Source organism: Paenibacillus sp. G2S3 (assembly GCF_030123105.1).
GTDB lineage: Bacteria > Bacillota > Bacilli > Paenibacillales > Paenibacillaceae > Paenibacillus_AQ.
In genome coordinates, this window is sequence record NZ_CP126095.1 from 6,514,764 (window position 1) to 6,572,434 (window position 57,671).

Genomic DNA, 57,671 nt, shown 5'->3' on the forward strand with positions numbered 1-57,671 from the left:
CATTGTCCCCACGGTTCCAAGTTGGATCCCTGTATGATCTCCCGCTGCATACATCGCACCATAAGGCTGCATCAATCGAATATTCTCACGAATTAGCTTGGCATCATGAATCACACTACTGCCATCCAAGCCATAGAAGTCAAAGATCGTCTTCATCCAAGTATCATAGCCGGTTACGGTGCCCAGCGGATCATTTCCTTCTGTAATAAACTTGTTATAAGCTTCTGTCGCAGTTCCTGTGAAAATAACATGCTCGCTGACCATTTCCACCACATCGATGAGCTTGCGATCTTGAACATTCGGATGCGCAGCTTTATCTTCATCTAATTTTTGCTTGTAGGTGGTTAGGAAGGCTTTAAATTGTTCAGGATCCATGGTCTTGGTCATCATAGGGATCTTTGTGAACCCTTCGAATCGGATCAGTGGTGCCTTCCCTTGTTCCTCAGCTGTATAGGGATTGACGATATACACTGTACCGCCCTTAGTCACTTCATGTGCATAATAACTATTCGTCGCAAATTCAGGAACGGTTATTGTGTTTTTACCTGGACGCAATTTCACGCTGCTAGCCCAAACGTTCCAAGCCGCCTCTTGTTGGGAAAATACTAAAGAAGGCAATTTATCGCTCGAAGCAGCATCTACATACACATTGATCGTATCTCCAGGCATTGCAACGAGCCCCGTAGGCTGGTTGTTCGTACCGAAACCAATTCTCAGGTTTTCTTGCGCATGCTTTTTCATATCACCACGTTGTTCGGCCTCAATAATGGTGCCTTCGGTTTGAACCTCTCCATTCACTAGCTTCTTAGCCAAATCCAAAGAATCTTTAAGGATGGGATAGAGCGGATGTACTTTTGCCGCTTCTTCTAATTGATTGATCGCTTCGACGCTATTATAAGCAGGAACAACCGCACTCATCGTTCCATCTGTAAACAAGCTTTTCATCTTAGCGGATACGGTATCCTCTTTATAAAAAGAAAATTCAGCCGCACTCGCCCAATCTTGGTTAGCTTTTTTGAAGACAAATTTAAGTCTCTTGAAGGCTGTGGGTGCAAACTGAATCTCTACAACGTCACCTGCTCCGCCTTTATATTCTCCAGAGGATACTAGCGTATAATCTCCTGCATCCGTAGTTGAGCCATAAATATCAAATTCCTGAGCAAACCCCTTCCCCTTTGCACTGGATTGTCTTGCAGCGTATACGATTCTATTTAATTCAGTGGACTCATTGAAAACAAAGACAACCTCATTCGTGAACGTTGAACTGTTCGGTTTGCCCGTTTCCCAATGCGTACTCATATCGCCATCAATAGCCTTAGCTATAGGTGAACCTGAGTAGTTGCCACCGTTATTTGTGATGGACTTAATATTCGCAGGATTCATTCTAAAAACATCATTATAAGCGCTTAGGATAGCCTTGCCGTACAGATCAAACGGAATAACTGACGCATTGCTTAATAGCTCAGCCTTGCTTTGTACTACAGTCTTCACTACACTTACCTTGCTTACATCACTTGCTAAAGCATAACCTGCCTCACTCGAAAAACTGGCTAACATGGCTGCCGATGTAGCGATCGCAATCATTTTTTTCATCTTTTCTACCCCCCAGATGTATTATGAATCTCTTCCAAGCCTAAAATGGGCACAAAAAAAACTACCCCAAAAGAGTAGCTTGATTGCGTATAAAGTCGCCTAAAAATTAAGACTTAATTTTTATTAAACCTTAACAAGCATAAACGCCTTCGGCGTCCTTATAAGGACGATAAGGGTTTAAGCGAGAAATATAAGAGATTAAGTATAGGTGCATAACTTAACCTTTCTTATATTTTAACAAAAAGCGTTACACACTCTTTGGCAGCTGGCTGACAATAGTTATGATAACCTTAGTCCCTATAGCTTTGCGTCCCTACATTTCCATAGGTTTGCCTATGAAGTTTCGAATACATTACAAAGAGTAACATAACGCCACATCTGATCGCATGATTAATTGGTATGAAATCCGAATAGGTAATTGCAATTAATTTTTCTATCGTGATAGATATTATTTATTAACTATCCCAGACTACGAGTGATACTTTTGGACTGGTTAGCCTTTTAATCTCCCGATCCAAACAAACGCCGGAACCAATTCCACACATCGCCCGTGATGGGAATTAACCCGAAGCCATGCTCGCCAACTGCGATTAGACCATATGCCCATTGGCCAATAGCTACTGCTCCCCCAGCAATCCGTCCTATGGCTACCGCCCCAAATGCCGTATCACCTATGGCGACAGCTCCCAACGCTTTTTCGGCTATTGCGATCGCTCCTACAGCCACTCCTGCAATCGCAATTGCTCCCACGGCGAAGCCAAGCCAGCTAAGTGCTATTGCCCCGATGGCTAACCACATCCCCAGTGATATTGCACCCACAGACAGAACACCGACGCTTACCGCACCTATGGATATCAGGCCAACAGCTATATCTCCAATGGCAATTAATCCAACGGCCGTCTTCACTTGTGGTTTGCTTCCGTGACCAAACCCCTGACCAGAGTATCGACCTAAATTGCTACGAATGCTTACGACTGGAAATGAAGGAGACGGCCACTGATAATCAATTTCTCGCCCATCTAACCCTCTCGAATCCGCCCAGCGTGTGATGTATTTATGCCAATTCATATCCATCCCGTCCCCCTTCTCAATTACCTAAATTGTACAGCCCTGGGGTTCACCTGTAATCAGACTCTGACCTGAAATCATCTCATCCTCTAGACGGAGATATACTCATTAGGATCACTGTTTGGGAATAGGGTCAGGCTTTCCAAATAAATATCCCTGAAACAACTGATAACCACTCTGCTTAAGCCATTCAAAATCCTCTCTAAACTCCACACCTTCTGCTAAGGGAACAGATTGGATCTCTAAAGCCTTTTCTAAAAATTGTTTAGCTATTTTCTGTTTGTTCGGATCGCTGGACACACCCTGAACATATTTCATATCCAGCTTCATGTAATGGGGTTTAAGCTCCAATAACATCTCGATCGTGCTGAAGCCTTCGCCAACATCATCTAAAGCGTATTCAAATCCCCGATCCTTGTAATATGTCAAAATCGATTTCAAATGAGCGAGATCATCGACTTTCTCCGTCTCAACAACTTCAAAGACAAAAAGAGAGGGATCGACGCCTAATTGATTGGCCAATTCAACCGTTGATCGTAAGCAAAACTCTGGAGCGTAAATCGACGTTGGGATAAAATTAATAAACGTTTTTTTATTTAAGGGTGCAGCATATTTTACAGCAGTCATTCTACATAACCGATCTAAAGCATATAAACGTCCACGATTTCGTGCCGCCGCAAAAATCTCATTAGGATAGATAAGGGACCCATCTTCTTTTTTAAATCTGGATAGGAGCTCGTATGCAAAAATCTCCTCCCGTACGTTCACAATCGGTTGGAAGTGACAAGTAACTAAGCCCTTAGTTATAACCTCATCAATCCACTCCATATCAAGCACAGTGGATAATTCGGATAGAGGTCTCCATGTTTGGTCATCTATACGGAATTCAATCTGCTCCGACTCCATATGGTCAATACAGAAATCTAGAAAATCCCGCGCTCCAGACTCCTTAATCGTAATCACATTTTCTTCTACCTTATGTATCGTATTACTTCTACTCAAATGATGAATAACCTCAGGTAAAATCCTTAGATTAAGCTCACCATGAGCCTTGATTTCAAAATTCAGCTCTCTTACTACACAATGATTACATGCCACATTCATAACCCCTTTAATAATCGATTCTATGAAAAAGATCCCGGAACTGCTCTTCTCAATCGAAATCCGTATACTCCAGTAAATACGTCGGGTCTAACACGGTGATCTGCTGATGTTGAATATCAATAATCTTTTGCGCTTGCAGATCTTTAAGCACAAGGGTAGCCGTCTCCCTTAACGTTCCGATCATATCCGCGAACTGCTGATGGGTCAATCGAAGATCAATCCTCTGTTTGCCTTGCTCCTCTACTCCAAATCTTTGGTATAGTCTTCTCAGCGTAAATATCGCACGCGCTCTCGCATCATGAAATTTCATTTCATGTAATAACCGATTCGATAAAAATAAACGGTCCATTTGCAGCAGCATCAATTGCTCCTTAATCAATGGGTAATCGGCAAGCATCTGCTCAAAAGGCTCACGTTTAATCTCAAATAATACAGTATCATTCATAGCCACCGCAGACAGCACTCTTATATTGGAGGGATGGATCACTTCCAGATCGCCAAAGAAATCGCCTTTTCCAAAAAGATCTACGGTATGCTCTTTCCCTTTCGTGGTAGCGTACACCCTTATGATCCCCGAATAGATAATGTAGGCATGATCCCCCGGATCTGATTCTGCAAACACCAGGGTCCCCTTGGAATATGCCTTATAAGTGAATAATCTTGAGACCGCCTTGATCTCCTCCGAGGGTAAACCCTGAAAAAAGCGAATGCCAGTCCAAAAAGAAGCTTCCATCTCGTTATTCCTTTCTAAAACACTCCACAGTTTTGTATGCCAACATACTGATAATAAATCATCATCCTGTTATATTCTATCGTAACGTTGTCACATAGGCTTGATGCCAATACGAATTACAAAGGAGATCCATTCATGAAATATAATTTTGACGGAAAAGGACTTATTGAAACGCCAGATGTCGTGTTTGAGAGCAATCCGCTACTAGAACTGAGCATGTACAACAACCATATTAAAGAGATTCCCGATCAGCTCTTCCTTCATGACGAATTAGAGGTACTTAATTATGCGGGCAATGAAATCGAACGGTTATCCGAGAACATCGGTCGCTTAGTTCACCTAAGAATGCTGGATTTAGGCCATAATCGGCTGAAGTTGTTGCCGGAGAGCATTGGCGGATTGCAGGGGTTAGATTCTTTTCTATACCTAAGCAATAATCAGTTCGAACAGCTGCCGGAGCAGCTCTGTAATCTCCAGAAGCTCAAGTATCTGAACGTAACAGATAATCATCTCAAGCAATTGCCTGCCCGTATAGGGGAAATGAGCAGTCTGATTGAATTGCGGCTATATTATAATCAGCTAGAACGTCTACCTGATTCGATTACACAAATAATAGGGTTAAGAGAGATTCATCTTTATGGTAATCAACTGGTCGTATTGCCAGAGCATTTGGGTGCTTTAGAAGAACTGCGGATACTCGACGTGAGTGATAATCGAATCACTGCGCTGCCTTCATCTATCGGTAATTTAAGCAAGTTAAGAAGACTGAACCTTAGAAAAAATAAACTGAATAAACTCCCTGAGGAAATAGGTCAATTAAGCAGCCTTGTTGAGCTTGATTTAAGAGATAATAACCTGCAAGAAATTCCGAATTCCCTTTTACAGCTTGAACGATTAGAGAAACTGGATCTAAGATGGAATCACAGCTTGAAGGGAACAGACATTTTAGAGCAATTAGAGCAAAGAGGATGTATCGTTTATAAATAGCAAAAAAAGCCCCCTGTTAAAGAAGCTTTTCATTCAAATCTATGCTATGCGTGACGCGGTTTCTTCCCTGTTCTTTAGAGGTATAGAGCGCTTGATCAGCTTTTTGCAGTAGGGTGGCTTCTGAATCGGCTGGAATAAATGTAGCTATACCAATGCTCACCGTAATCTGACCCATTTCCCAAGTTGAATACGCGATAGATTGCCGTAATTTCTCGGCTAGGTTCTTTGACTCCGAGATGTCTGTATTAGGTAAAAGAAGTATGAATTCTTCGCCGCCATATCTAGCCGCAATATCCTCTTGACGAGATTGCAGTTTCAAGATTCTCGCCATTTTCTCCAGCACATAGTCACCTGTCTGATGCCCATAGGTGTCGTTCACTTTTTTAAAATGATCAATATCTATGATACACAGCGAGAATGGTGCTTGATCCTGGCCATACCTTAAGATCTGCTCTTCCAGCTTTTCTTGAAGGAACCTTCTATTCTTCAGTCCAGTCAGCTTATCTGTATTAGATAATTCTACTAAAACGGCGTTCATCTCCAGCAGCTCGGCTTGCTTCTGTTCAATTTCCAAATGAATTCGCTTGAGCTCCGCAAGCGCCTGATCCTTTTCCCAGTAAGCTACTTCTATCTGCTTCTTGGCAGAACGAAGCTCCAGCTCATAATCGATGCGTTTTCCCATCTGTACCAGGATACAATCAATGATCTCTACTCCCTCACACTCGAACCGTCTGCCGTTCAATAAATATGGAATCGCATTCCCTTCGCTATCTTTCAAATTAATAAATAACTCTTCCACCTGTCCATTTAGATTAATAAAAGGATAGAAGTATGAATGAAAAATAAGCTTGTTTGCCGTAGACATGATAGATTCAAAATGCTTGTGCACCAAATCAACCTGTTTATACCCCATACGGTCCAAGAACGTCTGATTTACATCAATGATTAATCCTTCATGGGTGATAGAAACATAGCCACAAGGCGCATATCTTAATCGGTCATTCATGATCTAAATATCCTTTCAACACAGCATAATCTGGTCCAGCTTACGTAAGATATTCATTAATTAAAGTGATGGTCTCCTCAGGATGGCTAATATGTGGGTAGTGACCCTTAGCCTCCATTAACCGGAAGGTGCTATTATTCAAGTATTTATGTAAATATTCTCCGGCCGCTATAGGTACGATACTGTCATCCGAGCATTGCAGAATAAGTGTAGGGATTGTAGCCTTAGGGAGATCTTCTCTATGATCTGAAAAGAACGTAACTTCTGCAAATTCTCTTGCAATAACAGGATCTGCCGAGATAAAGCTGCGCTCCAGCTCTTTCGTTAACATCGGGTCAGGATTGTTCATGGCAAGAGGCGCCATAAAGCTAGCCCAGCCAGCAAAATTCATCTCCATCATCTCCAGAAGCTCAGTAATATCACTCTTCTCGAAGCCTCCGAAATAAGCACCGTCATTTAAATAACATGAAGAAGGACCAATCATAATCATTTTATCAAAATAATCCGGTCGCTCAATCGAAGCAAGCATTCCAATCATAGAGCTAATAGAGTGGCCTATAAAAATAATATCTTTGAGTTCCAACATCTCGATGACATCTAATACGTCCTGAACATAGCCGTGGAGTGTATGATATTTTTCTGTTGTATATGCACTTAAATCTGAGTTTCCTGAGCCTACATAATCAAATAGAACGATTCGATATTTTTTCTCAAAAGAAGGCGTAATAAACTGCCACATGCTTTGGTCACACCCAAATCCATGTGCAAAAACAATGGTTCGTTCTCCTTCTCCAATCACTTTCACGTGATTACGCGCCCTAACATCGTTCATTTCATATAACTCCCTTTATAGTTAGCATTCTCTCTATTTTGAAGGCTTAACCTGGAAATATCAAGAGCATAAAAAACTCCGCTAGAGTAATCTCTAGCGGAGTTTTTATGCTATCTAATTTTAGAATGCTGAAGTCCAACCCGCGTCGGCAGCGATGATAGCTCCGTTTACAAAACTGGAGTCATCCGAAGCCAAGAATAACGCAACTTGTGCGATTTCTTCAGGTGATCCTACCCGAGGAATTACAGCCTGTGTTAATTGAGTGCGGCTCATGCCGAATTCATTAATATTTTTCATAGAGGCACTGATGTTAGTGGCAGTTGCTCCTGGTGCGATAGCATTACAACGAATGCCTTTGTTGGCATACATAAAAGCTGTGTTTTTCGTCAAGCCAACTACAGCATGTTTAGATGCAGTATAAGTTGCTCCAGCATGAGCACCACTTACGCCACCTGTAGAAGCGGTATTCACAATAACACCTTTTCCTTTTTCGAGGAAGATAGGTAGTGCTTTACGTGTGGAACGCATTACACTTTTGGTATTGATATCAAAGATAAGATCCCATCGTTCATCTGTAATATCACCAACAGCCTCAAATCCATCCATAATACCCGCGTTGTTCACTAGTATATCTAGCGTGCCATATTCACTTACTGCGGTATCAATCATGTTATTGATATCATCGACTAGAGCAACATTTACTTTCAACGCCTTAGCTACTCCACCATTACTAACGATTCCTGCTGCGACTTGTTCTGCACCTTCGAGGTTAAGATCGGCTACAATCACCTTTGCACCTTCTTTAGCGTACAACTCTGCGATAGATTTCCCCATACCCGATGCTGCGCCTGTGACAATTGCAACTCTGTCTTGAAGTTTCATGTTGGAAGTCTCCTTTACGTTTATCTATAATGTAAGTATCAATACAAGCAAAAACGCCTTTGGCGTCCTTAAAGGACGGTAAGCGTATATGCGAGAAATATAAGGATAAAGTATAGCGTAAAACTTATACTTCCTTATATTTAATAAAATCTCTAAAACACTTAAAATTTATTCTACTTAAGTTTAATCCTCTGCAATTTAACTATCAATATACAAATGAGACACCAAATGTTCATAAATATATATAACGTAGGATTGTGTTCAAATAGGAATAGAAAATAGACAGTTAGGTGGTCTTCTGTTGCTTAAAAATAATCGGAGAACTAGCAAATCGAGGAAAGAGTTAAAGAACGCATTGATATTTCTCATGGAAAAAAAGAATTTCCGTACCATAACGATAACCGATATCGTCACCCTGGCCGATTTAAACCGTGGAACCTTCTATAAGCATTATCAAACGAAAGAAGAGCTTCTGAATGAGCTGATCGATGATGTGCTGGCGGATTTAATAAAAGCCTATAAAGAGCCCTATCTTCATACCGATAAATTTATCGTTAGTGAGCTTACTACCTCCAGCATCAAAATTTTTGAACATGTAGCCTCCTACTCTAATTTCTATACCATCATTGTAGATTCCAATGTGCTGCCGGGGTTTCAAAATAAGATTTGCGACGTCCTAAAAGAGCTCACCAAACAAGATTTAGTCGCAGTTAATAACACGAATAACAATATCAATAAAGAATTATTTTCCAGTTATACGGCCTATGCTCTATTTGGATTAATCATGGAATGGGTAAGGGGAGGGTTTAAATATACTGCTAACTATATGGCCGAGCAGCTGATTGAAATTTTGTCTTTTAATTCACACAATGTGATCATAAACACCTCTAATCAACCGATTAAACAGAATTTCATCCCTGTTAGTAGCGACTAATTAACCTCTAATCCAAAAGCCACTCCAATGTGCTGGAGTGGCCTTTAATATGCAATTTATAGCTTATGGTCTTCCCTTTCCACCGCCACCACCAGGGCCTTGATTGGTGTTCGCGGTGGTTACTCCGGATTCATTCAGCCAAGTTACATTACTTGTGATTTCGAACGCTACTACTTTCGTTCCTCCTGTATATTCCCCATCCGTATACAATCCATTGGTTTCACTACCGCTCGAGGTGCCCCCTGAGTAAAGGGTATACGACCCGCTGTCCTTCAGCTCCGGTGAACTAATCACCACTGATTGATAATCCTTCGAAGGAGCAAAGGTTAAGATCGTATTGCCTTCGCTATCCTCCAGATGAACCAATGTTCCGGCCTTCTGGGTCTGAGGGAAAGTCATGCTGATTGCATGTTGGCTGGAGGTGTCAGAAGGTGCTTGAGCCATGCCCGAGCTCCCCGCTGCCATTAGCGTTCCACCACTCTGTTCAAAGCTTCCATCGTAGTCGAGTGAACCATTACCGCCATTGGTAGGTCCATTCACAATTACTGTACCACCAGACATCACGATGGATCCGTTCGAATCCAATCCGTCTCCTGTGGCATCCACGGTTAACGTTCCGCCACTAATCGTGAGTACATTGGCAGCAGCCTCGCTAAACTGATCCTGCTCCTGAGGGCCGCCACCTACAGTCGCTTCGTCATTACCTCCTGCTACGTTCACTCCATCATCAGAAGAGACTACATTAGTTTCGCCTCCGGATATCGCGATATTCGCTCCTTCAATGCCTTCATAACTCTTCGTGATATCAATCATCCCACCGGATATCGCCACCAAGCTATCCGCATGGACCCCATCATCACCAGATTGGATATGGAGTTCTCCATCTGCTAAAGCAACATTGCTATCGCTGTGTACTGCATCATCGGCAGAGTCGATCGTAAATGTTCCGTTGTTGATACTGATATCTCCTCCAGCCTTCAGCCCTTTAGTACTTGCTGTTTCCGATTCTGTCGTTGTCGTTGTCGTTGTCGTTGTCGTTGTCGTTGTTGATGTTTCTTGCGTTGGCGTTTCTGGCATTGTACCTGCCGGTGGTGTTTCTGATGTTCCTGGTGCTTGGACACCTGTTCCCTGACCTCGGTCTCCTCTCATGCCCATGCCTGCCCCTTGCTCACCTGTTTTTACCTCACCATTTACACTTCCACCTCCGGTAACTACGGTGTATGTTCCACCATCTATTACAAGTGAAGTCTCCGCTTGAATTCCGTCATTTCCAGCCTTAATATCGAACGTTCCAGCTGCTATAGCAATGAAGCCTTTGTCCGTTTCAGTATCATTGGTCGATTTGATTCCGTCACCTTCAGCCTTAATGCTGATACTTCCATCCTGTATAGCGACTAGATCTTTACCCACAATCCCATCATCGGCAGCTTTAACTTCAATGGTGCCACCCATAATTTTCAGATCGTCCTTACTTGTAATTCCATCATTATAATTAGCCGAAACAGACAGCTTCCCGGTGCCATTGATTGTTAAGTCTGCTTTACTAAAGATAGCTGCACTAGGCTCATCTGTAGTGTCATCGGCATAGACATAAGTTTCTCCATCAGATACGGAGTTCTCTGTCCCGTCCTCCAAGGTAATGATCACTTTACCTGCTTCTTTAATGTAGATTGCAGCGCTGTCGCTGTCCGTGATGTTCACACCGTTTAACACCAGCCGTACGGTTCCTTCATCCTGATTATTAACGATAACCTGCCCATCATTGAGCTTACCCGAAAGCACATAGGTTCCTGCTGCTGTAATCGTCACTGACCCATCCTTGGATTCAGCTCCCGCACCAGCGACAACAGCACTCGTTCCAGCCAAAGAAATATCCGTTGATTGGTCGGCAGTCCAAGCTGTAGTGGAGTCCTCTTCATCGAACGTTACCAAGTCCGATAGCTTAGCACTTGCCAGTTGCACTCCACTAGCAGCTCCACTCTGGCTCGACGTTAACTCACTCGACGTAGTTTCAGACTGTGCTGTCGTATTATTATTGCTGCAAGCCGACATGAGTCCCGCACACAGTAACAAGATCCCTATTTTACTGACTGTTATATAATTCTTCATATCTCATCCATCCTTTCGATCATTTTAATAGTCATTTGCAGTGGGAGTCATAGTTAACGAGAGATCTAGATTCCCGTTACGAGTGCGAATTGCATCTAGAAATTCCTTCTGGTTCACAGTCTCACCCAGCGTAACGGCGTAGACGAGTTCATATAAACTACCAAGCTCAGTCGTTCTAATCTTCTTAAGCTCATACCCCACATTAAATTTATTGAAAACTTCAGCGAAGGCTTCCTCATACCCCAGACTCTCTGGAATAGTTACCTTTAGCGTCTTTTGCAACGTTGTTCTTACCCCGAAATTAGTCCGATTAAGAATAAACATAAGTGCGCACAGGATAAGAGTGAATAGAACCGCGTATCCGAACGAACCGACCCCACAGGCAAGTCCCGATGCCATAGTGAACAATACAAATGTGATATCCTTCGGATCGCCAGGTGCACTTCTGAATCGAATGATGGAGAACGCTCCAGCAAGACTGAAGGCTCTAGCGACATTGCTACCAATTAGCAGAATGATGATAGCCACAATTACGGGAAGCAGTACCATCGTGAGCGTGAAGCTCTGCGAGTAACCACCTGGGTTGGTCTTCATGTAGGTGTAGCTAATGATTCCGCCAAGTGCAATAGCTATAAAAATAGTTAGAATAGCGTTGGTAAACGTTAATTCCGTACTCGTTGCAACGGTAAATAATGAATCAAGCATAAAGAGCACTCCCTCGTTCTGTTTTACTGTTCTTCAGCATTTTTTTATATTCGTTACCGTACTTGGAGAAGCTTGTACGGTACATTTGATGCTCAGAGAGCATTTTCGCCAGCCAGACCGGAATCGTATTCTCAGCCTTCACTTCCATCAGCCATTGGCCCGGCTCCAGCAAAGGCTCGCCATAGACGCCATGCTCCATCTTCAGATCGTATCGCCGGCTTCGGATGTTCGTATCGAACGTAATTCTTAAATCGCGATTATTTTTACAGAACAACGCTTTGCGGTCATAAGACAGATACACCTTAGGCTGCAATTCGTACCGTGTTAAAAAGTATTTAATCTCTTCAATTACCTGTTTGTTCATGTAATCCTTGAATTCTGGCTCCCTACCAGTGCCAACAAAATCATAAGCCTCGTTCAATTTGAGCGACGTTCTTCTTTTATTAACCAGCCCGAACACCTTCTTCTTGATTTCCAGATACACCTTCGTATCTTGATTTGGAACACCGTAAGCTCTTAAACGCAGCTTCTCTTTGTACTTCGGTTTCGCAAGACTATTACGAATCAGCGTATTGTGCGCAGTATCATAATATAAGTTGGTTATGGAATAAAACTCATGCTGCTTGTTGAAATCGTCTAGCTCCATGTATTCGAGCAATTGGTTATAAAATTTATAGTAGGCTTCGTTGTCGAGTAAATATTTGTTCTCATAACGGTTGAATACCTCAATCGCCATTTGGGATCATTCCTTTCTGTTTTTCGTTGTCTCGTGTGCTCATGAATGTATCTTAGATCCCAAACCTTTAATGAATCTTAAATGGTTTTACAAACTACTCCAATACAGGTGTAAATCGTAACTCCGGTGAATGTTGGACTTCCGGCCGCTGTTGTCTGCAGATTTCTTGATTTAAACTGCTGTTCGCAGTGGAAATCCGCAGACAAAGGCGGACGCTATCGCTCCTACAGTTCCAAAATTCCCCTCCGTTACTTGCCACCTATTCAATTTTTACATTACAGTTCTGTACCAATCTTCATTAAGGTTCAGTAAAGGTAATACTGATATAATGACCTCAATAACAAATACTCGCTTATATGTAGGGGATGGCAGACCATGAGAATATTAATCGTAGAAGACGAGCTTCATCTCGCTGAAGCCTTAACTCAAATATTAAAAAAACATAATTATTCGGTGGACGCAGTCCATGACGGTAGATCGGGTCTGGATTACGCAATGAGCGGGATTTATGATTTGCTGCTGCTCGACATTATGTTGCCTGAGATGGATGGGGTTAGTGTCCTCAAGGCGCTGCGCAAGAAAGGGGTGTCCACTCCCGTTATCCTGCTTACCGCAAAGGGTGAGATAACAGATATGGTCACTGGCCTGGACTATGGCGCTGATGATTATATCGCCAAACCTTTTTCCTCGGAGATCCTGCTAGCAAGAATAAGAGCTGTACTAAGACGTAAAAACGAGGTTATTCCAGATGACGCTTTAAAGTTCGGGGATATTGAACTGAATACTTCGACCTTGAAGCTTACCGTGGGTGGCAAAGAGATCAAGCTGAACCTAAAGGAAAGTGAATTATTGGAGCTTCTGATCTTGAGGAAACAAGCGGTAACCTCCAAAGAACAAATTATTGAGAAGTTATGGGGGTTTGATTCCGATGCTGAACACAACAATGTGGAGGTGTACATTTCTTTTTTACGAAAAAAACTTACTTTCCTGAATTCGGCTGTACGTATTAGTACGATCAGAAACGTAGGGTATGTATTAGAGGTGACGACCTAATGTTTACGAAGCTCAGGAATCGATTCCTTATTGTTAACCTAGTAACCATCTCGGTGATGATGCTGGTAGCCTTCATCTCGATTTATGTGATTATGTACCAAAATGTCCAAAACGATATCAATATGGATCTTCACAGAATCATGGAGAATCACAAGTCACCTAGCGGTGACACCGGTCGACTTGATGCTATCAAAGGAAGCCCCTCGTTGGATTCCGAAAATAATAAACGTATGGATAACGGAACACCCCCTCCAGAACGGACAGTTTCATTTATGCTGAAGATAGATAAAGCATCGAACCTGATCGGGAAAGATTCCAAATTCACTATGGATGATGAATTCTATAATACAGCTCTGCAAGAAGCTCTAAGTTCCGATAAAGATACCGGAAGGTTCACCTTGGATAGCAGCAAGTGGATCTTCAATATTCAGCATAATAACGAAGGGGCTATGCTTGTATTTCTAGACATCACCGCTCAACAAAATATTCTGACCAATTTAATCTATACGTTCTCCGTGGTTGGATCGGTGATGCTGATTATCTTATACTTCACAAGCCGGTTCTTCGCTAATCGTTCCATCACACCGGTGAAGGAGGCTTTTGATAAACAGAAACAGTTTATTGCGGATGCTTCCCATGAACTGAAGACTCCACTGACCATTATTAACACCAACGCAGATGTTCTTCTATCCAACAGTGATGACACTATTCATAATCAGTCGAAGTGGCTGCACTATATCAAATCAGAAACAGAGAGAATGACCAGTCTGACTAATGATCTATTGTATCTCACCGAAATGGACGACTCCAGATCGACTATGATGTATTCGAAGTTCAATCTCAGCGAAGCGGTTGAGAATATTATTTTAACGATGGAAGCCGTTATCTTTGAGAAAAATGTGTCGCTGGAGTATGACATTCAACCTGATTTAACAGTGCAAGGTAACAGTGAACAGATTAAGCAAGTCATCATGATTCTCTTGGACAATGCCGTGAAATATACGAATCCTAAAGGCTCAGTCACCCTGATCTTGAAGAAGCAACATAACGATGTTGTGCTATCAGTCACTAATACAGGTGAGGGCATTGCGCCAGAACACTTAACAAGAATCTTTGATCGATTCTATCGTACAGATGCTTCCAGGGCGCGTAAACAAGGGGGTTATGGCCTAGGTCTGGCGATTGCCAAATCCATCGTTGAACAGCATAAAGGAAAAATTTACGCCAAAAGCACGGTCGGTGAATCCACCACCTTTTACGTTCATCTTTCATAACTAAAAGCAAAAAAAAGACTCAAGCCCTGTTATCACTAGGATTTGAGTCTTTTTAATATATGCTGCTCATTTGTTATACCTCGCCCCAATAGACCTCAGTCTCATATTCAAAAACTACTTTATCATCCTGCTTATTTCGTTCAAATAGGTTCCGCAGCTCCGTCATCATGTTCTCGTAACGTGGATCTCCGGGGGCCGGAATATAGGAAGACGATCTCGCTCGCCCACTTAATCCCTCGAAATCAAACACCTGCTGATTGCTAAAGTGCGCTACTTGCATCTGCCCTGTCTTAAAAAAGGAGCTAAGGATTTCAGGGGTAATGTTCTTATGATTAACTTGAGTGTAGTCGGTGCCGAAGGCTTGCACGAGCTGCTCATATTCCTCCAGAAATGGGGTACCGTAAGTACGCCGAGAATTCCATATCAGAATCGCCTTTGCACCCGGTTTAAGAATCCGCTTGAATTCCAATTGCGCTGCGGCCCTATCAAACCAGTGAAATGCTTGGGCACACACGATAAAGTCTATGGAATGGTCCGACAATTCTGTCTTTTCGGCAGAACCTGGCAATACGCGGAAATGGTTATCCTTTGCGAACTTCTCTTCCGCAGCTCTACGCATTTCCGGATTCGGTTCAACGGCAGTCACACGACTCCCGCGCTCTAGAAGCAGTGCTGAGAATATTCCCGTTCCTGCGCCAATATCGGCAATATCACAATTCGATTTTAGCCCAATCGTATTGTATAAATAATCAATGGCTTCTTTAGGATAACTCGGGCGATATTTCACATACGAATCTACCCGATTTGAGAACCGTTCTTTGTTATTCATCTAAACACTCTCCCTTAGCTTTCAGGTTCGTACTCCCTTAATTTTCCTTGATAAATCAGCTTCAGCCGATCGCTTTGCCGAAAATCATCCGGCGTAACGAGCGCAGGTAGCTTATTCCATAGCTTAATGCCTGATCGTTCCAGAATCTCAGCTACAAATTGCGAGCAGAAATAAGAGTTACTGAATTCTACAGGTTCTTTTAGAGCGATACCAATCACGCCTAGAATATTATAGAGATACTTTTGACGGCTTCGGATAAAAACTTGCAAGACTCGCTCCATCTTCTCGACTTCGCGGGCCGTTACTTGAAGTTCGTAAAGAACACAAGTCGTATTTGGATACTTACTGAACGTGCCTATCTTAATATCCTCCTTCACGAATCCACCATTCAGAGGATTACTCGGATGCTTCCTACCAAAGCTATATAACTCAGAAAGCTCCCGATTAAAGGAGATCGAGGCATGATTATACGGTGCTCTCGTGTAGCCTTGAATAAGCTTCGTAAAGAGCGTTCCGGTATTCGTAAGCAAGATAAAGACCGATGGATCATCTGCCATTTACAATTTTCCCCTTATCAAGATTGAACGTTTCCTTCATAATAACATATGAACCCATTAATGGAATCTACTCTACGACAAGTTGGTGATTAGCTATCGACCGCTCTCTATTAACGGTAATCCTGATTTTTGCGGCCTTATCGGCCATTCACTTGATGTATGTAGTTATAGGCAAATTACAGCCCAGTAAAGACTATACAGGTATCGGCTTCCGCATCAAAACCTGGTGGGGAATGCTTTTTATCTTTTGTTTAGCTACTCTCTTTAATCCGGTCGTCTCACTACTGGCACTAATGGTGCTGACCTTCTTCGCACTCAAAGAATATTTCTCCATGATAAAGTCACGAAAATCAGACCGCAGACTATTTCTGTGGGCGTACTTATCCATTCCTCTACAGTTCTACTGGATTTATATCGAGTGGTATGGGATGTTTATTGTTTTTATTCCAGTCTATGTATTCCTGCTCCTACCGCTTCCTAGGTTGATCAATAAAGGAACCGTCGGATTTCTACGCAGCGTTAGTTCAACGCAATGGGGACTTATGCTAATGGTTTTTGGACTTAGTCACTTGGCATACTTTCAATTTGCTACACCGGAGTATGGAGCGGGGCTTGTATTATTCCTAGTAGTGCTGACACAGCTGAATGATGTAATCCACTATCTCGCATCCCTCTATCTAGGTAAGCGCAAAGTGGTCCCAACCGCCAACCCATATTTGACCTGGGAAGGTTTTGCCTGTGCATTTGTTGTAACAACCGGAGTCTCCTATTTGATCTATCCCTACCTGACGCCGCTCAACCCGATCTTCGGTTTCCTGTCAGGCATGTTGATCAGTTTGAGCGGCTTCTTGGGTAGCTTAACGGTTTCTGTGCTGAAGCGAGATTTGCTCATCGGTGATGGCGATAAATTCGTAGCTTTAAAAGAAAGCTATTTAAGCCGTGTCGATAGCTTGACCTACACCTCGCCGGTCTTTTTCCATGTCATCCGTTATTTCTTCGATTTCATGTAGATTAGTTTTCTACGACGATTTTGGTCGCTTGACCGATCGGTTCTCCACTGCCTTGTTCCTTAGAATTAATCGAATCTTAACGTGAGGTTCAGGAACAATGTTGCAATTGAAAGCCGTTTAGGCGTTCCATAAATGATACTGTAGCGTCTTTATCATGTCCTCTTGATGGATGGCAAACTGCTTAAATCTATGTCCGTTAGCTCCAGAAGGATGAGGAAATCCCCATAAACAGCGCCGCTGATCGAGTTTTCCCTCGGACACCAAAAGCTGGAGCATTCCCTCCACCGTTTTGCCTAGAGGAATAATTAAAGCTTGGCTCAGGATGCCCAACTCTTGCCCTAAGGACAATAGAGCACATTGTCTAAGGAACGGATCTGAAAGCAGCTTAGGATGTACTCCACTATAATTTTTCTGCTCTACGAACACGGGAAACCGTAATAAAGAGGTGGTATGCAGGTTCGTTTGCTGCTCCTGAAACAATTCGTCACAAGAGGTAAGGTTCAAATACTGATGAAGCCCAAGCGTATCTAGCATGTGAATTAACGTACTCCTCATGGAGCCTGCGAACCTCGCCGCTTCTTTTGCTTTTCTGCATACCTCTTCATCTGAAAGTCCGGACTCCAACCCTATGACCGCTTCTTGTATGGCTATTCTCATCTGTGTAAAGCCGGGTGTCAGCCCGATAATAATCACCTTTGCAGTGGGATTCAGGTACTCATTGTGCGGTGCATAGTACATTTCAAGCTTACCGCTACGCTTCATTAGAAGCTTATCTACCTGCAGATCCTCTTTCGTTAGCGCGGTAGCCTTCGGAAGTGAGAGCATCGCTGCTTTATACTGTTGTAGATGGTTAGAGATGAGCATGTCATCTACCTCTCATGTCCCTATAATGATCCACTCACGAGACGCCCTTCGTACCATACGGCTTGTCGCTCGGCTCTTCGTGCTACAGCTTCAGCCGAACAGCTCGCATGCAGCAGCACAAAGCTTGCAGTGTCTCCTACCTTTGGCCACACCTGTTCACCTTTTAGGTTAAGCGGTGTTATCCCTCCCGTTATGAATCCTAAAGATTGCGATAATGACCGTTCATCACTACACCCATATAACTCTGCGTACCGTCCCGCCTTCTCCAATTGATCTCCATTTCCAAAAGGAGACCAGTGATCCGTAAGGCTGTCTGTTGCCAGTTTCACTTGTACACCTTGGCTGTGCAGCATCGGTAGTGGCATCATCATTCTGCCAATAGGTACTGTGGATGCAATCCCCATCCCAAGTGATGCCATCCGTGTAGCCATTTCTTCTGCTTCCTGCTGCGATGCACCTGCGAACCAGAATGCGTGGCTAACGGTCACTTTGCCCTGCAAACCAGCTTCTTCTGTGAGATCAGCCAAACGCGACAACGTCTGCTTTCCTGCTTCTTTTCCATCATGTAAGTGAAGATCAATACCGGCATTGTTCATAACGGCTAGCTCGACCATGGTCTGAAGTGACTTCTCGATATCACCATCCACGGAGTAGGGATCGACACCTCCTACATAGGTTGCCCCTTCTGCCAAGGATTGCTTTACTAATTCGACAGAATTAGAGCGAAGCAGACCATGCTGCGGAAAGGCTACAATTTCTGATGAAATTTTGCCGGAGAAGGTCTCCAAGGCTTGCAGCGTTGCTTCTAAACGCTTCAGACCGCTGACAGGCTCGATATTACAATGACTACGCACATGTGTGGCACCGAAACGCTGTATAAGCGTCAAAATGCTCTCCGCTTGTTGTCTCGCCATGGGCAGCAGCTTAGGCAATAATACCTTCTCTTCCTCAATCCGTTCAAAGACACTAGACGCAGGCTTTACTGCCTTCCATGGTCCAGCAAAATATGTTTTATCTAGATGGATATGCGCCTCCTCAAAAGAAGGAAGCAGCAATAACCCTTTGCAGTCATATTTAGGTAGATGACTCTGAAGCTCCATGTCCGCTCCAACGACTTCTGAAATCTTATCCCCGTCAATTCGGATATGACAAGCCTTCGTATCCGTTCCCACCACTTGTCCATCTTCTATGACATAACCCTGTTCTAATCTAATATTGGTTAACCAGTAAGAAGCATTCAACATGCTACCCCATCCTTTTCTCGACGATTTAATATAGGTGCGAACCACTTTATTCTAAATGGTACCATAGCCCTTGCCATATAAAAAATGTCTGAAAGGATTTTAGCATAAGACTATATCGTAAACATCTCAACTTCTCGCTTTAACCATACGGACAACTCACTGAGCTCGCTAAGTTTGGTTGTCATCTCATCGATAGTCGCAAGCTGCTCTTCCGTGGAAGCCGCTACTTCCTGTGAGGACGATGCCGACTGATCAATGAGCTGTGAAGATTGCACTAAAGCCTTCAATGATTGATGTGACATTGTAGACAACTCACCAAATATGCCTTGAATTCGCAGCGTACTTTGAGTCGTTAGCTCAACCTTCTGAACGATTTCCTCTAGAGATTGTTGCCCCTGTAGCACTAATTCATTCTGTAGATTAACCACTTGCTGACTCGATTCCATAGTTTTTACAGCTACATTTGTATCCGATTGAATCGCGCCAACAAGCTTAGTAATCTGCTCAGCCGCTCTTTCGGAACCTTCAGCAAGCTTACGAATCTCTCCTGCAACTACAGCAAAACCGTTCCCTTGTTCTCCAGCGCGGGCCGCTTCAATGGCTGCATTTAGCGCGAGTAGATTCGTCTGACTAGCCAATTCGGAAATCACGGTAATGATCTCACCGATTTGGCTGGATCGGCTGTTCAGCTGTGCAATGGTTTCTGTTGAGCGCTCAATGGAACTAACCATAGTTTCCAAGTGATCTACAGATGCCTGGTTTGCACGCTGGCCAGTTTGCACCGCTTTTATTAAATGATTGGAATCGCGAACTGTCTTTACCGTTTCCTGCATAATTTCCTCAGAGATTTCCCCTGTCCGTTCCATCATCGTGAGTACTTGCCGCACATGTTCTGCTTGCTCCGTCGACCTCACAGCCATATCCGTAATAATCGTTGTGATTTGCTTGGATGTCTCATTTGTCTGCTCTGCTGAAACTTGAAGTATCCCTGCATTTTCATTCAGATGATTGGCCTGTGAAGTGACATTCCCGACGATGGCCCGAATGTTATCCAGAAACTGATTCATGGAATACGCCAACATCCCAATCTCATCATTACGCTTCATGTCCAGCTTCTTAGTCAGATCGCCTCCATGTTCAACAAGCTCAATTACATGCTCATTGATTCTGCGAAGCGGTCGTACTATAAGGCGGGTTAAGATAATGAAGAGCAAGACAATAAAAATAATCAGAGCGATAACAAAACCGAATATAATTAAATATTGGTTGTCCATCATAGGCTCCAAAATCTGTTCTACAGGCATCACCAGCACTAAGTTATAATCTGTATCGCCGATTCTTGTAAAGGCATAGACATTCTTCGAGTCCTCCGTACCACTAGTTCCCGTAGATTGTGCTATGACCTGACCGACCTTTTGCAGCTGTATGTCCGGTTCATCAGATATAGCTTTACCTATAACGTGTTTAGGGTTCTGACTTGCTACGTATCGTCCAGCTTTATCTATGACAAAATAATAACCTGCGCCCTCCTCCTTCATTCCAGCCAAGTTCTTCTCAAAATCATTCGATAATCGACTATTTAGTTTAGTAGAAGTTAGCTCTACCTTATAGTTAAGCTTTTGTTCAACTTCATGACTGAGAATTTCATTAAACTTAGAAAATGTGTACATACATAGACCTGCAAAAATCAACACCATGTATACTACAGTAACGGTCATAACGATGGTTCGAACGGTTTTCTTTTTCAATTGTCAGAATTCCCTTCCAATCTAGTGACATCATGTCATCCATAGCTACAGATTAATCTGACCGTGATGTTTAACTCTGGACCTAGCTTCTCCAATACGACCAGCTTCCTTGCTCAGTAGCTCATCCACTCGCTGGCTCTTCAGCCCCCTTCTAGCAATCTCCTTTAAGACTTCTTCCAGACCCGTGATCATGTTCAGCGGCGCCTCTCGGTCTGCCCCCGGTGTATCACCATTGTCGTGCAGAACGATGATAGAACCAGGTTTTATCTTTTTCAATAAATCATGCTTTATTTGCGCTGCGCTAACCGACGCTTTCCAATCTCCCACCATTACAGACCACAACACTACCCGATAAGAGCGTCTTAGTAAGACTAGATCTCCCAAATTAAGAAGCCCCCAAGGTGGGCGATACAAAATAGGCCTTTCTCCTGTAATCCGCTCAACAATATCAGCTGTTCGATCTACTTGCTTCCGTCTATTCGTCCATGGGAAGTAAATCCAGTTAGGCGTATGTGTATAATTATGAATGCCGATCTGATGTCCTTCACGGTGCATTCGCTGGATTAAATCCGGGTATTGCTCAGCCTTTTTGCCTAATACAAAGAAGGTCGCTTTAACGTCATGTTCATGTAATAAGTCCAGTAATTCAGGGGTATAGCATGGATCGGGTCCGTCATCGAAAGTAAAAGAAATTCCCTTCGCAGCATCTCCTCTGGAGACAACACCCCATCCCCATATTCGAGTAATCACAAAAGGAACGATCATATAAAGAATAATCACATCTATAGCTAAAATAGTGAGCGTCCACATCAGGAAACCGCCTCTTTCCTTCGAGGAGCAAACCTCGCTTTCAAAGACTGCTTACTAAGCACGAGCATCTTAGGAGATAACTTTTCAGTACTGTCCTCTAGGCGTTGTCTCCCCTCTGGATGCAGCATGCGAAGTAAGAACCGAAGATAGATTCCGAACCATCGCCGCTGCCATTTGGACTTGATAGGATGCTGTTCAAACCCAATCCCATGAATGATTCCCCGGTGAAGCAGTGTAATCCCGGTTAGTGCCTGTACTTTACTTAGCTCTGGATTGCAGTCCAGTTCACGACTGATCTCCTTCATAGCCTCACGTAGCATGCGTGCAGTACGGATTCCGGCCCGATCCGCGCCAAGTGTACGCGTTAGCTGCACTACCTGACGATTATCCAGATGAAGCTCCCCCACCCAATCTCCCGGAAGGATCCGGTGCCCATCTTGGCAGACTATACTTTCCCCGTGATACTTCAACACGACCAATTTACATATCCCGTATTTCCACACGGACTGACTGCGGAACTTGGTGACAACAGCAAATAGGTTCTCCCACATCATCCAAAGGGATTGCGAAAATAATTTTATAAATGAGACTGAAGCTACCATTATTCTTCCTTCTTTCCTGTTAAAGTTTATCTTCTAGCAAAATCCTTCACTAAACGCCGCGTATACCTGCCGATCATTTTTACCAGACCGTTGCCGAGATAAGTACCTATCCAAAGAAATACCGCACCTAACAGCATGAAAATAAGTGAGCTGCTTAGCGTTTTATTTTCAATCCCGAATAATGAGATAGAAGTGAAATCAAATAAGTACAAGACAGGTGCCAATAAGAGAATAATCGGGGCGAAGTAAAAAAGAGCTGCACAAACGAGACTGACCAGACCCATTCCAATTTGCAATGTCAGCCCAATAATCGCTCTCCAGTTATGTCCATTGAGTAGCTCCGTCTTAACCTTTTCCCACAGGCTACCTTCTTCTTGAGATCGGATTGGAATCGTGCGTACAGAAATATCCGTATAGACTTTCGTTCGAATCCGCTCATGCTGTAAAAAAGTCTCGGTAGAACGTAAAACATAATAAAGGATTGGAATCCCTACTATGGTGAAGGACATCGCAACTCCAAAGGTGATACCCACCAAATAAAAGCAAAAGTAAAACAGACCTGTGGCAAACGTAATTAATAAGAAACAGAAATTCCTCACATGTTTCCGGATCATTTGATTCATGTTCTTCTCTCCCTCTCTGCAATAAAAATTTGTTCATCTACGCAGCTCCTATGCTAATGCTCCTGATGTAAAATCGACCAGTGCCATAATGTCATATGACAGTTATTTCATACAAGCATAAACGCCTTCGGCGTCCTTATAAGGACGGTAAGCGTTTAAGCGAGAAATATAAGACATAAATTATGGTGTGAAACTTATACTTTTTTATATTTAAAAAAAGCACCTTTTGCCTACTCCCACAGGGGAAAATAGACAACAAGGTGCTCGTCAATTTCAGATGATTCAGTTATGGTTATTCCATAGTACCAAAAGCTTTATCTACAGCCTCTTCACGGTTCCGTACACCCAGCTTAGCATAGATGGTAGAAGCGTAATTTCTCACCGTCCCATCGGACAAATACAATTTGGCAGCAATGGACTTATAACGCAGACCCTTAGACAGGCATTCTAGAATCTCCAGCTCACGTGGAGTCAGCCCATATTCATTACTCTGCTCAGTCGGCGCTTCAGAAGCTGGATGCATCTCATAGTTATCTATTAATACATTCGTAATATCTGGTGTAATCATCTTCACACCCCGATGTACGAGACGTATACCTTCGAATAACTCCTGCGGCTCGGTAGATTTTAACAAGTAGCCATCTGCCCCGTTTTGTAGCGCTTCGACTGCCATATCTGTTTCTTGAAAAGTAGTCAGGATCAACACTCGTACCCCTGGCCACTTTTGCTTGATATGCTTAGTTGCTTCCGCACCATCCATGCCTGGCATATTTAAGTCCATCAGCACCACGTGAGGTTGATCCAGTTCGCAGAAGCTTACTGCCTGCTCACCATTCTCTGCTAACCCTATGATCTCAAAATCCGGCTCCTGCTCTAGTATAATTCGTAGACTATCCCGGATATAGGGCTGATCATCTACCAGCAATAAACGAACCATTTCCTCTCGTATCTCTTCAAGCCTTGGCAAACTACAGGTCACTAAGGTTCCTTCCCCTGGCTTAGAGTAAAAATATACTTGTCCTTGCAAGTTAGAGGCTCGTTCCTTCATCGCGTTCAGACCAAATCCTGCTGTTAAATCCTCTGCGCCTAATCCATTATCCTGTACATCCAGGCGGATCAACTTCTCTTCGTAATGTAGACTAATGACAATCTCACTGGCTTGACCATGACGTACAGCGTTGGTTATTGACTCTTGCACACATCTGTATAATGTCATTTGGGCCTGCTTGGATACTGTATAGGCCTCTCCGAACGTTCTTAGGCGAATCTTAACCTTCGAGAAGGTCTGGAAATCATCCACTAATTTCTGCAGGGACTGCATAAGCGTCAACGAATCCTGTGAAGAGCCCACATGATGCAAATATCGACGAACATCATCTAGGCCATTGCGAGTTAGTTTTAACAAGGCATCTATCTTTTGCGCCCCATCCGAAGTGTTCACCTCCGTACGTAAAGTCTCTAACCCCATAAGAATGGATGTATAGGAATGCCCCACCGTATCATGCAGATCCTTGGATAACCGATCTCGTTCTTCCAGAAGTGTCATACGCTCGACTTGTGAGATATACTGCTCCAAGACTGCATTCTGATCCTTAATGATTCCGCTCTGCTTGTGATTGACCATTAGTAAATGAAAGGCGAAGCCAAGCGTATACACCAAGCCAATGTTCAAGATCATCGATACCGCATCCACTTGCTGTGACAACCTAGACAACAGAATTGGAATCAAAATAACCGTAATCGGTGCTGACCAACGATAAGACCTTTGTGCACTATTGCTGGCAATCATAAAAGCAGTAGGTAAAAAAGTTACATAGGATTCAGGAAATAGAGCCGCCAAATATAAGCATAGACCACCAGAAAGAAGGATCTCCGCAATCAGATAATATTTATAATGCAGCTGCAAACAGAACCAAGGCACTGAAAAAGCGACCAGGCCCCAAACAAACGCGATCCAAAAAGGAATCGTAAAATCGTCCGAAAGATAACACATGGTGATCAATAAAGAAGTAGAAAAACAAATCCGAAACAGGAGGACGAGCCAATCGTACCAGAACCACTGTTTGACCAGATTAAACAAGACATTGCCCCCTATATACTGTGCTGACTAGACCTTTATTATAGTGTAACTCCTTAAGGCCTTACTAGTTACAAAAGGTCATGAGTTGGGATGACATTTCCGCTAAGGGTGTAATTACAGAATAGAAAAAAGATGCCATCCCTTTAGGGGCAGCATCCCTTGATCAATCCTAATGGACTTCTGGAATTAAAACTTAATTCGTGAAAATCCATTATTCGTCATTACATACCCCACGCCGTTACCCACGTAGTTAAAATTAATATCATCGTTCAGCTTGAAAGTATAATCTACTGCGAGTGTTTTAGGATTTATAACATATATAGCGGAACCCGGGAAGCCAAGATTAATATTACCATCCTGTAATCGGTTCAACGAAACAAAAAATTCTGTCTCATCTTGAAGGGCTACCAACTTGAAGTGGGTTGATCTACAGGATTATCAGAATACCTCTATCGAAGAAATCATGCTTTTATGGTGCAGCTTAAATAAACGAATCGTAAACGTCATTTCCAAAATTCCCAGTGACAAACTGGCCTATCTTTGCAATATAGGAAATAATCAACTCGTGACTCTAGAATGGTTGATTCAAGACTATCTAGAACATATGGAGCACCATATTCAAAAGCAAATTTTATAACGGATTACTCATCACCGGAGGACACAACTATGTTAGCCGCACTACTTCACGGAATCGCCTTAGCCTTTGGATTAATTCTTCCGCTTGGCGCACAAAATGTCTTTGTATTTAACCAAGGGGCCTCACAGCCACAGTTTAAAAAAGCCATCCCAGTTATTATTACGGCTGCTTTATGTGACACCCTTCTTATTTTATTAGCCGTCTTAGGCGTTTCTGTTCTTGTGTTTGCCATCCCTGTTCTGCAGACCGCTTTATTTGCAGTAGGACTTGTATTTCTTTTGTATATGGGATGGTCCATCTGGAGAAGCACACCTACCTCTTCATCCCAAGACGCAGCACCTCTATCTTCAAAAAAACAAATTTTGTTTGCGATGTCCGTTTCTTTATTAAATCCACACGCGATCATGGATACCATTGGGGTTATCGGCACCAGCTCCCTTAGTTACACTAGCATAGACAAAGTTACATTCGCTGCTTCGACTATCCTCGTTTCTTGGATTTGGTTCTTGGGGCTTGCTGTAGCAGGAAAAACTGTAGGACAAATAGATTCGAGCGGCAAAATCATGCTGATCATTAACAAGATCTCTGCAATTATCATTTGGATCGTTGCGGCGTATATTGCTTACAAGCTTTCAGATGTAATAGAGGAAAGGTCATCCCTTATAGGGATGACCTTTTATTAATATCTATACATATTCTTGTTCCTACATTCAGTTCACTTTCGATAGAAACGCCATAGGCTTCTCCATAGTACAGCTTAATTCGTTCATGGACATTCTTCAGACCGTAGCCTGTTCCATTAGAATATAACAACTGCTCGATTTGCTCCTGATCCATCCCTTTCCCATTATCACTTACCACAAACCGAATATCGTCATTATAGGTATACGCTTCAATGGTAAGCATGCCTTTGCCATCTTCTTTTTCATCGATACCATGTTTAATCGCATTCTCCACAATCGGCTGCAAAATAAAGTTAATCGTCTGATAGGGATACAACGATTCCTCAATATGGTAAGTGACATCGAAGAGCTGATCATCATGCATCGCCAACTGAATGTCGATATAGGCTTGAATATTAAGGATTTCATCTCGGATACTCGTCAATTGCTTTCCATTGTTCAGACTGGTCCTATAAAATTTCGATAGCGCGTTGACCACCAGACTGATGTCCTCCGCCTCCACTTGAACCGCCCTCCAATTAATAATGGAAAGCGTATTGTATAAAAAATGAGGACTAATCTGTGCTTGGAGTGCCTTCAATTCCGCTTCCTTTTCCATAATGCCCGATTGATAGACCTGCCCAATCAATTCCTTTATTCTCCGAACCATGCTAGCAAAGCTGTTGGTAAGCTCACCAATTTCATCTTTAGAATTAGAATGGATCAGGATATCGAAGTCGCCTTCTTCCACGACTCTTATTTTCTTTTTCAGCTTATAGATGGGTTGCACTAGTGTTTTTGTGAAAATCCATATAATCAGCAAAAGGATTAAAATACACACCACAATGATGGACACCATCGCTGTTAGAATACTACTGGTATCCACAATCATACTTTTTACAGGTGTATAATAATAAAGCGTCCATCCGGGCCGTTCGATATCACTTTTGACCAAGGAATATTCCTTATGTCCTATATTGATTTGTCCTGAACCTGCACCTAGAATATGATCTGCGATATTCTCTTCTTCAACCCCGCTACTCGCACTGGAATAGACCACTTGTTGATTGCGATCCGTAATAATAATGCCATAGTCACTCTTTGTGTTCAGCTCATCCATTTTCTCAAATATTCGATCCTTATCCAGCCTCACGTACAGTACACCAGCAAAGGTAGTATTATTACTTTTCATAATATTATGGGTTACAAATAAGACGCCCTCATCATAGTTCCACTCTGTCTGATTACTCATCTTCGCGGATTGATACCAATCTAGATTTTGAACCTGCTCACTGGAGTAGATAAAGTTTCCGATCTGCTTGCCTGTATATTCTGAATAGAAGTTAACTTCCTTTAACTCCATATTGATATTCGTATAGTACCAAAGTGTCGGCTCAATATTTTCATTGAGTTCCTTGGTATAACTTATTATATCGCCTAATTCATAGCCCATAATCTTTTTGATAATCGGGTTGAATACCATGAAATCAATAAAATTGCTCTGTTTCTCAAAAGTCTGTTCCAAGTTAAGCGAAATTTGTTCTACCGTATTCTTCATACCGAGCATCAACTGCTGCTTCAAATAAGATTCAGCCATCCGGTAAGAATAGACTCCCAATACTAAGATGGGGATAATGATCACGACAAGATAGGAGGCCAGCAATTTATGCTTGAGCTTTCTATCCCGAAAAAACGTCAGTATCGTTCTCACAACGAACGCACCTTTTCCCGATATTGCGTCGGCGTAAGTCCGAAATGCTGTTTAAAGGAAACACCGAAATATGAAAAATCCGAATAACCGACCATTTTATATACGTCATTAATTTTATAGTTACTTTGATCCAAAAATTCTTTCGCTTTTTCCATGCGGTACTGATTGATATATTTCACCACACTTGTGCCAGTTCTTTTCTTAAAAATATGACTAAGATAGCTGCCCGACAGATGGACACTCGCCGCTAAATATTCCAAGCTTAGATCCTGGTTATATTTGCTCTCGATGATACGGATCAATTCATCCACAGCTCGCTTACCATATTCACTGTCTGCCGAACGACTTCCATCCGTTTCTGACTTGGAGGGCGTACCCGCCCCTGTATACGGTTTCAAAATTACGTTACGTTTCTGGGATTCCTCTTGCTCACATTGTTCTACGACGTCAGACAGAACGCTGCGTAATGCTTCTGCTTCAACAGGCTTTAACAAATAATGAAGTACCTTCAAGGGAATAGCCGCTCTGGCATATTCGAACTCGCTATGACCGCTGAGAAGTATGATTTTCATAGTGGGGTAAATCTCCCGAGCTGCCTTCACTAACTGCAACCCATCCATAAAGGGCATTTTTATGTCGGTTAATAAAAGATCGAATTCTTCTTGTTCAATAATCTGTAGCGCTTCTTTGCCGTTTCTGGCCTCGCTGATTTCTAAAGGAAGTTTATATTTAGAGATCAAGTATTTCATGCCATCTCTCTCGTACTTATTGTCATCTGCTATTAGCATTCTGTACATGATAGGACTCCCCTCCATGGCCTAATTTTATCAACTTCATTGTTGAATTCAATGGTTTTCTGAAGCCAAATCTCTACAGTCTAAAGGAATGCGGGAAAAACAGTCTCCATCGCCACTTTTTATGGCTAGAAAACTGTTTCCCTTGAAGCTCATTCATTTTAATCTGCTATACCAAACTCTGAAATTGTATTTATAATGCTGCCCACCGCTTCATACAGGGATCCTTGTGGCTCTGTCGCAAATGGCTCATGACCTTTCGTCCATTTATACTCCCACGCATACCAATCAATAGGTTCTGGTGTGGTATGACTAGACATGGCCTTACTAAGCGAAGAAATAAACATTTTCCAACGCGGCAAGTAGAAGCTCTCGATTAAACCAGACCATTCTCTATGAGAATATTCGTGTAGGAGCTGTGAGGATTCCTCTGGCCCCCACAATGTGACCAGTGTTCTCGCATTAAATTCGAACAGTTCTTTCTCTTCTTCGGTTCTTCCCATGCGCCTAGCCTCTTCAAGCCACGGTCCGAGCAAAAATTGTTTATAGGTACGCAGCAGCCGCTCCTGCATACGAATCAGCTGTAGAAATTGCTCTGATTGTCTTTGGAATGTGACCTGATCCCCTGCCTGATAAGCATCCATGAAGCGTTTATAATATACTCGGGACAAATCGGCCAAGGTTTGGCGTGTCACATCCGTAAGGTCATATCGATAGGTCTCAGACTCGCTGTATTCCTCATAACACTCAAACAAAGATTTGCAGGCTTGACGCACATCTTCAAGCTCATAATATACATTTGTAGGGCCCCAGTTAGACACTTTGGTAAGGTCCAAGGATGGACGTGCGCATATGAAGGACTCCATCCCACCCTGCTGTATCATATTACAGTTATATACACTCTTTCGTAGGAGGTTCCAAGCGTATTGTGCTGCTGGAACAACTTTACCGTACCGACGTTCGATGTAACTCTCTAGCCATTCCCCAACATCAGTCGCTTCTGAGCGCCAAACAGTATCCACCAATAGATCGTACATTACGGGATTGGTCTCAATTCCCTCCATGGCCATTCCGATCCCACTCATACGACCCGCTTCGGGATTATGCAAAGTGGTGATGGGGTCATGTGCAATTCTGTCTAAGTTGCCGAACATCCCGTTTTTACCACCATAATTTTGAATCATACACCATACCCAAGGAATCCCCTGAAAAGCTTCACTCGTCTCCCAAGTCGGATGTGACTCACACCACAAATCAAGCACCAGCGCCTGCTCCGGGATCACATTCTGTAATATTTTTTTTTTCGGATTGCCCTCCCACGCTTGAAACACCCACACGGCCTGTGGATCATGACGCAACATCTCAGACTGAACGCCAATAGCATACGCTGCTAAATCGATTCCCTCCGTATTTCCACCTTCATGGAAGGGATCCACGCTATAGAAATGAATATCTGTGCCAAATAGCTTTTGCTGTTCCTCGTAAAAAGCAGTAGCCACTGTAGCATACATCGGATCATCTGCCAGCAAGAGTGAAGGTCTATCAAAATTACACCATTTACCTTGATCGACCGGCTGTGAACTAGGGAATTTATCACCGAAATCCTGGGGAACCATACCACTATAGCCCGGCAGCACAGGCGAAATTCCTAAGCTTAACATCCTCTGATGAATGGCATTCGCTAATTTAGCTCGATCTTCAAACCACCATTCGGGTAGCGGGCCTCCCCAAGACGTCATATTCTGCATCCACTGCCACGCAAAGAAAGCCGGCCCACATACAAATTCAGAAACCTCTTGTTCCTCATAACCTATCCGAAGCAGCGTTCTTCTCCAAACTTCTTCTTGCCCAATGATGCTAAGTGCCAAGTTAATGCCGTTCATGGCCATCTGATCAATTTCTTGTTCCCAACGCTCCCAATCCCAGAAGGGCATGGAGTAAGAGAAGGTGCAATAGTTCAAATAATACCGATATTTATAAGGAGTCGCGAGCCGTACGGGTTCGAGTAGTCTAGGTAATTGTTCAGGCAACTCAAGTTGATTCCCACACCATGATAAATGTACCTTACAGGTATGCTTTAAATACCAGTGGAAGCCCGATGCTAAAGCAGTACCGGAGGAGCCTTTGATTACAACCATGTCACTGTCGCTTGCTAAGTCAAATACATCCTGATCATTATCTGGCGCAATAGATCCCAGGCGAATTTGAGAGGACTTTTCGGAACCGATGACTCTTTCAATCATAGCTAATACATCCACTTTATCTACATTTTGAAGCATCATAGAACGAATTCTCCTTTTATCCTTTTAGCGCTCCAGCGGCAACGCCCTTAATAATGTATTTTTGCATCGCGAGATAGAAAATCATTAGAGGCGCAACACCCATCAATAACATTGGAAACAGGCTGGTCCAGTCCACTGAGAATTGTCCTACATTACGGAAGACTTCCAATAGGATGACGTTATTCTCTCTTGATTGTAGGAATAGGAGTGGATTCATAAAGTCGTTCCATACGTTCAAGGTGCTTAAGATCACCACAGTCGCTATAACCGGCTTCAATAAGGGGAATGCGATAAGCCAAAATGTTTTGAAAACCGAACAACCGTCTATAAATGCCGCTTCTTCCAGTTCAATCGGAACCGAGCTAAGGAAAAAACTATGAAATAAGAATATGGCAATGATGCTACCCGTACCGATATTTACAACTGTAACGGCAGCTAAGTGATCCATTAAACCAAGCGCATTAATCAATTTATACAGATTCACAAGTCCCATTTGGAAAGGAACCATCATTCCAGCCAAGAAAAAATAGAACAAGAAGCGATTAAACGCATGATTTCTTCTCGCCAGAGCATACGCCGCCATGGATGAGAACAAGACTATGCCTAACACAGATAGCACCGTAACAATCAACGTATTCATAAATACACGCGGATATTGCATGGTGCTCCATGCCTCTGCATAATTTCCGAAATTAAAAGTAGTGGGTAACGACAAAGGGAACAACGTCGCCTGATCTGGTGTCTTAAACGTAGTTACAATCAAATAGTAGATTGGTATAAATGTAATTAAGGCAGCAATAATCATACATAATTCAAATAAGGGATTCCCCCATTTACGCAGCCATTTCGTATTCATCGTGTTTGTTCACCCCATTTTTTCAAGAAACTCATCATCACCATCGTAATGATCATCACGGCAATGAAGAATACAACCCCAAAGGCAGCCCCTTTTGCATAAAATCCTTCTGTAAATACCGTCTTGATATAAGCTGTCATAATCGTTTGTGTCGAATTTCCCGGTCCGCCTTCGGTTAGCGCAAAGATAATATCGAATACTTTTAACCCACCGATTATGGCAGTGACCGACACAACGTTAACGGAAGGCTGCATAAGTGGCAAAGTCACTCTCCAGAACTTACCCCAGCTATTTGCTCCGTCGATTTCTGCCGCCTCATATAAATCTTTAGGAATGGATTGCAGATTGGCAAGGAAGATAACCATCGCCCACCCGGTCCACTGCCACAACTGTGTTCCAACTACTGAATACAAGGCCAAGTCAGGATTGCCTAAAAAATTGATCTTCGCAAATCCCAGCGCAGTGACTGCCCGGTTAATCAGGCCGAAATCTGAAGTGGACATAATATAGCTCCATAAATAACCGATAATTAACGGGCTAAATACCGCAGGCAAGAAGAACATCGAACGTAAAATATTTTTGGTCTTTAGTTTCCGATCTAGAAATACAGCCAGAATTAAGCCGAGGCTAGTCTGGAATACAGTCATTAGAATGGCGTAGATAATGGAGTTCTTAATCGATATCGTTAGTAGATCACTATCAAAAATGCCCTTAAAATTATCAAATCCTACAAACTTTAAATTATCTAATTTCATATTGGAATAGTCGGTAAAACTATAGTAAAATGTCGAGAAAAAGGGATAGACACAAAATAGTAAGTAAAAGATCAGCACCGGCAGGATCAATATTTGATAATCAAGTTCCCTCTTTAGCAACCTCATTTTCGTATTCATACTATTCAACCTCTCTTGTAAAACACTTGCAGGCAGCGATCTGGCTGCCGCAAGTATTATTGCTCATTATTGTGCTTTACCTTGGATGAGTTCATTAGTCTTCTTATCAATGGCTTGTAGTGCTTCCGAAATTGTCATTTTTCCACTCAACACATATTGAAAATTCTTACCGTAATCTTCAATTACATTAGATGTGTCGCCCCAGTTGTTCCACGGTGCATATACATTCCCTGCTTTCAACGTTTCACTTACACTTGTGAATTGTTCAGGCATTTCGAATTCAACATCTTTTAAGTAACTGCTTCCACCCTTGTTGTCACTCCAGAAAGCTTGTTGCCCCTCAGGGGTTGAAATTAAGTCTAGTATTTGCATGATTTCTTCTTGGTGTTTTGACTTACTATTTGCAGCGAACCCTACACCTGGGCCACCAATCAACCAACCTGCACCTGGCTCAGATCCATAGAAAGGAAACATATCAAATTTCAAATTCGGATTTTTCGTTTGAATAGCTTCTACAGCCCACGGTCCAGACTGCCACATTGCAGCTTTTCCAGTTGCGAATTCATCAAGGGCTTGGTCGTAATCAACACCCAGCATATCCTCCGTTAAATATCCTCGTTTGATTAATTCCGTCCATTGCTCAAGGGCTGTATTCCAGTTCCCATCAAGCTTGGTCTTACCTTCACCGTACTGTACATCGAAATCTTTATTCTCAGCCTTAGACAAGAAGTTGTTCATAACCAGACCCATGGAAGATTTCATCATAGGCTCCCATGATTTAGCGCCCATCGCCTGAGGTTTGATTCCGTTTTGTTTCAATGTCTCATGGAGCGCTAGCTCTTCCTCAAAGGTTGTAGGAACCTTTAGATTCAACTTTTCAAAAATCTCTTTATTATAGAACATCCCTTCGAACCAGCTGATTCCTGGAATCGCATATAGTTTACCGTCTACAGAGTATACATTTTTACCACCATCGTTATAACGATCAGCTAGTTCAGAGATATCTTTGATGTAGCCGAGTTTTGCATATCTTGATGCCGTATAAGGATTAGTAGAAATAATGTCTGGACCTGCCCCAGCCGTTAGCTGTGTTTCAATAATATTCTGATATTGCTTGTTATCAATAAATTGATACTCAAGTTCAATATTCGGTAGCTTTTCTTTTACCAGATCAAGAAGGGTCTTAACACTATCCTCTTTGTTCCAGTACGCAATTCTGATTTTCACCTTGTCTTTCTTTTCCCCTTGATTGGCTGCTGGAGCATTATTCTCATTGCCACAACCTGCAAGTGTCATCGAGAGTAAAGTGGCGGCGGTGAGAAGTAAAACACTAAATTTTTTCACGGTGAGACCTCCCTGTTCTTTTTCTAATGTAAGAGCTTCCATAACTAAAGTTTAGAGCAGTTCATAAATTTACGTTATCTAAATTTCTTTGGTTCGTTATGAATAATCTGCTTTTTTATATGAATCATAAGCCGTACACCAAATCGCCGTATAATTAAGTCCAATTTACACCATAATGTACTAGAATTTTGACTTCTTGTTCGGAATGCTGTACATTACAAAGTGGACGAACAATCAACAAACAAAATACTATAATGTTCGCATTTAGAGGTGTATATAATGAAAAAAGTATTCGATTATGAAGATATTCAGTTAATTCCTGCAAAATGTATCGTAAATAGCCGTTCCGAGTGTGATACAACAGTCACCTTAGGTGGTCATACTTTTAAATTACCTGTGGTACCCGCAAACATGCAAACCATCATAGATGAGAAGATCGCCAGCTTCTTAGCCCAAAATGGCTACTTCTACATTATGCATCGTTTTGAACCAGAGAAGCGTACGTCTTTCATCAAGGACATGCACTCCCGCGGATTAATCGCTTCCATTAGTGTCGGAGTCAAAGAAGAAGAATACGATTTCGTTGAACAATTAGCTAACGAACAGTTGATTCCGGAATTCATTACGATCGATATTGCACATGGTCATTCCGAGGCTGTTATTCGAATGATCAAGCATATTAAACAGTACCTACCTACTAGTTTCGTTATTGCTGGAAACGTGGGAACCCCTGAAGGCGTTAGAGAATTAGAGAACGCTGGGGCCGACGCCACTAAAGTGGGAATTGGACCAGGGAAAGTATGTATCACAAAGATTAAGACAGGATTCGGAACAGGTGGCTGGCAATTAGCCGCACTACGCTTGTGTGCCAAGGCTGCAAGTAAGCCTATTATCGCTGACGGAGGCATTCGGACACACGGGGATATCGCCAAATCCATTAGATTTGGTGCTTCCATGGTCATGATCGGTTCCCTATTTGCCGGGCATGAAGAATCCCCTGGTGATACCATCGAGATCGATGGAAAGCTGTATAAAGAGTACTTTGGCTCCGCTTCTGAATACCAAAAAGGTGAGAAGAAGAATGTTGAGGGCAAAAAAATAGTTGTCGAACACAAAGGCGCTTTAGCAGAAACGTTGAGAGAGATGGAGCAAGATCTTCAGTCCTCGATTTCTTATGCTGGAGGCAATAAATTAGAAGCTATACGTAAAGTAGATTATGTTATCGTTAAGAATTCCATTTTTAATGGTGACAAGGTCTATTAACAAGCATAAACGCCTTCGGCGTCCTTATAAGGACGGCAAGCATTTAAGCGACAAATATAAGAAAGTATCGTGCGCAATTTATACTTTCTTATATTTAAAAAAAGAGGTGAGTAAGACGACTTAGGTCGTTCTTGCTCACCTTTTTTTTAGGTTGTTATGATTTCCGCTATACCACTTTGGGGTAATCATCTAATAGGCAATTAGATTGAACAAGAGAGGATAATCCCTATGCTACAAGCTATGATTATTATTAACCCCTCATCCGGTAAAGAAGAAGCTGGTGAATATGTTCGATATGCAGAAAGAGTTCTAGCTGATCAAGGCTACTTGGTTACGATCAAGGAGACGGCAAAAGAACTAGATGCAACCCGTTATTGCATCACTGCCTGTGAGGAGTGCTACGATCTAGTCGTCTCCATTGGCGGGGATGGCACGCTTCACGAGACCATTAATGGTCTTATGAATCAGAAACAACATCCAAAGTTAGGTGTAGTCCCCTTAGGAACGGTTAATGATTTTGCCCGCGCGTTACAGATCCCGCTGAATCCCGAAATAGCCATTCAAACCCTTGCTTCCTCTAACGTAAAGACAGTAGATATTGGTTGCTTGAATGACCGCTTATTCGGCAACGTTGTGGCTGTAGGCTCAATCGCCGGATCATTGTCCTCCGTATCAACCGAAGAGAAAACTAAGCTCGGCTCATTGGCATACCTGAAAGAAGGCCTAAAACAACTTACAAGCACTTCCCCCCACCCTCTTCTCATTCATTATGACGATAAGACATGGCAAGGCGAATCCCCGCTTTTTCTCGCCGTGTTAACCAACTCAGTCGGTGGATTCGAGAATTTGATACCTGATGCTGCGGTTGACGATGGTCTGCTTCACTGTTTTATTATTCAAGACCTCAGTATACTCAATACCATTACAGCTAGTATATCTCTACTACTTGGTAGCCTTAAGGATCATAAAGACGTTGTCTATTTCACGGCCCAAAATGTAAGTGTAAGCTCGCCTGAAGCCGTAAGAACCAATGTGGATGGTGAAGAAGGTCCGATTTTACCCATTACGCTAAGTGTTCTTCCTCGTCATATCCAAGTCATTGTGCCGGAAGTGGACTAACAAATAAAAGCAGTCCGGAACTCAAACCGTTCCAGACTGCCATTTATTTATGGATACCCCGTTCCATATCTCCTTCTAATCAAATAACTAAGAAGTAATTCCTATTCCGCTACAATAAACTTTTTACTTAATAACCACATTCCGCCGCTGATCCCTAAGAAATAGATGGGCATCGTCAGCAATGAACCATTATGAAGTGCGCTCATTCCCCACGTCGCTAAACTAACTAGCAAATAATATCCCAAGCTGAAGATCGCACCTGCTGTTCCTACAACGTCCTGAAATTGGACAAGAGCAAGACTTAGACAATTAGGTAAGGCGATACCGGCCCCCATTAACATGACAAACAGCGTTATTAGAATGCTTACCATCATTATCATAATGGGCAACGAGACAAGACTGCTTGCGATTGTTAATAGCAAGGCCCCGCTGGTCATTACTAGACAACCGATATGAATTATTTTTTCTGGGGCATAGACGCTCAATAATCTCTTGGACATCATTGCTCCCACTATCGATGCCAAAGCCACAACAATACCTAGAAAACCATATACTCCCGGTGAAATATTAAAGTGTTCAATAAATATAAAGGGTGCTTCCGCATAGTAGCTAAATAAAACTCCATTGATGCCCCCGATCAGTAACCCAAACACCAATACACGTGGCAATGAGAGCATTCTTTTAACGATAGGTAGAATAGCCACCTTTTTTCTCACGGAAACATCAGTCGTTTCTGGCAGCTTCCAAAAAGCATACACAAATAACAACACACTCATCATCACTAATGTAAAGAAAACCGCTCGAAAACCAAAACCTTGATCCACCCATCCGCCAATAAGCGGCCCTACTGCAGGAGTAAAAGCAATCACCGCCGAGATTTGGGCAAACATGGCATGCCGCTTATTCCCGGATACACTCTCCCGAAGAATGGTTTGCGTAATAATAGAGCCAGTTGCTGCTCCAAACGCTTGAATGAAACGGCTGACCAGAAGTAGAGTAATGGATTCCGAGTAAAAACACATTAAGCTTCCAATACCATATACAATGAGTCCACCCAGCATGGCAGGTCTCCGTCCGATGAAGTCAGAGAGCCATCCCCAACAGAAAACTCCTAAAGCAAATCCGATAAAATAGATACTTAATGTTAACTGAACAGAACTATTAGAGACCCCAAGTGCCACAGCAATATCCGGCAAAGATGGAGTATAGATCGTCTCACTAATTTGTGGAAAAGCCACAAGAACAATCATTAAAAGTAAAGATGGTGCTGCATATTTTTTCATCTTATTTTCGCCCTCCTACAAGCTTATATCCTCGAACAGCAACAAGAATATGAGCCTAGCTAGGGTACTGGGGGTATCATTATGGCGAGACGGTTATAGATCATCATGTTCGATATTACCTTTCATTTGTTATACTTTCTTCGTTACATAGGAGGGCTTACCCGAAAGATATCAGACAAAGATTTAAGTTCCAATTATTCAACCAAGATATCATTATATACGGCAATAGAAAAGCTCTCAAACGAATCGCTTCGCCTGAGAGCCTATTTAGGCTACGAGTTTTGTTCCGATAAAGTGTTTTTTGCTAGTCATATTGTGCCGGAGGAGGCAAAGTTGCCGTCTCACGTGGATTAATGTTATCATTTTGATGAAAGCTTACTTTAAATAAGAAGGAGGAATACCTGATGAAAAAGAGATCCCTAAAATATTTGTCTTTTGGTATTGGGTATTCTACTGCTGTTTTTTTCTAGAATTAATGATTGATAGGATAGGTCTGTCAAAAATTAAAACTAAAAAACAGTGGAGATATATAACCTAGCTATCGTTATGTATTTTCTATTTAAAGGAGACTTCATAAAAATGAACTTAAATAATCATGTGATTACAAGATATAATCCAGAAAATATTGCGAAACCCGTTGGTAACTATAGTCATGTAACAAAAATAAGCAGAAACGCTGAAATGTATGTATTTTCTGGTCAAATAGGAATCGATCAAAACAGTAATATCCCTACAGATTTTAATCAACAAGTAACAAATACGATGAGCAATATAGTTGAAGTCCTTTCTTCTCAAAAGCTAACTCCTGATCATGTAATCAAAATCAACATTTGGGCCACAGAAGAAATCGATTGGGATCATTTCTATGAAATTTGGAATAAAGTATTCGGGATGACGCCTCCTTCAATGACCATTGCTTATGTTAAAGGATTAGGTTTACCTGAATTAAAAATTGAATTAGATGTTTGGGCTGCAGGATAAACTAAATTAAGCCGGACTAATTTAAAATACTGTACGCAAAACGAGCCTTAGAAGCGATTCTAAAGGCTCGTTTTTCCAATAGAACAACCTTTATAACAGCAAAAAGAGCTCAGTTACCTGAGCCCTTGAAATATATTTTCTATCTTTTTATATCTGAGGAGCTGTCCCAACATTCAATGTTCTCGAGCCCCGGAATGCTGTCTTTATAGAAAACAGGATCCTTCCCTTCACGTTTCTGCCTTTTATAATCCTTCAAGGCGGCAAAGGCCACTTTAGATAACAGCAGGATGGCAATCAAATTCACGATAACCATGAAACCCATAAATAAGTCGGCTAAATCCCATACCAATTGAACCTTTGCTACGGAACCAAAAATAATCATCGCCAAGACACTGTATCTATAGAATAGTAATACTTTTTTGTTGGAGTTCAAGAATTCTATATTGGTCTCACCGTAATAATAATTTCCAATTAACGTGCTGAAGGCAAACAAGAAAATCATGATGGCTAATGATCCGGATGCCCACGAACCAATATGCTCGCTTAATGCCGCTTGTGTCAGCTTGATTCCGTCCAGCCCCGGCTGCTTATACGCATCTGATAACAAGATAATGAACGCTGTACTCGAACAAATAAGTAACGTATCTGTAAGTACGCCTAGGGCTTGCATTAGCCCCTGCTTCACCGGATGACTTGTGGTTGCCGTTGCTGCAGCATTAGGCGCACTACCCATACCCGCTTCATTAGAGAACAAACCACGCTTCACACCCTGTAAAATCACTGCACCCAAAGATCCTCCTGCAATTTGTTCAAATCCGAAGGCACTTTTCACAATGAGTGCGAGAACTCCCGGGAGTTCAGTAATATTAATCAGCATAATAATAAGAGCAGCCCCAATGTAGAGCCCTGCCATTATCACTACAATGTATTCAGACATTCTTGCGATACGCTTAATACCACCGAAGATAACCACCGCAAACGCAGCAGCCATTACAAGTCCAAGAATGGCTCGGTTGGTGCCAAATGAATTTTCAAAGGCCACTGTGACCGTATTCGATTGGACCGCGTTAAATACAAGGCCGAAGGATAACGTGATCAGAACCGCGAATATCGCTCCCATCCAGCGCTTGTTCAGACCCTTCTCCATATAATAGGCAGGACCACCGCGAAATCCGGTCTTATCCTTCACTTTATATACCTGTGCCAATGTGCTTTCTATAAATCCGGACGCTGATCCAATAATGGCAATTACCCACATCCAGAAGATAGCCCCTGGACCACCTATGGCAATAGCAATTGCGATTCCCGTTATATTACCTGTCCCTACCCTCGCCGCCATACTGATGCAGAAGGCCTGGAAGGACGAAATACTATCTTTTGACCTTTCATTGGATCCTTTAAGAACCCGAAACATTTCTTTGAACATACCAAACTGTACAAACTTCGATCTTACGGTGAAATAAAGTCCACAAGCAATAAGAAGGATCACCAATATTTTCGACCACAAAAAGTCATTTGTTACACCAATCATACTATCTAAAAATTGTTGCATGTAATTCCGCCTCTCCATTCTGTCGATACCAAGTTGCTAAGCTTATAACACATAGTATTTTCAAATATAACAGTCATTATTTCAAATGCCAATAAAAATTGTAACTTTCATAACATCTCTTGTCAGTGGGTTTCGCATACTTTTCAGAATTCTGGTAGAAAATAGGATTCATATCTGAAGAGAGGTGGGGCTTCGCCATATGGACAAGGAAAAAGAAGATATGATTTTAACGGATCGACAAGGTCATCCAATTACAGATAATCAGAATATACGAACGGTAGGAAATCGTGGGCCATCGACGCTCGAAAACTACCACTTTATCGAGAAAATATCGCATTTTGATCGAGAGCGTACGCCAGAACGTGTTGTACATGCTAGGGGTGCCGGAGCCCACGGGTATTTTGAAGCTTATGGAAAAGTAGGCGATGAACCCGTCTCGAAGTATACACGTGCTAAGCTTTTTCAAGAGGCCGGCAAAAAAACACCTGTATTCGTGCGATTTTCCACGGTAGTTCATAGTGTTTACTCTCCGGAGACCTTTCGTGACCCCCGCGGCTTCGCCACAAAGTTCTATACTGAGGACGGCAACTGGGACTTGGTCGGCAACAATCTGAAGATCTTTTTTATCCGTGATCCGCTGAAATTTCCCGACATGGTGCATGCTTTCAAGCCAGATCCCGTGACCAATCTGCAAAACCCGGAGCGGATGTTTGATTTCGTATCGAACTCTCCTGAAGCTACGCACATGATTACGTTTCTATTTTCTCCATGGGGGATTCCAGCTAACTATCGACAAATGCAGGGGTCTGGGGTCAATACCTACAAATGGGTGAATGAAAAAGGCGAAGCCGTCTTAATCAAATATCATTGGGAGCCGCTGAAACATGGCATTAAGAATCTAACTCAGCAGGCTGCAGAGGATATACAAGCCAAAAACGTCAGCCATGCTACGCAAGACTTATATGAAGCTATTGCGCGCAAGGATTACCCCGAGTGGGAGCTATGTGTACAAATCCTGAGTGATGATGAGCATCCTGAGCTCGATTTTGATCCACTGGATCCTACTAAGCTTTGGGATCACGAACGTTTTCCATTTTTACCTGTAGGGAAGATGGTTCTGGATCGAAATCCGGACAATTATTTTGCCGAGGTTGAGCAGGCCGCGTTTGGAACGGGGGTTCTTGTAGACGGTCTGGATTTCTCCGATGACAAGCTGCTGCAAGGCCGGACGTTCTCCTATTCAGATACTCAGCGGCATCGGGTGGGCGCGAACTACATTCAATTGCCGATCAATGCCCCAAAGACAAGGGTAGCGACAAATCAGCGGGATGGGCAAATGACTTATCATGTCGATAAGGTGCCTGAGCAGAACCCACATGTGAATTACGAACCATCCTCACTTGGCGGGTTAAAGGAAGCGACCCCTTCCGGCAAAGACCATCAACCGATGTATAATGACAGACTAGTTCGCGAGAAAATTAATCGTACAAATGACTTCGGGCAAGCTGGAGATACCTATCGCAAGTTCGAGGATTGGGAACGGGATGAATTGATTCATAACCTGGTCGATGCCCTAAAAATATGTGCGCCTGTGATTCAAAACAATATGATTGACCATTTCACAAAAGCTGATCCGGACTACGGTCGTCGAGTGGCTGAAGGTCTTGCCAAAGCGAAAGTGGACTCGTCACATCTCGGCACCTCAGATAATCGAGAAGCCGCCGAAATTGCTGAGCAATCAGGAAAGCATACAGATGGCTATTAGAAGTTAAAAGAAGGGTTAAGGGACCAATAAGGGTTCTTTAACCCTTCTTTTGATTTTGGAAGCTTCGCTTTGCCATATTCACGTAACATACAAACACTATGATTATTTTGTAGCTAAGATCATAGGAGGAACAAACCGTGCAAAATACAACCATATTAATTACCGGTGGAACCGGATCTTGGGGACGACAACTCGTGAAAAGGTTATTGGAAAGAGACCCTAAAGAAATCAGAATATTTTCCCGCAATGAGTCACTTCAAGTAGAACTACAACAGGAATATCATCATAACCCTAAACTAACGTTTATCATTGGTGATATTCGTGATAAGCATGAAATCATGCAGGCTTGCCATCAGGTAGATTATATCTATCATCTAGCAGCCTTGAAGCATGTCCCGATCTGTGAGCAACAACCGGACAGTGCGATGAAGACTAACGTACTTGGAACTCAGCATGTGATTCAAGCCGCTATTAAACATGGCGTAAAAAAAGTGATCTACGTCTCCACCGATAAAGCAGCTCATCCATCGAGCACCTACGGAATGACAAAATCACTCGGCGAAAAGCTAATGGTCCATGCCAATCTCAGACAAACTAAAACTCAGTTAGTATGTGTGAGAAGTGGTAACGTCCTCGGTTCAACCGGCAGTGTAGTTCCTATTTTCAAACAAAGTATTGTGGATGGAGTAGATATTTCCCTTACAGATGTTAGAATGACTCGTTTTTTCTTAACCATAGATGATGCGATTACCCTACTCCTTAAAGCAACAGAAGAAAGCAGAGGCGGAGAAGTCTTTGTGACCAAAATGCCTGCTTGCAGCATTAAGGATCTTGCCCAGGTCTTGATTGACGACTTATCAACTAGCACGATCCAAATCAAGGAAACGGGGATTCGTCCCGGTGAAAGCTTAAGTGAGGCCCTGATATCGGAATTTGAGAGCGCCTCATCTATACATCTGGATGATCACTATTATGTGATTCTCCCTCCTTTTCCTATAGAAGGTTTACAAGAAGCTTATGTCGCTTGCCCTCCTGTGGACTTCCAAAGCTATGACTCGAATCATGAGCTGATGAGTAAGCCTGCGATAAAAGAAATGTTACAACAAGGTGGTTTTCTAGCATGAGTACCTCAATCGTATTTACAGGTGGAGGCTCCGCAGGCCATGTATCAGGGAACCTCGTGTTGATTCCTAACTGTCTAGCTGAGGATTGGGACGTCCATTATATAGGCTCCGAACAAGGCATTGAGCGTAAGCTTTTGTCTGACTACAAGGAGGAAGTGACCTACTATCCCATTTCCACAGGGAAATTGAGACGCTATTTCGATTGGAAGAATGTGACCGATGTGTTCAGAATCATAAAGGGCATCTTTCAATCCTACCGACTCCTACGAAACATTAAGCCAAGTGTGATTTTTTCTAAAGGTGGATTTGTTTCTGTACCGGTCGTGATTGGAGCTAAACTCAACAAAGTGCCTATCATTATTTATGAACCAGACCTAAATCTTGGACTAGCTAATAAAATCTCGCTTCCGTTTGCCACTCATCTGTGTACTAATTTTCTGAAGACTGTCACACAATCTGCTTCTCTCAAAGCCGTTCATATAGGACCGCTCTTGAAGGAGCAATTTAAATTCGCTGATAAACAACGTGGTTTAGCCTTTTGCGGATTTACCTCTGTTAAGCCTGTTCTTCTCATTATGGGAGGAAGCCAAGGGGCACATAGCATTAACCAAATGGTGAAAAATGTACTTTCCGAGTTGATAGATACATTTCAAGTGGTTCATATTTGCGGGGAGGGAAAGGTCGATTATCACCTCTCTATGTCAGGCTACAAATCGTATGAATTCGTTACAAGCTGCGAATTGCCGCATTTATTAGCTATGGCTAATGTTGTCGTATCTCGTGCAGGCTCAAACTCTATGATGGAGCTTCTTACTATGCAAAAGCCAATGTTATTAATTCCCCATACGAATGGTGGGAGCCGCTCTGGTCAACTTGCCCAAGCACAATATTTTCAACAAACTGGATTTGCTGAAGTGTTACTTGAAGAAGAGATGACCATGCAAAGCTTTGTTCATGCGATTATGAAGCTATACGAGAACCGCTCAACGTACAAAGATAAAATGAGACTTTATGAGAACGGCAGAGGCGCCCATAAAGTAATGAATTTAATCAAACAAGTAAGTGGCGAAGACTTAACAATGATTAAGGTAGGTAAGGTTTAGATGGGAATGAAGCTAGCGAATTGGTTACTCCTCTGCTTTATCGCCGTGGTCTGTATTCTGGTTTATTTGGGACAATCTTTGCTCAAATAGAAGTCGTTTAAGAATATCAATATCCAATACAAGGGTTACTCCTCATATTTCTTGATAGTAGTTCCTCATTTTCGGAAAATGAATAGTGACCCTTGTGTATACTCCCTCTTGTGATTGAATAGAAAGTTCATGACCTAATTTCAAAGCCATTTGTTTCGCAAGATACAATCCCATTCCAGTAGATTTCGAGTGAGTTCTTCCAGCAGAACCTGTGAAGCCCCTTTCAAATACTCTATGTATATCCTCCGGCTTGATTCCAATGCCTGTATCTTGGATTCTCAATCGTTTTTCTTTACTGTCTTCTTCGAACACAACAGAGATTTCTCCATCTTCATTAGTATACTTTAAAGCGTTTGCTGTAATCTGATCTAGGATAAAGGTAAGCCACTTACTATCGCTTTGTACAAATGGCTGTACCTGTACTTCCTCCATATGAAAACGAATCCGTTTCGTAATAAAAAACTTGGCATATTTTTTTACACTATTTTTCACAATTTGATTTAACGGTACATCTGTAATGAAATAATCTTTAGAAAATGAGTCAATTCGTGAATAGTAGAGGGCTTGTTCTACGTAGTTATCAATTTTGTTAAGCTCATCTTCAAATTTATCCACAAGAAAATCTACTGTTTTCCCCATACTGTTCTCCATAAGTAGCTTACTTGCCGCAATCGGGAGCTTTACCTCATGAATCCATGACATAATAAAATCTTGATGATCTCGTTTCTCGAGAATCAAATTTTGAAGTTGCTTAGTATGGTGATCATGCATCATTTTTATCAAATGTACATATAAAGCTTGTTCATAATTTTGTGGTTCAGGCATTGCTGCAATGAAATCGCCCTTCTTATTTTGTATCAGATCATGTAGTTCAAGATAGAAAGACCTCCGGTAATAATATCCGATAGTAATATACATACTAACAAAGAAGAAACCCATAACATGAGTATATAGAAGGTTTGGAGCAGCAAGATTCCAGCTCTCGTTTAATATCATAATTATTGAGACAAACAGCATCAATATACAATAGAGTATGAGAAAATATCGTTTATCTTTTAGATACTGAAAAAAACTCATAGAATGATGTACCCGTACCCTTTCTTAGTCGTAATGAAATCTTCCTTGCCAAGATCAGTGATTTTTTTGCGTAAACGAGTCATATTCACAGATAAGGCATTTTCATCTACAAATCTTTCATCCGCCCATAGCGTACGCATGATGTTTCTCCGGCTTACGATGGCTCCTTTATTTTGCATGAGTAGGTTTAAAATAATAAATTCGTTTTTGGTGAGTTCAACCGTCTGATTCCTATAAGAAATATCGTACGTTTTAAGGTTGAGTACAATTCCTTCATGCTCTATCACATTTAATTCCATATCTTCTATATAAGCGTACGTCCTACGCAGGAGTGCATTGATCTTTGCCATCAGAACATCTGTATGGAAAGGCTTATTAATAAAGTCATCCCCACCCATATTCATCGCCATAATCGTATCCATGGGTGTATCACGAGATGAAAGAAAGATAATCGGTGCTTTTGATGCTTCTCTAATTTTTTGGCACCAGTAAAACCCATCAAATGAAGGTAAATTAATATCTAATAACACCAGATGAGGATTTTCTTTTAGAAACACTTGTAATACTTCATTAAAATCTTCTACTTTTACGATATCAAATCCCCATCTTTCTATTATTTCTCCTACCATATCTCTAATGGTTTTTTCGTCTTCTACAATCATAATTTTCATGAGTTTCCTCCCTTATTCAGCAACCAGTATACCCTTATAAAATTCTGCTTATGCTGTTACAGACAGTGGGTGTAGAACGAAGCGCCACTAGCGGAGAAGGGCCACAATTATTTTAGCGTAGCGATAATGTAAGGTTAGCTCAAAGAACTGTAAGGCCACTGTAAGATTGCATGATATAGAATAAATCCTGTAAAGAGAAAGCAACTTCTTGTGTGGAGGAATTATATATGAAAGCAATAGTAGAAGCAAAACAAATCCAAAAAGTATATGGGGCAAGGGGACATACATTTACAGCATTAAATGATATTGAATTTACTGTTCAGGAAGGTGAATATGTTGGAATTATGGGGCCGTCAGGTGCAGGTAAGTCCACACTCTTGAATATTTTAGCTACGATAGATCAGCCGACATCTGGTGAGATTTTGATTGACGGGGTAAGCATTCTAAATATGAATGAAGATCAACTATCAACATTCCGTCGCGATAAACTAGGTTTTATTTTTCAAGATTATAATTTATTAGATACCTTAACCGTAAAAGATAATATTTTGTTGCCATTAGCCTTAGCAAAAATGAATGTACAGGAAATAGAGCATAGAGTCACTGAGATTTCGGAACGTTTTGGAATTCAAGATATTTTAGATAAATACCCGTATCAAATTTCAGGTGGGCAGAAACAACGGACGGCAGCTTCACGCGCAATTGTGTCTAAACCAAGCTTAATTTTAGCGGATGAGCCTACTGGTGCTCTGGATTCCAAATCTGCAACAGACTTATTAGAGAGCTTGCAAGACTTGAGTAAGGAAGATAAAGCAACTATCTTAATGGTTACACATGATGCATTTGCGGCTAGCTATTGTACCCGTGTGCTCTTTATTAAAGATGGAAGTCTGTTCACCGAACTTGTAAAAGGTACGGCTTCGCGTAGAGAATTCTTCAAAAAAATATTAGATGTATTATCGGTTCTTGGAGGTGGTGCTAGTGACGTTATTTAGTTTAGCGAGAAAAAATATTAAAGGGAATATAAAAAACTATCTCCTCTATTTCTTCTCAATGGTGATTAGTGTAGTGATCTTCTATACGTTTAATTCATTGATATATATCCCAGAAATTAAAGATGCCGTTCAAATCATGGGAAGTTCAATGTCTCAAACCTCTTACATTTTAATAGTATTCTTAATCGTTTTTATTGGCTATTCTAATGCATTCTTCGCAAAAAAACGAAAAAAGGAAGTCGCGCTGTATTCCCTGCTTGGCGTAAGAAAAAAAGTTATCGCGAGAATGCTCTTTTTTGAAAATATCATTATCGGGGCCATCACTTTAGTATCGGGACTTGTATTAGGCATTCTTCTATCCAGATTGTCTATCATGCTGCTCCTCAAGCTTTTAGGTGCCCCAGTGGTTGTGAGCTTTAATATTCCTATAGAAGCCATAGTGGCTACCGCTATTGTATTTACCGTCATTACGATCTTTACTTCCGTTCAGTCGTATCTCTTAATTTATCGTTTTAAACTCATTGAATTATTTCATGCAGAGAATAAGGGCGAAGAGGTTCCGCGAGCTTCACTATTTTCTGCTGTAGTTTCGATCGTTTTACTGGGAAGTAGTTATTGGCTTATGTTTAACTCCATGGCTATGCTGTCTTTCCCTTTGATTATCATGGGAACCTATTTATTATTCCGTTCTTTAACGGTATATCTGTTAACACGTGCACAGAAGAATAAGTCGAACTACTATAAAGGCATTAACATTATTGGAACCTCTCATTTGTTGTACCGTGTGAAAGGGAATGCCCTTATGCTTACAGTTATTGCATTGCTAATGACTGCGGTGCTCCCATATCTTCAAGCGGCATTTTCTGAATACGCTACGGTTGAAAAGGATGCTCATGCAGCTGCTCCATTTAGCTATATTCATCTTTCACAAGACGAAACGTTCGACAATCAAGTCCATCGAATCATTTCACAAGATAAGGATCATCCGATAACCGATCAACTGGATATTCCCTTTATTAAAGTGAAAGGAGTTACTTCGGCACCGTTTCAAGACAAAGATGACCTTTCGGTTAACCTGATCTCCGAGCAAACCTTTCATAAAATGAAAAAAGTTCTAAATTTAGGTGACATACCCAAATTATCTGACAACGAAGCAATCGCGTTTAAGTATTATGGCATCAATCAACTGGATTCTGATTTTGTTGGAAAAGAAGTAAATGTACATTTGTCTCAAGGAAATCATACGTTTATGCTCGATAAGCTAGAGAAAAAGGAAATAGCACTACACTCTGGATCTGAGCCATTATATCTTGTCGTTGATGACATGATTTTTAGCAATATAGCTGAACAAGTCCGTCCGATTGTCTATAAAGCCTATAAAGTGGAAAATGAAAAAACAACAAAAGAAACATCTGAGTTCTTAATGAAACTGGCTAACAAGGATACTCAGATGCGTACTTTCTATGATAAAAATAAATTATTCCAATCCTTATCAGGAATGAAAATGTTTGTGGTCAGTTCTTTAGCCTTAGTGCTACTAGTCGCAACAGGAAGTGTTATTTATTTCAAACAGCTAACAGAAGCACACTCTGATAAACGTCGTTATGAAATACTACGAAAAATTGGCGTAAGTAGAAAAGAAGTACGAAAGACGATATCCAAACAAAACTTGTTTGTATTCATACTTCCTTTTATCGTTGGGATTGTAAATGCAGGAATGCTAACCTTCTCCATGGTTCTAGAATATAATATGAATTTAAGCGATAATATCCTGTCGTTTGCCGTGGCTATAGCAGCGTATGGCATGATCTATCTTATTTATTACGTATTGACCGTTAATTCCTATAATAGAATTGTAAAATAACCAATCTACTTAGGAGGACAAATGATATGAAAAAGCATCCCGTGCAAGAAATGTATGCCTACAACGAATGGGCTAATCTAACGATCATCCATCGCTTAAAGGAATTGCCTAAAGACATTTACCATAAGGATATTCAGAGCGGTTTTTCTTCGGTAGCGAAGGTTATGACGCATATTTATGTCGTGGAGAACATTTGGTTTGACTTGATTTCAGGGCGAACCAGGAATGAAGCTATAGCATCAGCTGCCCAATTAGAGCCCTTATTAGCTATAAAAGATATTGAAGAAATGGATGTCCTCTATCGTGAGCTAACCAGCAAAAATAAAATGGTGCTGGCTAGTCAAATAGATAAGGACCTCACCGTTGTGTTAGATCATCCGATTATGGGATCGCTTGAGACATCCATTTCCGGAGCTATCTTTCACGTTGCGAACCATGGCAGCTATCATCGTGGGAATATCGGGACTATGCTGCGACAAATGGACCATACCTCAGTGCTGCAGGATTATGTTGCCTATCTTTTTAACGAGTCCAAATGATCATCGATCCGTTATCTTTGAGTATTAATTAGCCATGGCTTTAAAATATTGGTAGACCTGATTTAGCTTTTTGTCATGTTTACCTTTTGGACTCTCCATATTCCCAAACTCGAAAAACTTCACCTTCTTGATACCGCAATATTGAAATAATGCTTTTCTCATCAGCACCTTATGGGAATTGTTTAACCAATATAAAGGATAAAGGGTTGGTCCCTTCATGCTGGAAATACAAACTACTGACTTCCCTTTCAGCAGCCCCTCCGGGATAAGACCGCCCTTTTCTCTATAAGCAAAATTAGAGGCAAACATTTGATCAATATAACCGAGCAGCATGGCGGGAGGCCGGCCCCACCAGATCGGATACACAAACACGATCTTGTCAGCCTGACGAATCTGCTCACGATACTTCTCAAGCTTGGGATCGATATGCATGTCTCTTCTACGTTTATTTTCGTTAAAGACCAGCACCGGATCAAATTGCTCTTCATATAGATCAAGAACCTCGATGTTCGTGATCTTTCGATTTTCATTACTTCCTTGAATGACTTTATTGAGAAAAGCATAACTTAAACTTTTATGATTCGGATGAGTATAGATGACTAAAACGTTCATTGATCCACCTCTTTAATTATCATTTGATAACAAAATCGTATCACAACCTTCATTTAGTTGTCAAATGATAATTGTATTATGATAATTATTTTGTTAAAGTTTAAACTAAGAGGTGATCGTTATGGACAAAGAAGTGTTTTTTCATAAATTAGTGACCTTTACGACGGCAGTCCATGAAGTAACATTCGACTTAACCAAAGATGTTAGACCTGAAGGTATTACGCCCGTTCAATATAGTATTCTGGAGTATATTGCGGTCAGCCAGCCTGTTACTCTCAGTCAAATTAGTGATTGTAAAAATATCTCTATGCCGAACACGAGCCGTGAGCTCAAGAAATTAACAGAGAAGAATCTTTGTGAGAAGCTGGATGTTGCAGAGGATCGGCGTAAGCAAATGATTCGGTTATCTGACGCTGGACAAGCGATGATGAACAAAGCTTTTGGGCAGATCGGCGAACGTTTCCTGGACCGGATCAAGGACTCTTCTACTGAAGAACTGGAAGAAATCAACCGAGCGCTCGATGTGCTTCAGTCCAAGGTGTTTAATAGCGATCAATGAGTGGGTTAAAAAGAAAACAGAGCAGCGATACTCCGTTATTGGAGAACCGTTGCTCTGTTTTTTCGGTCATTTATTTGGCTGCTTTAAGACCGATTATCGGCTAGCTATAGCCTAACTACCTGGAATCAGCCCCACCTTCAGCTAAATCGCCGAATTGCACTCGTCCACTGAATCTTTCGGACCCAGATGACGTTATTCGCATGTTTTTAGCCTTTTCTGCTTAGTTTCGGACTCCAGCGACGCTATTCCTATGAATGGTGCTCATATTTGATGTTTTTCGTGCCAATAGTGGCTATGCGGTCCATCAGCACCACAAATTTGTGAAAAAGCTGCGATTAGGGTCAGCTGTGTCCGATAGCTACTTCCCCTAATAGAAAGGCACTCCTGTTAAGGAATGCCTTAGTTATCATATTCTTAGCCAGCAAAATCCACTATTTCACTAATCCGCCAATAAAGGACTCAAAATTATCAGCCAAGCGAGTGATCTTGTATTTGTTATCTCGATCTACATGGATAACCTCGGGTTCGCCATCATTTCCAAACTCGCGGTAATCCAGCATGATTACTTCATTCTCAGAAGGACAATCACAAATCACCACACCAACCTCAGGATAACGTCCATTTTCAATCACAGTCCGGCTGCCTGAAGCTCCACACAGCGACTTATTCTTATCTCGTCCAATTCCAAGGATCCCTGAAATCGTAATAAATTCTTCTGTTCCCGGAATTGGGTACCGAGTGTTATGAGGAATTCCCCCATTATGTAGCTTCATCATTTCAACGTAGTATTTTGGCAGCTTAAAAACCAGCTCTTCTTCTACTGAAGCAATCAATGCATCTGTAGGCGGTTCAGAGATATATTCTGAGAACGCATACTCGCTGTCATCCCAAAAATTGGTGGAGTCGATCGCTACTATAGGCTTCTTTGCGGGTTTATTCAGAGGCTTTTTCGCAGCTTTCTTAGCCAATTTACGTTTGATCCAACCCAAAAACTCCAAAGTGTCCTCATCATCAGGCTCTAGCTCGTCTGCAATTGTAAATGCTTTTAAAGCTTCATCATACCGCTTGAGATAATAATAGGAAACTCCGATACGGTAATGCCAGAGTGGGTCACCTTCGCCCTCTTCTTCAATGCTCAAATACTGCTCTAAAGCTTCTTCATATTGCCCGAGATTATTAAGCGCTCTGCCCAAATGACTAGTTAGAACATAATCTCTTTCCTCTTCAGGAATTTCCGTTATTGCATCCACGATTTCTTGAAATTCGTCCTCTTCATGCCACGCATCCAATTTTTCCAATAGCTCATCACTCATCATTAATACCTCCTATTAACGATCACTCAAAATACCTATTAGAAATTATACCATTTATAGCCTATGCCCAGCCAATCACGCATCAAAGGGCAAAATTTAGTTAAAAAACAGACCCCAGAGCTCTTCTGCGGCCTGTTTACCTATAAAGAAATTTATGGGTACCCTTCATTGCTTGTCTTCGATCCTTTGCATGAACTCTTCAACGGCACTATAGCCAAGCTGCTTCAGATACCAGTTGTTGGCGGCCGCTTCGATTAGGCCGGCTACGTCGCGGCCGGGCTGAAGCTGGATTTCAATATGCGGAATTTGGACGCCAAGATAGTCTGTGAACTTCGGTTCAAGTTCGAGCTCATTATTCAAAGAATTCTCTCGCCAAGGAGACAACTCGATGTCGAGCACAATTCGCGTTTCATCCTGAAAGGCTCTACGCCCGTACTGGCGCACAACGTTAATCAGACCGATACTGCGCAGCGCTAGGAACTCGCGGGTCGTCTCGTTATGTGTGCCGAGAAGAGTTGCTGGTCCCAGCTTCTTCAGCACCACGATATCATCTGCTACAAACCGATGGCCTCTTCTAATGAGCGTATGCGCGGTTTCGCTTTTACCAATCCCCGACTTGCCCCTGAGTAGAACGCCTATGCCGGACAGATTTACACACACCCCATGAATTGAAAGCTCTGGCGCCAGCGCCTTCATCAGATAAGTGTCAATCTTTGCGATAATCTCTGTCGTGGTTTCCTGCGTACGAAGCAGCGGGATACCTTCTTCTTCGCAGAAAAGAGTTAAATAGGGAATCTCCTGCTGACCTGTCGTCACAATAAAACATGGTGGATGATAGTTGACGATATTACCAATATGTAACTTACGCTCTTCAACGCTTAGGGTTAACAGATAGTTGATTTCCTTGCAGCCCAATATTTGCACCCGCTTCGTTGGGAAAAAATCAAAGTAACCCACAAACTCAAGTCCAGGTCTATGCGTCTTTGAACGAGTGATTTCACGATCCATGCAGCTAGCACCTGCTAGCACTTCCAGCTTAAACGTTTCCGTAAGGCTTTGAACGGTAGTCGATTTCAAGGTTGTTCTCCTCCTGTGGCTGCGTATCTTGAATACGCAATACGGTTACCGGGATATATTCAACGACAAATGGGATGATTCCTGCAAAATAAACAAAAGACGTTCAATCACCGTTAAATGATTAAACGCCTTACGAATAGGACCTATTTACTCGTTAATGTAAGTGTTGACTCGGTTTTGAATCAGCTTGCTGACGTCTTCAGCGGTTTTCTGACCACTCATATATGAATCAAACTCTTCAATTGCAATTGAAACGACCTTATGATCACTAGATAAATTCCTGCTTGCACCATCTAGAAGCTGATGTAATTCTTGGATTTTGCTTTCTACAGTCTCAGTATCAAACTTCTGTTCTAGAAGAGGTAGTGTTCCCGCTACTGCCTGCTGCTTAGCATCATTAAGCTGTTTCTCCACAGCTCCCTTATGCATCGCAAACCCTTGTACGACTGATGAAGATTGCATTTCCTCGGAAAGCATGAACTTAATAAAGTTCCAAGCTTCATCTTGAACCTTAGATTTGCTGTTAATACCTAAAGTGAAATATGACTTAAATGAAGTTCCACTATATTTTCCATTTACTGTTGGCTTTTGATATATTTTAAGCTTTGGATCAAGGACTTGGGACAGGCCTCCTATTGGATCGAAAAGGTTAGCATTGTTGAACAAGGTTTTGGTATAGTCGTACGTAAAATCATTACTAAGTACGCCCTCATCATACATCGATTTGATTTGCTTCATCATATCTCGAAACAGATCGGAATCGAAATTCGCTTGACCTTGATTAATGAGCTTATCATAATTAGCTTCTATATACTCCGCTAACATTTGAATCGGGAATAGATTAACAAATGCGAAATAATCCTCACCAACTTTTCCCTTAAGCTTCTTGGAAATATCTTTAAACTCATCCCATGTCCATGTCTGATCATCGATTTTAATGTTAGCTTGTTCTAACAACTCTGTATTCCCAGTTAGCGCGTCGATGACAAATGAGAATGGCATTGCATACAAACCATTACCATCTTGGGAGCCCTCAAAAATATTCTGATAGTACTGATTTCGATCAAAGTCAGCATCCTTATCCATCAGATCATAGAAATTAGTCAGCATGTTCTTGGCGACATATTTGTCCTGTGGTAGATCGTTCATTACGATCATGTCCGCCCCTTTGCCAGACATCATCTGTGTGCTCACTGTTTGTATATACTTCTCAACATCGCCCTTTGAGAATGCTTCTCCTGATTGACTCATTCCATCTTCATTCGTTTGGGGTCTAGCTAGATACTCTTTGATATCAATTTGTATATCTGGACGAATTTTTTTGTATTGCTTAACCGCCTCCTCTAAATAAGGACTTACCGCCATGGTCGCAATCTCAATCTTCTTGCCATCCTGACCTGATTGTTCATTAGATGTTCCTTCTGTACCTGATCCCACGCTGCTGCTAGAGCATCCCGATAATACGACTATCATTGCTAATATGGCCAATACCCATCTTCTATTCAAATTCATTCATCCCCTTCAATATACTCGGATTCTATTACCTTCTTGTAGTGGTTCACTTGATTCAATAATGATCTCATCATCAGGACTTAACCCGCTCACAGCTACAACCTCATCCTCTGTTGAATCACCTGTTATAATGTAAGCCTTACGTGCATTAAACGTATTGCCGAGTGAGCTTTTCTTCTCCTCAACTACAAAGACATAGCTTCCTGTTGCATCTTTATGAACCCATTTTTTTGGTAACACATAACCTTTTTCATTTGACTCCTTCTTTATATCTAGACTGACTTGTTCGCCACCTTTAATACCAGCATCGGAGACAGAAACGACAACCTGATAACTGGATTTATCGGATGAATCTTCTTCACTGCTCTCTTGGGATGCAGCTTTAATCTCTTCAATTACACCGTTAACCAGTGTATTGTCTTTCGCCAATCGAACAGAAACCTTAGATCCAATCTCGAATAATGCCGTATTATCCGACTCGACAGCAAATGAAAATTCGAAGCCCTTGCCACTATCCATTAAGGTCAGGATTGTCCCCCCTTGTGAAGCATCCATGCTATCCTCTGCTGTAATCTTTGTGATTTTGCCATCAAAAGGGGCAGTCAGCGTTTGTTTATCCGCTTTTTCTTTACGCAGCTTATTTAATTTTCTTTGCGCCAGTTCAAGATCCATATTATCCAGTTCAAGAGCTCGCTCAGCCTTGGCAATCACTTGCTCATCACCACCTATCAATGCATTGAGCATATCCTCCTCGAGAATCTCCCGATTTAGCTTTTGTTTCTTAAGCGCCGTTTCCTCTTGATAGATCTGTTCATCCAGATCAGAGCTATCAAATGTCACGAGCTTTTGCCCCTTCTTAACCTCAGCATTCTCTTTTACATGAACCTTCACAATTTTAGAGCCAGTCTCATTCAACAAATCCACCTGCTTCCGAGGCGTTAAGACTCCACTCCCTTTAACCTGATGAACTAATGATTTCGAGGTAAGCTTCTCCGTAACTACTTTGGGCAGCGTCATCGTTTCGAGTGTGCTGCTAAAGAAAGTCAAACCAGCCAATATAGCAAAGAATAATACAAACAAAGCAGCCGTTAATCGTTGTCGCTTAGATGTGCTTGTCATCTCATTTCCCCTATCCTTTAATTCCAGAAAGCTCTATGCCCTCAATAAAATACCGTTCCGCCAAAAGAAACAAGAGAATCATAGGCATCATATACAAGACCGCAGCCGCAAACGATACCCCAAGCGCATCTTCCTGCAGGCGGGATAGAAAAATGGACAAGGGCTGTAAATTGGCATCCTGCAGAAAGATCAGTGGCTGCTCCACCATATTCCAGTAATCTGCAAACAGCAGAACAATTAGCGCTGCCATGCCGGGTTTCACCATAGGCAAGACAATCCTGATAAAGGATCGGAAGTAACCTGCCCCATCCATTTGGGCTGCTTCCATATATGCCGTTGGAATTTGGAGCATAAATTGTCTGAGCAAGAATACACCAAACGCCGCAAATATCCCTGGTAATATAATGGAGCTTGGACTATTAATAAGCCCTAGCCGATCGGACATGATATAGTTCGGCACAAGTGTGACCTGGAACGGCATGAGCATCGTGATCAGATACACAATAAATAAGGGCTCTCTGCCAGGAAACCGCAGCTTGGCAAATGCAAATGCCGCTAATGTTGCCACCACGACCTGGCCTATAATGATTGGAAACACCATAAATACAGAATTCCAAAACATACGAAGAAATTGCGAGGTTGAAATAAGCACCTTATAAAATTGCTCCAGCGAAACCCAATCTGGAATCAGCTTCAAATTAACAAAATCGTTCATCTGTGTATTACCTAACATGCCGTAATTCAGGATAATTTCCTTCTCTGTCATCAAGGAACTTACCATTGTCAATACAACAGGAAATAGCATTACAAGCGCGATCACGGTTAAAAAGATAGTAAGTAGCAGTGTTCTTATCTGTTTCTTGTTCATTTACACCCCTCCCTTTACTCCATAAATGAACGGAACTTATGTTCAATTCGGAAGAGCATCAACACAATGACTAGAATGCAGAGCACCATTAAGAAAGCTGCAGATGACAGCTTCTGAATATCGAGCGATAGGAACATATTGTTCATATAGTGCTGAAGCATATAGATACTGTCATGTGGATAGTCACCCGCAACTAAATAGATTTCCCGAAATACCTTAAATGAGTTCAGAATGGACATCAGCATCACTAAAAATCCTGTCGGTATTAAATAAATCAAGGTGATCTGGAGCTTACGAGCCCAGCTTGCTCCTTCCAGGTTTGCTATCTCATAATATTGATCAGGAATATTTTGCAAGCCGGCCAAGAACAGGACCACATTATAGCCAATATTTTTCCATACATAGATAAAAATAATGACACCTTGCGCCCACTCTGATTTCATCCAATCGATCCGCTCCATTCCCATCCACTCTAATGCATGATTGAAAAAACCGTTCCAATCGAATAGGATCTGCCATACGAGCACAATTGACGCTACTGGAACAACCAGTGGCAGTACATAAGAGGTGCGCAGCCAATTTCGAAGGTAGACTCGTTTGTTAAGCAGCATGGCAAGAGTAAG

At 41.9% G+C, this 57,671-nt stretch carries 53 protein-coding genes and 1 riboswitch (2 of these 54 cut by a window edge); of the genes, 16 read left to right on the forward strand and 37 right to left on the reverse strand.

Annotated elements, in window-relative coordinates; genetic code table 11:
• From QNH28_RS28790 to QNH28_RS28805, 4 genes are all read right to left on the reverse strand, one after another.
• Positions 1-1,593: the 5' portion of an NPCBM/NEW2 domain-containing protein gene (locus QNH28_RS28790; RefSeq protein ID WP_283909533.1), read on the reverse strand. The gene continues 3,549 nt to the left of window position 1, outside the view; only the first 1,593 of its 5,142 coding nucleotides appear in the window; it begins with the start codon at positions 1,591-1,593; the stop codon falls past the left edge of the window.
• Between the two features lie 257 nt (positions 1,594-1,850).
• Positions 1,851-1,937, reverse strand: a riboswitch (cyclic di-GMP riboswitch).
• Between the two features lie 157 nt (positions 1,938-2,094).
• Positions 2,095-2,661 (reverse strand): hypothetical protein, encoded by a 567-nt coding sequence (locus QNH28_RS28795; RefSeq protein WP_283909534.1) that lies wholly within the window; start codon positions 2,659-2,661, stop codon positions 2,095-2,097.
• Between the two features lie 114 nt (positions 2,662-2,775).
• Positions 2,776-3,759, reverse strand: a complete 984-nt coding sequence (locus tag QNH28_RS28800) for an EAL domain-containing protein (protein WP_283909535.1) — start codon at positions 3,757-3,759, stop codon at positions 2,776-2,778.
• Between the two features lie 55 nt (positions 3,760-3,814).
• The gene (locus QNH28_RS28805; protein WP_283909536.1) at positions 3,815-4,498 is read right to left on the reverse strand and encodes a Crp/Fnr family transcriptional regulator; all 684 of its coding nucleotides are present in this window, start codon (positions 4,496-4,498) and stop codon (positions 3,815-3,817) included.
• A gap of 135 nt (positions 4,499-4,633) precedes the next feature.
• On the opposite strand from QNH28_RS28805, the gene QNH28_RS28810 reads away from it, so the two are divergent.
• Positions 4,634-5,485 carry a leucine-rich repeat domain-containing protein gene (locus tag QNH28_RS28810; protein ID WP_283909537.1) on the forward strand — a complete coding sequence of 284 codons (852 nt, stop codon included), beginning with the start codon at positions 4,634-4,636 and terminating at the stop codon, positions 5,483-5,485.
• Positions 5,486-5,501: 16 nt separating this feature from the next.
• On the opposite strand, the gene QNH28_RS28815 is transcribed toward QNH28_RS28810, so the two are convergent.
• The 3 genes from QNH28_RS28815 to QNH28_RS28825 form a co-directional block, all read right to left on the reverse strand.
• Positions 5,502-6,491, reverse strand: a complete 990-nt coding sequence (locus QNH28_RS28815; RefSeq protein ID WP_283909538.1) for a sensor domain-containing diguanylate cyclase — start codon at positions 6,489-6,491, stop codon at positions 5,502-5,504.
• A gap of 40 nt (positions 6,492-6,531) precedes the next feature.
• Positions 6,532-7,323, reverse strand: a complete 792-nt coding sequence (locus tag QNH28_RS28820; RefSeq protein WP_283909539.1) for an alpha/beta fold hydrolase — start codon at positions 7,321-7,323, stop codon at positions 6,532-6,534.
• Positions 7,324-7,443: 120 nt separating this feature from the next.
• The gene (locus QNH28_RS28825; RefSeq protein WP_283909540.1) at positions 7,444-8,205 is read right to left on the reverse strand and encodes an SDR family oxidoreductase; all 762 of its coding nucleotides are present in this window, start codon (positions 8,203-8,205) and stop codon (positions 7,444-7,446) included.
• Positions 8,206-8,572: 367 nt separating this feature from the next.
• On the opposite strand from QNH28_RS28825, the gene QNH28_RS28830 reads away from it, so the two are divergent.
• Positions 8,573-9,139: a TetR/AcrR family transcriptional regulator gene (locus QNH28_RS28830; protein WP_283909541.1), complete on the forward strand. Its 567-nt coding sequence runs from the start codon at positions 8,573-8,575 to the stop codon at positions 9,137-9,139.
• Positions 9,140-9,202: 63 nt separating this feature from the next.
• Here QNH28_RS28830 and QNH28_RS28835 read toward each other — a convergent pair whose 3' ends face one another.
• From QNH28_RS28835 to QNH28_RS28845, 3 genes are read right to left on the reverse strand one after another with little or no spacing between them, the layout of a single operon-like run.
• Positions 9,203-11,248 carry a carbohydrate-binding domain-containing protein gene (locus QNH28_RS28835; protein WP_283909542.1) on the reverse strand — a complete coding sequence of 682 codons (2,046 nt, stop codon included), beginning with the start codon at positions 11,246-11,248 and terminating at the stop codon, positions 9,203-9,205.
• Positions 11,249-11,272: 24 nt separating this feature from the next.
• Positions 11,273-11,953 carry a DUF4956 domain-containing protein gene (locus QNH28_RS28840; RefSeq protein WP_283909543.1) on the reverse strand — a complete coding sequence of 227 codons (681 nt, stop codon included), beginning with the start codon at positions 11,951-11,953 and terminating at the stop codon, positions 11,273-11,275.
• Entirely contained in the window at positions 11,946-12,689 is a 744-nt protein-coding gene (locus tag QNH28_RS28845; RefSeq protein ID WP_283909544.1) for a polyphosphate polymerase domain-containing protein, read from the reverse strand. The genes QNH28_RS28840 and QNH28_RS28845 overlap by 8 nt, the downstream gene beginning before the upstream one ends.
• Before the next feature lie 375 nt (positions 12,690-13,064).
• On the opposite strand from QNH28_RS28845, the gene QNH28_RS28850 reads away from it, so the two are divergent.
• Together QNH28_RS28850 and QNH28_RS28855 are read left to right on the forward strand one after the other, a co-directional pair.
• Complete coding sequence (locus tag QNH28_RS28850) at positions 13,065-13,742, forward strand: response regulator transcription factor (RefSeq protein WP_283909545.1); 678 nt, start codon at positions 13,065-13,067, stop codon at positions 13,740-13,742.
• Positions 13,742-15,016, forward strand: coding sequence for a sensor histidine kinase (locus QNH28_RS28855; RefSeq protein ID WP_283909546.1), 1,275 nt, complete (start codon positions 13,742-13,744; stop codon positions 15,014-15,016). The genes QNH28_RS28850 and QNH28_RS28855 overlap by 1 nt, the downstream gene beginning before the upstream one ends.
• 73 nt (positions 15,017-15,089) lie before the next feature.
• Here QNH28_RS28855 and QNH28_RS28860 read toward each other — a convergent pair whose 3' ends face one another.
• Both QNH28_RS28860 and QNH28_RS28865 read right to left on the reverse strand, forming a co-directional pair.
• On the reverse strand, positions 15,090-15,845 hold the full coding sequence (locus QNH28_RS28860; RefSeq protein WP_283909547.1) for a class I SAM-dependent methyltransferase: 756 nt from the start codon (positions 15,843-15,845) through the stop codon (positions 15,090-15,092).
• Positions 15,846-15,859: 14 nt separating this feature from the next.
• The gene (locus QNH28_RS28865) at positions 15,860-16,402 is read right to left on the reverse strand and encodes a hypothetical protein (RefSeq protein WP_283909548.1); all 543 of its coding nucleotides are present in this window, start codon (positions 16,400-16,402) and stop codon (positions 15,860-15,862) included.
• A gap of 95 nt (positions 16,403-16,497) precedes the next feature.
• Between QNH28_RS28865 and QNH28_RS28870 the strand changes: the two genes are divergently transcribed.
• Positions 16,498-17,412: a phosphatidate cytidylyltransferase gene (locus QNH28_RS28870; RefSeq protein ID WP_283912290.1), complete on the forward strand. Its 915-nt coding sequence runs from the start codon at positions 16,498-16,500 to the stop codon at positions 17,410-17,412.
• Positions 17,413-17,529: 117 nt separating this feature from the next.
• Here QNH28_RS28870 and QNH28_RS28875 read toward each other — a convergent pair whose 3' ends face one another.
• The 8 genes from QNH28_RS28875 to QNH28_RS28910 all read right to left on the reverse strand — a co-directional run bounded on the left by QNH28_RS28875 (position 17,530) and on the right by QNH28_RS28910 (position 25,755).
• Positions 17,530-18,276: a hypothetical protein gene (locus QNH28_RS28875; protein WP_283909549.1), complete on the reverse strand. Its 747-nt coding sequence runs from the start codon at positions 18,274-18,276 to the stop codon at positions 17,530-17,532.
• Between the two features lie 20 nt (positions 18,277-18,296).
• A complete protein-coding gene (locus tag QNH28_RS28880) occupies positions 18,297-19,520 on the reverse strand; it encodes an amidohydrolase (protein WP_283909550.1) in 1,224 nt (407 codons plus the stop codon).
• 110 nt (positions 19,521-19,630) lie between these two features.
• The gene (locus QNH28_RS28885; protein ID WP_283909551.1) at positions 19,631-21,268 is read right to left on the reverse strand and encodes a methyl-accepting chemotaxis protein; all 1,638 of its coding nucleotides are present in this window, start codon (positions 21,266-21,268) and stop codon (positions 19,631-19,633) included.
• 45 nt (positions 21,269-21,313) lie between these two features.
• Positions 21,314-22,078, reverse strand: coding sequence for a polysaccharide deacetylase family protein (locus QNH28_RS28890; protein WP_283909552.1), 765 nt, complete (start codon positions 22,076-22,078; stop codon positions 21,314-21,316).
• The gene (locus QNH28_RS28895; protein ID WP_283909553.1) at positions 22,078-22,680 is read right to left on the reverse strand and encodes a YkoP family protein; all 603 of its coding nucleotides are present in this window, start codon (positions 22,678-22,680) and stop codon (positions 22,078-22,080) included. The genes QNH28_RS28890 and QNH28_RS28895 overlap by 1 nt, the downstream gene beginning before the upstream one ends.
• A gap of 26 nt (positions 22,681-22,706) precedes the next feature.
• Positions 22,707-23,303, reverse strand: coding sequence for a sensor domain-containing protein (locus QNH28_RS28900; protein WP_283909554.1), 597 nt, complete (start codon positions 23,301-23,303; stop codon positions 22,707-22,709).
• Between the two features lie 292 nt (positions 23,304-23,595).
• Positions 23,596-25,383 (reverse strand): helix-turn-helix transcriptional regulator, encoded by a 1,788-nt coding sequence (locus QNH28_RS28905; RefSeq protein ID WP_283909555.1) that lies wholly within the window; start codon positions 25,381-25,383, stop codon positions 23,596-23,598.
• A 186-nt stretch (positions 25,384-25,569) separates the two neighbouring features.
• Positions 25,570-25,755: a hypothetical protein gene (locus QNH28_RS28910; RefSeq protein ID WP_283909556.1), complete on the reverse strand. Its 186-nt coding sequence runs from the start codon at positions 25,753-25,755 to the stop codon at positions 25,570-25,572.
• A 294-nt stretch (positions 25,756-26,049) separates the two neighbouring features.
• On the opposite strand from QNH28_RS28910, the gene QNH28_RS28915 reads away from it, so the two are divergent.
• Positions 26,050-26,703 (forward strand): LysE/ArgO family amino acid transporter, encoded by a 654-nt coding sequence (locus QNH28_RS28915; protein ID WP_283909557.1) that lies wholly within the window; start codon positions 26,050-26,052, stop codon positions 26,701-26,703.
• Here the strand turns inward: QNH28_RS28915 and QNH28_RS28920 are convergent.
• From QNH28_RS28920 to QNH28_RS28945, 6 genes are all read right to left on the reverse strand, one after another.
• On the reverse strand, positions 26,681-28,393 hold the full coding sequence (locus QNH28_RS28920; RefSeq protein WP_283909558.1) for a sensor histidine kinase: 1,713 nt from the start codon (positions 28,391-28,393) through the stop codon (positions 26,681-26,683). The two genes, QNH28_RS28915 and QNH28_RS28920, sit on opposite strands and share 23 nt — an antisense overlap.
• Positions 28,390-29,190 carry a response regulator transcription factor gene (locus QNH28_RS28925; protein ID WP_283909559.1) on the reverse strand — a complete coding sequence of 267 codons (801 nt, stop codon included), beginning with the start codon at positions 29,188-29,190 and terminating at the stop codon, positions 28,390-28,392. Before QNH28_RS28925 ends, QNH28_RS28920 begins: the two co-directional genes overlap by 4 nt.
• A 158-nt stretch (positions 29,191-29,348) precedes the next feature.
• A complete protein-coding gene (locus QNH28_RS28930; RefSeq protein WP_283909560.1) occupies positions 29,349-31,469 on the reverse strand; it encodes an alpha-N-acetylglucosaminidase in 2,121 nt (706 codons plus the stop codon).
• 16 nt (positions 31,470-31,485) lie between these two features.
• Positions 31,486-32,325 carry a carbohydrate ABC transporter permease gene (locus tag QNH28_RS28935; protein WP_283909561.1) on the reverse strand — a complete coding sequence of 280 codons (840 nt, stop codon included), beginning with the start codon at positions 32,323-32,325 and terminating at the stop codon, positions 31,486-31,488.
• Positions 32,322-33,218, reverse strand: a complete 897-nt coding sequence (locus tag QNH28_RS28940; protein WP_283909562.1) for a carbohydrate ABC transporter permease — start codon at positions 33,216-33,218, stop codon at positions 32,322-32,324. Before QNH28_RS28940 ends, QNH28_RS28935 begins: the two co-directional genes overlap by 4 nt.
• Positions 33,219-33,284: 66 nt before the next feature.
• Complete coding sequence (locus tag QNH28_RS28945; protein WP_283909563.1) at positions 33,285-34,562, reverse strand: ABC transporter substrate-binding protein; 1,278 nt, start codon at positions 34,560-34,562, stop codon at positions 33,285-33,287.
• 279 nt (positions 34,563-34,841) lie between these two features.
• Between QNH28_RS28945 and guaC the strand changes: the two genes are divergently transcribed.
• Positions 34,842-35,825: a GMP reductase gene (guaC, locus tag QNH28_RS28950; RefSeq protein ID WP_283909564.1), complete on the forward strand. Its 984-nt coding sequence runs from the start codon at positions 34,842-34,844 to the stop codon at positions 35,823-35,825.
• Positions 35,826-36,053: 228 nt separating this feature from the next.
• On the forward strand, positions 36,054-36,944 hold the full coding sequence (locus QNH28_RS28955; protein WP_283909565.1) for a diacylglycerol/lipid kinase family protein: 891 nt from the start codon (positions 36,054-36,056) through the stop codon (positions 36,942-36,944).
• Between the two features lie 101 nt (positions 36,945-37,045).
• On the opposite strand, the gene QNH28_RS28960 is transcribed toward QNH28_RS28955, so the two are convergent.
• The gene (locus QNH28_RS28960) at positions 37,046-38,227 is read right to left on the reverse strand and encodes a multidrug effflux MFS transporter (protein WP_283909566.1); all 1,182 of its coding nucleotides are present in this window, start codon (positions 38,225-38,227) and stop codon (positions 37,046-37,048) included.
• A 579-nt stretch (positions 38,228-38,806) separates the two neighbouring features.
• Here QNH28_RS28960 and QNH28_RS28965 point away from each other — a divergent pair.
• Positions 38,807-39,208 (forward strand): RidA family protein, encoded by a 402-nt coding sequence (locus QNH28_RS28965; RefSeq protein WP_283909567.1) that lies wholly within the window; start codon positions 38,807-38,809, stop codon positions 39,206-39,208.
• A 139-nt stretch (positions 39,209-39,347) separates the two neighbouring features.
• Here QNH28_RS28965 and QNH28_RS28970 read toward each other — a convergent pair whose 3' ends face one another.
• Positions 39,348-40,760, reverse strand: coding sequence for an alanine/glycine:cation symporter family protein (locus QNH28_RS28970; protein ID WP_283909568.1), 1,413 nt, complete (start codon positions 40,758-40,760; stop codon positions 39,348-39,350).
• A 199-nt stretch (positions 40,761-40,959) separates the two neighbouring features.
• Between QNH28_RS28970 and QNH28_RS28975 the strand changes: the two genes are divergently transcribed.
• The 3 genes from QNH28_RS28975 to QNH28_RS28985 all read left to right on the forward strand — a co-directional run bounded on the left by QNH28_RS28975 (position 40,960) and on the right by QNH28_RS28985 (position 44,752).
• A complete protein-coding gene (locus QNH28_RS28975; RefSeq protein ID WP_283909569.1) occupies positions 40,960-42,525 on the forward strand; it encodes a catalase in 1,566 nt (521 codons plus the stop codon).
• Between the two features lie 137 nt (positions 42,526-42,662).
• Positions 42,663-43,649: an SDR family NAD(P)-dependent oxidoreductase gene (locus QNH28_RS28980; RefSeq protein WP_283909570.1), complete on the forward strand. Its 987-nt coding sequence runs from the start codon at positions 42,663-42,665 to the stop codon at positions 43,647-43,649.
• On the forward strand, positions 43,646-44,752 hold the full coding sequence (locus QNH28_RS28985; protein ID WP_283909571.1) for an undecaprenyldiphospho-muramoylpentapeptide beta-N-acetylglucosaminyltransferase: 1,107 nt from the start codon (positions 43,646-43,648) through the stop codon (positions 44,750-44,752). Before QNH28_RS28980 ends, QNH28_RS28985 begins: the two co-directional genes overlap by 4 nt.
• 132 nt (positions 44,753-44,884) lie before the next feature.
• Here the strand turns inward: QNH28_RS28985 and QNH28_RS28990 are convergent, their stop codons facing one another.
• Both QNH28_RS28990 and QNH28_RS28995 read right to left on the reverse strand, forming a co-directional pair.
• Positions 44,885-45,919 (reverse strand): sensor histidine kinase, encoded by a 1,035-nt coding sequence (locus QNH28_RS28990; protein WP_283909572.1) that lies wholly within the window; start codon positions 45,917-45,919, stop codon positions 44,885-44,887.
• Positions 45,916-46,590, reverse strand: coding sequence for a response regulator transcription factor (locus QNH28_RS28995; RefSeq protein WP_283909573.1), 675 nt, complete (start codon positions 46,588-46,590; stop codon positions 45,916-45,918). Before QNH28_RS28995 ends, QNH28_RS28990 begins: the two co-directional genes overlap by 4 nt.
• Positions 46,591-46,817: 227 nt before the next feature.
• On the opposite strand from QNH28_RS28995, the gene QNH28_RS29000 reads away from it, so the two are divergent.
• From QNH28_RS29000 to QNH28_RS29010, 3 genes are read left to right on the forward strand one after another with little or no spacing between them, the layout of a single operon-like run.
• Positions 46,818-47,585 (forward strand): ABC transporter ATP-binding protein, encoded by a 768-nt coding sequence (locus tag QNH28_RS29000; RefSeq protein ID WP_283909574.1) that lies wholly within the window; start codon positions 46,818-46,820, stop codon positions 47,583-47,585.
• Positions 47,572-49,449, forward strand: a complete 1,878-nt coding sequence (locus QNH28_RS29005) for an ABC transporter permease (RefSeq protein ID WP_349655025.1) — start codon at positions 47,572-47,574, stop codon at positions 49,447-49,449. Before QNH28_RS29000 ends, QNH28_RS29005 begins: the two co-directional genes overlap by 14 nt.
• Before the next feature lie 26 nt (positions 49,450-49,475).
• Complete coding sequence (locus QNH28_RS29010) at positions 49,476-49,988, forward strand: DinB family protein (RefSeq protein WP_283909576.1); 513 nt, start codon at positions 49,476-49,478, stop codon at positions 49,986-49,988.
• A 24-nt stretch (positions 49,989-50,012) separates the two neighbouring features.
• On the opposite strand, the gene QNH28_RS29015 is transcribed toward QNH28_RS29010, so the two are convergent.
• Positions 50,013-50,600 (reverse strand): NAD(P)H-dependent oxidoreductase, encoded by a 588-nt coding sequence (locus tag QNH28_RS29015; protein WP_283909577.1) that lies wholly within the window; start codon positions 50,598-50,600, stop codon positions 50,013-50,015.
• Positions 50,601-50,721: 121 nt separating this feature from the next.
• On the opposite strand from QNH28_RS29015, the gene QNH28_RS29020 reads away from it, so the two are divergent.
• Positions 50,722-51,159 carry a MarR family winged helix-turn-helix transcriptional regulator gene (locus tag QNH28_RS29020; protein ID WP_283909578.1) on the forward strand — a complete coding sequence of 146 codons (438 nt, stop codon included), beginning with the start codon at positions 50,722-50,724 and terminating at the stop codon, positions 51,157-51,159.
• Between the two features lie 431 nt (positions 51,160-51,590).
• Here QNH28_RS29020 and QNH28_RS29025 read toward each other — a convergent pair whose 3' ends face one another.
• The 6 genes from QNH28_RS29025 to QNH28_RS29050 form a co-directional block, all read right to left on the reverse strand.
• Entirely contained in the window at positions 51,591-52,472 is an 882-nt protein-coding gene (locus QNH28_RS29025; protein ID WP_283912291.1) for an SMI1/KNR4 family protein, read from the reverse strand.
• Positions 52,473-52,637: 165 nt separating this feature from the next.
• A complete protein-coding gene (gene hprK / locus QNH28_RS29030; protein WP_283909579.1) occupies positions 52,638-53,549 on the reverse strand; it encodes an HPr(Ser) kinase/phosphatase in 912 nt (303 codons plus the stop codon).
• A gap of 147 nt (positions 53,550-53,696) precedes the next feature.
• Complete coding sequence (locus QNH28_RS29035) at positions 53,697-55,055, reverse strand: ABC transporter substrate-binding protein (RefSeq protein ID WP_283909580.1); 1,359 nt, start codon at positions 55,053-55,055, stop codon at positions 53,697-53,699.
• A 15-nt stretch (positions 55,056-55,070) separates the two neighbouring features.
• Positions 55,071-56,180, reverse strand: coding sequence for an efflux RND transporter periplasmic adaptor subunit (locus QNH28_RS29040; RefSeq protein ID WP_283909581.1), 1,110 nt, complete (start codon positions 56,178-56,180; stop codon positions 55,071-55,073).
• Between the two features lie 10 nt (positions 56,181-56,190).
• Positions 56,191-57,048: a carbohydrate ABC transporter permease gene (locus QNH28_RS29045; RefSeq protein ID WP_283909582.1), complete on the reverse strand. Its 858-nt coding sequence runs from the start codon at positions 57,046-57,048 to the stop codon at positions 56,191-56,193.
• Between the two features lie 14 nt (positions 57,049-57,062).
• A protein-coding gene (locus tag QNH28_RS29050; protein WP_283909583.1) for a carbohydrate ABC transporter permease crosses the window boundary here: on the reverse strand, positions 57,063-57,671 show its 3' portion. It continues 258 nt past the right edge of the window; only the last 609 of its 867 coding nucleotides appear in the window; its start codon lies beyond the right edge, outside the window; its stop codon occupies positions 57,063-57,065.

Bases quoted from the DNA above. Each gene is read 5' to 3' on its own strand.
- QNH28_RS28935 (WP_283909561.1), bottom strand. From the start codon at position 32,325: ATGAATACGAAATGGCTGCGTAAATGGGGGAATCCCTTATTTGAATTA.
- QNH28_RS28815 (WP_283909538.1), bottom strand. From the start codon at position 6,491: ATGAATGACCGATTAAGATATGCGCCTTGTGGCTATGTTTCTATCACC.
- QNH28_RS28875 (WP_283909549.1), bottom strand. From the start codon at position 18,276: ATGCTCATCTCTAACCATCTACAACAGTATAAAGCAGCGATGCTCTCA.
- QNH28_RS29000 (WP_283909574.1), top strand. From the start codon at position 46,818: ATGAAAGCAATAGTAGAAGCAAAACAAATCCAAAAAGTATATGGGGCA.
- QNH28_RS29020 (WP_283909578.1), top strand. From the start codon at position 50,722: ATGGACAAAGAAGTGTTTTTTCATAAATTAGTGACCTTTACGACGGCA.
- QNH28_RS28930 (WP_283909560.1), bottom strand. From the start codon at position 31,469: ATGATGCTTCAAAATGTAGATAAAGTGGATGTATTAGCTATGATTGAA.
- QNH28_RS29015 (WP_283909577.1), bottom strand. From the start codon at position 50,600: ATGAACGTTTTAGTCATCTATACTCATCCGAATCATAAAAGTTTAAGT.
- QNH28_RS28825 (WP_283909540.1), bottom strand. From the start codon at position 8,205: ATGAAACTTCAAGACAGAGTTGCAATTGTCACAGGCGCAGCATCGGGT.
- QNH28_RS28890 (WP_283909552.1), bottom strand. From the start codon at position 22,078: ATGTGGACGCTCACTATTTTAGCTATAGATGTGATTATTCTTTATATG.
- QNH28_RS28965 (WP_283909567.1), top strand. From the start codon at position 38,807: ATGAACTTAAATAATCATGTGATTACAAGATATAATCCAGAAAATATT.
- QNH28_RS28810 (WP_283909537.1), top strand. From the start codon at position 4,634: ATGAAATATAATTTTGACGGAAAAGGACTTATTGAAACGCCAGATGTC.
- QNH28_RS28805 (WP_283909536.1), bottom strand. From the start codon at position 4,498: ATGGAAGCTTCTTTTTGGACTGGCATTCGCTTTTTTCAGGGTTTACCC.
- QNH28_RS28955 (WP_283909565.1), top strand. From the start codon at position 36,054: ATGCTACAAGCTATGATTATTATTAACCCCTCATCCGGTAAAGAAGAA.
- guaC (WP_283909564.1), top strand. From the start codon at position 34,842: ATGAAAAAAGTATTCGATTATGAAGATATTCAGTTAATTCCTGCAAAA.
- QNH28_RS28860 (WP_283909547.1), bottom strand. From the start codon at position 15,845: ATGAATAACAAAGAACGGTTCTCAAATCGGGTAGATTCGTATGTGAAA.
- QNH28_RS28900 (WP_283909554.1), bottom strand. From the start codon at position 23,303: ATGAATCAAATGATCCGGAAACATGTGAGGAATTTCTGTTTCTTATTA.
- QNH28_RS28830 (WP_283909541.1), top strand. From the start codon at position 8,573: ATGGAAAAAAAGAATTTCCGTACCATAACGATAACCGATATCGTCACC.
- QNH28_RS29025 (WP_283912291.1), bottom strand. From the start codon at position 52,472: ATGAGTGATGAGCTATTGGAAAAATTGGATGCGTGGCATGAAGAGGAC.
- QNH28_RS28895 (WP_283909553.1), bottom strand. From the start codon at position 22,680: ATGGTAGCTTCAGTCTCATTTATAAAATTATTTTCGCAATCCCTTTGG.
- QNH28_RS28995 (WP_283909573.1), bottom strand. From the start codon at position 46,590: ATGAAAATTATGATTGTAGAAGACGAAAAAACCATTAGAGATATGGTA.
- QNH28_RS29010 (WP_283909576.1), top strand. From the start codon at position 49,476: ATGAAAAAGCATCCCGTGCAAGAAATGTATGCCTACAACGAATGGGCT.
- QNH28_RS28845 (WP_283909544.1), bottom strand. From the start codon at position 12,689: ATGGCGATTGAGGTATTCAACCGTTATGAGAACAAATATTTACTCGAC.
- QNH28_RS28880 (WP_283909550.1), bottom strand. From the start codon at position 19,520: ATGTTGAATGCTTCTTACTGGTTAACCAATATTAGATTAGAACAGGGT.
- QNH28_RS29045 (WP_283909582.1), bottom strand. From the start codon at position 57,048: ATGAACAAGAAACAGATAAGAACACTGCTACTTACTATCTTTTTAACC.
- QNH28_RS28990 (WP_283909572.1), bottom strand. From the start codon at position 45,919: ATGAGTTTTTTTCAGTATCTAAAAGATAAACGATATTTTCTCATACTC.
- QNH28_RS29040 (WP_283909581.1), bottom strand. From the start codon at position 56,180: ATGACAAGCACATCTAAGCGACAACGATTAACGGCTGCTTTGTTTGTA.
- QNH28_RS28840 (WP_283909543.1), bottom strand. From the start codon at position 11,953: ATGCTTGATTCATTATTTACCGTTGCAACGAGTACGGAATTAACGTTT.
- QNH28_RS28970 (WP_283909568.1), bottom strand. From the start codon at position 40,760: ATGCAACAATTTTTAGATAGTATGATTGGTGTAACAAATGACTTTTTG.
- QNH28_RS28960 (WP_283909566.1), bottom strand. From the start codon at position 38,227: ATGAAAAAATATGCAGCACCATCTTTACTTTTAATGATTGTTCTTGTG.
- QNH28_RS28850 (WP_283909545.1), top strand. From the start codon at position 13,065: ATGAGAATATTAATCGTAGAAGACGAGCTTCATCTCGCTGAAGCCTTA.
- QNH28_RS28865 (WP_283909548.1), bottom strand. From the start codon at position 16,402: ATGGCAGATGATCCATCGGTCTTTATCTTGCTTACGAATACCGGAACG.
- QNH28_RS28795 (WP_283909534.1), bottom strand. From the start codon at position 2,661: ATGAATTGGCATAAATACATCACACGCTGGGCGGATTCGAGAGGGTTA.
- QNH28_RS28820 (WP_283909539.1), bottom strand. From the start codon at position 7,323: ATGAACGATGTTAGGGCGCGTAATCACGTGAAAGTGATTGGAGAAGGA.
- QNH28_RS28985 (WP_283909571.1), top strand. From the start codon at position 43,646: ATGAGTACCTCAATCGTATTTACAGGTGGAGGCTCCGCAGGCCATGTA.
- QNH28_RS28855 (WP_283909546.1), top strand. From the start codon at position 13,742: ATGTTTACGAAGCTCAGGAATCGATTCCTTATTGTTAACCTAGTAACC.
- QNH28_RS28915 (WP_283909557.1), top strand. From the start codon at position 26,050: ATGTTAGCCGCACTACTTCACGGAATCGCCTTAGCCTTTGGATTAATT.
- QNH28_RS28925 (WP_283909559.1), bottom strand. From the start codon at position 29,190: ATGTACAGAATGCTAATAGCAGATGACAATAAGTACGAGAGAGATGGC.
- QNH28_RS28835 (WP_283909542.1), bottom strand. From the start codon at position 11,248: ATGAAGAATTATATAACAGTCAGTAAAATAGGGATCTTGTTACTGTGT.
- QNH28_RS28975 (WP_283909569.1), top strand. From the start codon at position 40,960: ATGGACAAGGAAAAAGAAGATATGATTTTAACGGATCGACAAGGTCAT.
- QNH28_RS28940 (WP_283909562.1), bottom strand. From the start codon at position 33,218: ATGAATACGAAAATGAGGTTGCTAAAGAGGGAACTTGATTATCAAATA.